Source organism: Nocardioides sp. Soil796 (assembly GCF_001429525.1).
Classification (GTDB): Bacteria; Actinomycetota; Actinomycetes; order Propionibacteriales; family Nocardioidaceae; genus Nocardioides.
This window is the reverse complement of the sequence record NZ_LMSQ01000017.1, coordinates 261,672-312,540: the sequence shown is the minus strand read 5'-3', so window position 1 is coordinate 312,540 and position 50,869 is coordinate 261,672. Positions and strand designations below refer to the sequence as shown.

Below are 50,869 nucleotides of genomic sequence, written 5' to 3'. Positions count from 1 at the left end.
AGCAGCTCCTGGACCGTGCGCAGGTCGGCTCCGCCCTCGAGCAGGTGGGTGGCCGCCGTGTGCCGCAGCCCGTGCGGCCCGATGTCGGGAGCGCCCGGCACCTCGCGGATCCGTTTGTGCACCAGGGTGCGCACCGCACGCTGGTCGATCCGCTTGCCCCGCGCACCGAGGAACAGTGCCGGTCCTGCACCCTCAACACGTAGGTGCGGTCGCCCGTGGTCCAGCCATCGTTTGAGCGCCCTGGACGCGGGACCACCGAACGGCACCATGCGCTCCTTGCGGCCCTTGCCGAGCACACGGGCGACGTTGCGATCGAAGTCGAGGTCGTCGACGTCGAGGCCGCACAGCTCCCCCACCCGCATGCCGGTGGCGTACATCAGCTCCAGCATCGCCACGTCGCGGATGCCGACCGGGCTGCCGTCATCGGCGAGCGCGGCCGCCTGCTCGACGAGCTCACGGGCTTCGTCTGCCCGGAGCACGTCCGGCAGCGGCCGATGCGCCTTCGGCGAGGCGAGCAGCTTCCCGGCATCGGTGAGCGAGCGTCCGGTCCGCGCGAGCCAGGCCGTGAAGACCCGGGCTGCGGTTGCCCGCCTGGCGATCGTGGTGCGTGACTTCCCGACGGTCTGCTGCTTGGCCAGCCAGCTGCGCAGGCTTCTGAGATCAAGACTTGAGGCGTCATCGTGGCCGAGTCGATGGGCGTGGTCGAGCATGGACGAGACGTCGCCCATGTAGGCACGCACGGTGTGCGGCGTCAGGTCGCGTTCAGAGACGAGATGGCGCTCGTAGTCGGCCAGGACCCGCATCATCGCCTCGGGCAGGACCTCGTTCGCGGCCTCGTCTGGCTCGGGCGCCGGCTCTTCCGGCCGCCCGGCTCGATCCGGCTCGCCGCCTTGGTCCTCCACATCGCCGAGCATAGGTGCGCAGTGGCCCCACATTGCGCAGGCGCGAAGCAAGCCGGAAGCGTCGAACGCCCGCCTGTGGAGAACAGTTCAGCGTTCACGGGCGGCCTCCGTGAGCGTCCATCCGCCCAGACCGCGGGAGACCAGTCCTCCGGACTCGAGCTTGCACAAGGCCCTGGCCACGTCGACCAGCGCGATACCCGCCGTGCGCGCGATGGAGGCCGCGCCGGCCGGGGTGACGACCGGGACCGCCTCGAGCACCTGGGCCTCCCGGGAGCGCAGCCTGTCGCGGCGCCGCTCGGGGCCTCGTGGCTCCTCGAAGAGGTACTCCCCTGCGGGCTTCACCAGCTCGAGCACCTCCGAGCCCTGGGTGACCAGCTCGGCGGCCCCGGTGCGGATGAGCTGGTGGGTGCCCTGGGACTGCGCACTGGTCACCGGGCCGGGCACCGCCATCAAGGGCCGGTTCAGCCGGGTTGCCCAGTTGGCCGTGTTCAACGCGCCCGAGCGCACGGCTGCCTCCACGACGACGGTGCCCCGGGTCAGTCCCGCGATCAGGCGGTTCCTGGCCAGGAACCTCGACCGCATCGGCGAGCATCCGGGCGCCAGCTCGGAGACGACGGCACCGTGCTCGGCGAGATAGTCGATCAGGCTCGCATGGGCGGCCGGGTAGGCGCGGTCGACACCGCAGGCGAGCACCGCGACGGTGCGACCGCCAGCGGACAACGCCCCACGGTGCGCCGCCTGGTCGATACCGAACGCAGCACCGGAGACCACGCACGTGCCGGTGGCGGCAACCTCGGCGGAGATGCCGCCGGCCATCTCGGCGCCGTACGTCGTGGCGCTGCGTGAGCCGACCACGCCGACCGAGTCGGCGATCTCGTCGAGCCGCAACGGCCCCTTCACCCAGAGGCCGAGCGGCGCACCCGTGCGGTCCTGAACCACCTCGCACGAGCCCAGGTCGTCGACCTGGACCGGCCACTCGTCGTCACCGGGCACGACGTATCTGATGCCGAGTCGCCGGGCCCGCTCGAGGTCGCCCACCGGATCGAGGTCGGCAAGTCGCACCGCGAGATCACTCAGCAGTCCGTCGGGACCGCGGTCGTTCATCAGCGCGTCGTGCAACGTGGCAGGGCCCATCTCGTCGACGAGGTGGCGGATGCGGACGTCTCCCGGTTCGGCCAGCTGGCCCAGGGCGATGCGCGCCAACCGCTCGTCATGCGCGGCGGTCATCCGGTCGCTCGTCCGGACAGGGTGGACAGGGCCAGTGGCTGGCCGGTGCGCAGTGCCAGGGCGGTCTCCACCTCGGGGAGTCCGGGTTGCTCGACCCCGGCCAGGTCCGCGACCGTCCAGGCCAGGCGATGCACCCGGGTGCCACCGCGTCGGGTGATCTCTCCACCATAGATCGCCTCGTCGAGTCGGGTGGCTGCCTCGTCGGTCAACGGCCAGCGATCGCGGAGCACGGGGCCCGGAGCCTGTCCGTTGATGCGCCAGGAGAGTCCGGCGTACCGCTCGGTCTGGACGCGCCGCGCCGCGGTGACCCGCGCGCGGATCGAGGAGGAGCTCTCCGGTCTGTTCAGCGGGTCGCGGCCGGCCGACTTCGGAACCGGCCTGACGTGACGCGTGATGTCGATGCGGTCCATCACCGGGCCCTCGAGCTTGAGCCGGTAGTCACGCCGGACGACCTCCTTGCACTTGCACGAGTCGCTCACCGGGTCGGACGAGTAGTTGCCGCACCGGCACGGGTTGCAGGCCAGCACGAACATGCCCCGGGCGGGGTACGTCGCGGTCTCCTCGCCGCGCGCGATGGTCACCTCGCCCGACTCGAGTGGCTGGCGGAGCGCCTCGATGATGTCGTTGTTGAACAAGGGGAACTCGTCGAGGAAGAGCACGCCGTGATGGGCGCGGCTGATCTCACCGGGACGCACCCGACCGGTGCCGCCGCCGAGCAGGCTGACCCTGGAGGCCGAGTGGTGTGGCGCGAAGAACGGCCGCTTGGTGATCAGCCCCTGGTCGCCGTCGAGCACTCCGGAGAGCGACAGGATCGCGGTCAGCTCGAGGGCCTCGTCGAGCGCGAGGTCGGGAAGGATGCCGGGGATGCGCTCGGCGAGCGAGGTCTTTCCGGCGCCCTTCGGACCGGTCAGCATCAGGTGGTGCCCGCCGGCCGCGGCCACCTCCATCGCGTAGCGGGCGTCGTCCATGCCGATGATGTCGGCCATGTCGACCTCGTCGAGGCGGTGGTCGCCCTGCCAGGTGAGCAGGTTGCCGGAGGTGTTGCAGTCGACCGACGGAGCGTCGGGCACCTCCAGCCCGCGCAGCTCGGCGATGACCTGGGCCAGGGAGCGGAATCCGAACACGGACATGCCGGGCACCAGTGCCGCCTCCGCGGACTGTGGCTCGGGCACGAACACCCGACGGAAGCCGCGGGCCGAGGCGGCCATGGTCATCGCAAGCACACCGGGCACCGTGCGCAGCCGTCCGTCGAGGGTGAGCTCACCGATCATCACCGTGCCCTCGAGCGCGTCGCGCAGGGTGTTCTTCGGGTCGGCGGCAGCGAGCACGCCCACCGCGATCGCGAGGTCGAAGTGGGTGCCGCGCTTGGGCAGGTCGGCGGGCGACAGCAGGATGGTCACCCGTCTCGTGGCCGGCCAGTCGAAGCCGCTGTTGGAGATCGCGGTGCGGCAGCGGTCGCGGGCCTCGTTGATCGAGGCGTCCGGGCGACCGACCAGGCTGGTCACCACCACGCCTTGGGAGACGTCGACCTGGACGTCGATGAGGTGACCGATGGCCCCCTCGAGGGCGACGCAGTGGGCGGTGGCGACGGCCATCAGCAGACCCCCGCCACGTGCTCGACGGTCGGGGCACCGGCGTGCGGCGCGACGATGCCGACCAGGTCGAAGCGCACGTCGACCGCGTGGACCCCGTTGGCGGCCATCCACGCCGAGGCGAGGCGGCGCATCCGGGCGAACTTCGTCGTGGTGACGGCCTCCATCGGCGACCCGTGCGAGACCGACCGGCGGGTCTTCACCTCGCAGAAGACCAGCTCGGCGCCGTCGCGCAGCACCAGGTCGATCTCACCGTCGGGGCATCGCCAGTTGTGGTCGACCAGGATCATCCCGCGGTCGACCAGATGCCTGGCCGCGATCGCCTCGCCGTACGCACCGAGTGCCTGCTGTCGTGCTGCCCGTGAACCCATGTCGTTGACCTCCTGCGCCAAGACTGGCGGCAGCGGACGACGGCGCCGTACGGCGAGGGCTCAGCCTGTGGAGATCGTGGACGCGAACCTGCACGTGCACGAAAAGCGGGCCGGAAGCCAGCCAGGGCTTGGCGATCAGGGCCTGACGATCAGGGCCTGACGATCAGGGCTTGGGCGGCTCGAAGTCGGAAGCGGCCAGCTCTTCGACGTTCACGTCCTTGAAGGTCAGCACCTTGACGTTCTTGGCGAACCGCGCGGGGCGGTACATGTCCCACACCCACGCGTCGCTCATCGACACCTCGAAGAACACGTCGCCCGACTCCGTGCGTGCCTTCACGTCGACCGCGTTGCAGAGGTAGAAGCGCCGGTCGGTCTCGACGACGTACTTGAAGATGGAGACGACGTCGCGGTACTCGCGATAGAGGTTGAGCTCCATCTCGGTCTCGTACTTCTCGAGATCCTCGGCACTCATGAGCACTCCTCGTGGTTCGGCGGCTGCGGCGAGTCTAGGTGCTGGTTTCGAGACGGTCGCAGAGCGACCTCCTCAACCAGCGGCGTGGCGTCCTCAACCAGCGGCGTGGCGTCCTCGACCAGCGGCGTGGCGTCCTCGACCTCGGCGATGGCTGACGCGATCTCCGCAGCCGAGGCGCCGACCCCGGGCAGGTTCCACGAACGCCGGTGGTGCGCGGTCGGGCCGAGCCGAGCCAGGGCCTCGAGGTGGTCGGGGGCGGAGTAGCCCTTGTTCTCCTGCCAGCAGTACGCCGGGTAGCGCGCACCGAGCTCGACCATCTGGGCGTCACGGGCGGTCTTGGCCAGGATGCTCGCGGCCGCCACGGCCGCACAGCGCAGGTCGGCCTTGATCGCCGTCGTCACCGGAGGTACGACGACCGCGGTCGGCACCTCACCGAAGAGCCCGGGCTGCACCGGCGGCGTCAGGTAGTCGTGGTTGCCGTCCAGGAGCACCAGGTCGGGTTCGACGGAGAGCCCGGCCAGCGCCCGGTGTCCGGCCATCCGCAGCGCGACCATGATGCCGAACTCGTCGATCTCGTCGGGACTGGCATGGCCCACGCTGTAGGAGACCGCCCAGCGCTGGATCTTCGGGACGAGGCGCTCACGCACCTTCGCGCTGAGCAGCTTGCTGTCCCGCACGCCCTGGGGCGCCGTACGGGTGGCCTCGGTGATCACCACCATGCCGATGGTCACCGGGCCGCAGAGGGCTCCACGGCCGACCTCGTCGGCGGCCGCGAGGTAGGTGCGGCCCTCGCGCAGGAGACTGCGTTCGAGCCGCAACGTCGGTCGGTGTGAGGCGCCCACTGCAGTCACTTCGGGTCGGGGACGTCCTCGAAGACCGCGGGACGCTTGATCCGGTGGAACCTGTCCTTGGGCCACACGAGGGCGAAGACCTTGCCGACGACGTCCTCGACGCGGACCAGGCCGCGGGTCGGCGGGCACTGCTCACGCTTCGGGTTCGCGCACATGTGGGCCGTGGAGTCGCGCGAGTTGCCGCGGTTGTCGCCCATCATCAGCAGGTAGCCGTCGGGGATGGTGACGTCGAGCTTGCAGTTGACCGGGCTCTGGGGCGCGGCGCACTCGGCGTCGCCCTTGACGTAGGCGCTCTCGTCCATCGGGTGACCGTTGATCGACAGACGCTGCTGCTTGTCGCAACACACCACGTGGTCGCCGCCGACCGCGATCACCCGCTTCACCAGGTGTCCCCCGGTCGGGTAGAGACCGACCTTGGCCATCGCCTTCGCGACGAGGTTCGTCGGGCCTTCGGAGTCCTCGGGTCCGAGCCAGCCACCCGGGTCCTTGAAGACCACCACGTCACCGCGCTGCGGCGTACCGTCGCCCCAGTAGGAGACCTTCTGCACGAGGATGCGGTCGTTGACCTTGAGCCCCGGTTCCATCGACTCCGACGGAATGTAGAAGGCCTGCACGAAGAAGGCCTTGATGATGATCGCCAGCACCAGCGCGACCCCCACCAGCAGGATTGTCTCCTGCCAGACCGGCAGCTGCTTGCGCTTCTTCTTGCCCTTGGGGGCGGTGGCGGGTGCGGTCGTCTCCGACAACGGGTTCTCCTCGTCAGGGTCCGGGGCGCTGTCGGAATGCGAAGACCGCGACGCCTGACCCTTGTCGTTTTCGGAACCAGTGGTTCCGTCCTCTTCGGGGAGGGCGTCGCGGTCTTCAGAAGTCACGCGACAGAGCCTAACCGTGCTGCGGTCAGGCCGAGTGCTCAGGCCTCGCGGCGCTCCTTGATCTTGGCAGCCTTGCCGCGCAGGTTGCGCAGGTAGTAGAGCTTGGCGCGACGGACGTCACCGCGGGTCACGATCTCGATGGACTCGAAGATCGGGGAGTTCAGCGGGAAGGTGCGCTCGACGCCGACGCCGAAGGAGACCTTGCGGACCGTGAAGGTGCGGCCGATGCCAGAGCCCTGCACGCGGATCACGACGCCCTGGAACACCTGGACGCGCGAGCGGCTGCCTTCGATGACCTTCACGTGCACCTTGATGTTGTCACCGGCGCGGAAGGCCGGGACGTCGGAGCGCAGGTTGGCCTTGGCAAGTTCGTCAATGACGTTGGTCATGTCTATCTCCTCGCGAGTGCCACAGGTCAGCCGCGGACAGTGCTGAAGTTCTTCAGCGGTGATCGATCGGGTTGGACCAGTGCGATGGCCGGCGGCGCCGATTCCCCCTGTGGCAGGAGATCTGGCGCGGACTCCCCGCGATCACCCATCACGGGAGACTCGGAGCAGTCCTTCGGCCGACTGGGCCAAGAGAGAAGTTTGCCACAGACTCGCGCGGGTCAGAAAATCCGGACTTGCTCTGGCCGGCGCTTGGTGAGTACGACGACCCCGGGGTGGCCGTCGAGCTCTCCGCGCAGCCGGTAGCCGGCCTTCTTGTACATCCGCAGGTTCTCGGCGCTCCCGGCGCCGGTGAAGAGCGCGTACGACGTGGCACCCTCGGGCGCCAGCCCCTCGACGTACGACAGGAGCCAGCGACCCAGTCCGCGACCCTGGAGGTCGGGGGCCACCATCAGCCGGCCAACGTCCCACGCGGAACCGTCGAGGCGTCCGCGGCCGGAGGCGATCAAGCGGCCCTCCGCACGCACGACATGGGTCGTCCATGCGTCCAGGGAGGCCACGACGTCGTCGAGGCCCTCGCGCAGCGGCGGGATGTCGAGTGCGGCGTTGGCCTGCGCCTCCTGCACCCAGCAGGCCTTCTGCAGCGTGAGGATCTCGCCCGCGTCGGCACGGGTCGCGGGGCGCACCTCGAGCTCGTCGAGATCGCCCGCGTTGATCGCGTGGGAGGCGTGGAGCAGGTCGGGGCGGCGCTCGGCGGTGCGGCGTACGGCCTGCTCGTGGCGCCACGCGGCGATCTTGCCGTGGTCGCCCGACAGCAGCACGGGCGGGACGTCGAGGTCGCGCCAGGACGCCGGCTTGGTGAAGACCGGGTATTCCAGCAGTCCGTCCTCGTGGGACTCCTCGGCCAGCGACTCCGGGTTGCCCATGAAGCCCGGGATGAGGCGCACGACGGCCTCGGTGATCGCCAGCGCGGCCACCTCTCCCCCGTTGAGCACGTAGTCGCCGATGGAGATCTCGCGGACGTCGGCGCGGGTGCGGGCGTGGTCGATCACCCGCTGGTCGATGCCCTCGTAGCGCCCGCAGGCGAAGACGAGTCGTTCGTGGCCGGCCAGCTCGGCGGCCATCGCCTGGGTGAACGGCGCACCACTCGGGGTGGTGAAGACGACCGTCGCGCCGTCGATGTCGAGCGCGTCGAACGCCGCGCCCCACGGCTCGGGCTTCATCACCATGCCGGCACCGCCGCCGTAGGGGGTGTCGTCGGTGGTGTGGTGCTTGTCGGTCGCCCACTGCCGCAGGTCGTGGACGTGCAGCTCGAGCAGCCCCTTGGCCCGCGCCTTGCCCGGCAGCGAGAGCTCCAGAGGGGCCAGGTAGTCGGGAAAGATCGTGAGGACGTCGATCTGCATCAGTCGTCGTCCAGGGGCGTGACCAGGCCCGGGCGGTCGGCCACCACCACGCGCCTGCCGGCCAGGTCGACCTCGGGCACCAACGCCTTCACGAACGGGACGAGGGTGTCGCGGCGGTCCGGGGTACGGATCTGGAGGAGGTCCTGGGCGCCCCCGTGGACCAGGCCGGTGACCGTGCCCAGCACCTCACCCTCGAGGTTGTGCGCCTCGAGTCCGACCAGCTGGTGGTCGTAGAACTCGTCGGGGTCGTCGGGCGTGGCGTCCACGGGGATGGTGGCGTGGAGGACCAGTCCGCGCACGGTCTCGGCAGTGTTGCGGTCGGAGACCTCGTCGAGGCCGAGCAGCAGCACACCTTGGTGCCAGCGCGACGACCTCACCGTCACCGCGCGCACCCGGCTGGCCGACCCCTTGGGCGGCTCGGCGCGCAACGTCGTACCGACGGCGAAGCGTCGTTCCGGCTCGTCGGTGCGTACGTCGATCGTCACCTCGCCGCGAATGCCGTGCGGCTTGCCGATGCGACCCACCACGAGCTCGATCTCTTCCACGCGGAGAACCTTAACGTCGGAAATGGCGACCGGGCGCATCCCCGCGAGGAGATGCGCCCGGAAGCGGTGAAGCTCTTGCTCAGCGTCGGCGGTCGACGTCCACGAAGTCGACCCGCGCGCCACCGCGACCCGCGAGGGCCGAGATGACGGTGCGGAACGCGGACGCCGTACGACCACCGCGACCGATGACCTTGCCCAGGTCGTCGGGGTGCACGCGCACCTCGAGGACCGAGCCACGGCGCATCTGCTTGTCGCGGACCGAGACGTCGTCGGGGTTGTCGACGATGCCGCGGACCAGGTGCTCGAGCGCGTCAGCCAGCATGGGACTCAGGCCTCGTCGGACTTGGTCTCGGCGGCCTCGGCCTCGTCGGCGGCGACCTCAGGGGTCTCCGACGCCGGAACCTCGGCAGCAGCCTCGGCGGCGGGCGCCTCGGCAGCGTCGTCGGCCTTGTCGGCCTTCTTCTTGTCGGCCTTCTCAGCCTTCTCGGCCTTCTTGGTCACCGCGTCGCCCTTGGCCTCGCTACCGGCTTCCTTGAGCGCCTCGTTGAAGATCTCGAGCTTGTCGCGCTTGGGCTCGGCCACCTTGAGGGTGCCCTCCGCGCCCGGCAGGCCCTTGAACTTCTGCCAGTCACCGGTGATCTTGAGGATCGCGGCAACGGCCTCGGAAGGCTGCGCGCCGACACCGAGCCAGTACTGCGCCCGGTCGGAGGTCACCGAGATGAACGACGGCTCCTCCTTGGGACGGTAGGTACCGATCTCCTCGATGACCTTGCCGTCGCGCTTCTTGCGCGAGTCGACGATGACGATGCGGTATTGCGGCACACGGATCTTGCCCATGCGCTTCAAACGGATCTTGACGGACACGTTGTGGGTGTCTCCTCGACAATTGTGGTTTGGTGAACTGCCCGGGGCCGGGTGGGGACCAGGTCGGACGAATTCTGTGGATCCCGTGCGTCCGGATGAGAGGGGCCATCTGCGCAGGACTCAGCGGGAGATTCTGCCAGACATCCGTCGGGGGTTGAAATCCGGTCCACTTCGCATGCTGCATACTGCTGTTATCAAGTTGACTTACTCGTCTAACAGGGGGCTCCATGTCGATCACCACCGCAACCACCCGGCGCACCGTCCTGCGCGGGATGGCCGCCACTGGTCTCGTCGCCGCAGCTGGCACGACCGCAGCGAACGCGGGGACCGGGCCGGTCAGGGCGCGCCCCCGGGCCGATCTACCGAATGTGGTCTTCCTGTCGATCGACGACCTCGGCTGGGATGAGCTCGGAAGCTATGGCAACACGTTCAACGAGACGCCGAACATCGATCGCCTCGCCGCCGAGGGACTGCAGTTCGACAACGCGTACGCCGCCGCGCCGCTGTGCTCGCCGACCCGCGCCGCCCTGGTCACCGGCCTCTATCCGGTGCGGACCGGCATCACCGACTTCCTGCGCCAGGAGCCGGCAGCCAGCAACAAGTACCTCTCCCCCGGCATCCCCACCGTCCCCGGCGTCCTCGGCCCGCGTGGCTACGTCAGCGGCCTGGTCGGCAAGTGGCACCTGACCGAGACCTACAGCGGTGCGTACGACCAGCGGCCGGGCAACCCGTTCGCGCACGGGTTCGACGAGGTGCTCGTCTCGGAGCAGCAGTACATCGCCGACGGCGACTACTTCCACCCCTACTTCTTCATGCCCGAGCTCCCTGCCCGCGAACCGGGCGAGCACCTGACCGACCGGCTCACCACCGAGGCCGTCGAGTTCATCACCCGTCACCGCGACGATCCGTTCTTCCTGCATCTCTCCAACTACGCGGTGCACACCACCCTCCACGGCAAGCCGGAGCTCGTCGCGAAGTACGCCGCCAAGCCCGGAGCGGACCAGGCTCCGAACCGGCCGCAGCTCGCGGCGATGCTCGAGTGCGTCGACGACCAGGTGGGGCGCATCGCGGCCACGCTCGAGGAGCTCGGCCTCGCGGAGAACACCCTGTTCCTGGTCACCTCCGACAACGGCGGCCCCTACCGCGACGCGAACCGGCCCCTGCGCGGCGGCAAGGGCGAGCTCTACGAGGGCGGTATCCGGGTCCCGCTCGTCGCCCACTGGCCGGGCACGGTTGCGGCCGGTCGCCGTACGGCCCAGCTGACCAGCACCATCGACGTCCTGCCGACCGCACTCGCACTCGCCGGTGGCCGTCCGGGCGCCGAGTTCGACGGCGTCAGCCTGGCCCCCGTGCTCACCGACACGGGCGAGGTCGACCGCGGGCCGATGTTCTGGGTGTACCCCCACTTCATCGGCGCCACCCACCCGCACGCGGCCGTGCGGCACGGGCAGTTCAAGCTCGTGCAGTACCTCCGCGACGGCCGCTCCGAGCTCTACCACCTGGTGCAGGATCCGGGCGAGACCACCGACCTGAGCCGCCCGCACCCCGCCAAGGCGCGCCAGCTGCGTGCGTTGCTCGAGGCCCACATCGCCGAGGTGGACCTGTTCCCACCCACGCCGTCGGAGACGGCGTACCCGACCCTGGAGCTGGACGAGCGCTTCGACGCGGACCTGTCGCACTGGACCATGCTCCCGGTTCCGACCGGCGGCCCCGTCGGCACGGTCGGAGTCGCCGACGGACAGCTCTCGGTCAGCGCCGAGGAACTGACCCACGTCGTGCTCCGCTCGGAGGTCGCTCCCGGCTCGGACGAGGTGGCACTCGTCCTGGACACCGGCGCATTCGCCGAGGCCGGCACCCAGGACACGGTGTTCGTGGGTGTCGCGAAGGACGCCGACAACTATCTGCTGTTCCGCTACCACAACGGCCACAAGCGGGTCGGCTTCGACCTGCGCAGCAAGGGCCGGCTGGTCACCGCCGGCCAGGAGCCCCACGGCAACCTCGACGGAACCGTCGACCTCACCGGCCCGGGTGCCCGCTACGCGTTCGTGCTGCGCGGCCACGTCGCCACGGCGTACGCCGACCAGGGCTCGGGCTGGGAGTTCCTGTTCACCGCTGACACCGGCGGCGTGCTGGACCTCGGCGACCCCACGGTGCGCGCGCACTACCGCTACGCCACGAGCGTCCGGCTCGACGACGGGACGATCACGTTGGACGGAGTCACCGCGCGCCGTCGAGGCTGACGTGCGGACGGCAGGAAACTCGTGCCAACAAAACCGCCCCGGCGTGCGTCAGAAAGGGAAGGAGCAGTTCTACGACAGGAAACCCGATGAGCACGCTGACCAGAGTCACCCTCGCCGACGCCGCCACCATGGGCCTCGACATCCCCGCCCAGGTGGTCGCATCCCCGCGGCTGACCCAGCGTCTTCCGGCGCTCTATCCCTGGGCGGTGCGGGCCCACCGGGTGCGCCGGCGGATCCAGTGGATGCGGTCGGACACTGCCTGGGCGACAGAGCGTCGCACGACGTCCCTGCCCGTGCGGGTGAAGAAGCATGCGTCCCTGTTGATGCGCGAGCTGTCCGAGGACGAGATGGTGCTCCAGCGCAACAAGGTGGTGAACCTGCGCCTGGCCAGCGCCCGGGTCGACGGCATCGTGATCCGCCCCGGCGAGTCGTTCTCGTTCAACAAGGCGGTCGGCAACTGCACCCGCAGCAAGGGGTACGTCGAGGGCATGCGGCTGTCCAACGGGGCGGCGGTGCCCGGTGTCGGTGGTGGGATCTGCCAGCTCGCCAACCTGCTGCACTGGATGTTCCTGCACTCACCGCTGACCGTCGTCGAACGCTCCGAGCACAGCTTCGACCCCTTCCCCGACAAGGGCCGGGTGCTGCCGTGGGGCGTGGGCTGCTCGATCGTCTACAACTACGTCGACCTCGTCGTCCGCAACGACACCGCGCACACCTTCCAGCTCAAGGCCTTCGTCGACGAGCGGCACCTGCGCGGCGAGCTGCTGGTCGACGAGCTGCCGGAGACGTCGTACAAGGTGGAGGCGCGCAACGAGGCCTTCCTGCGCCACGGCGGCGAGATCTTCCGCAAGAACGAGATCTGGCGGACCGTCATCTCGCGTCGCAACGGCAACGCGATCGGCGAGGAGCTGCTGAAGAAGAACTGCGCCCTGGTGAAGTACGAACCGGCCGACGGCCGCATCATCGACGTCGTCGCCTGACGGTGGGTCGAGTTCGCCTGACAGGGCCGACTCCGTTGATCGGCCGCGTGGGCCTTCCCGGCCGACCGTTACAGTCGCAGCCATGACCATCACGGCGAAGATTTTCGGGATCGACACCCATGTGGTGAACACACAGCGCGCGACCTTCTTCGTGCCGGCGTACGCCGCGCACCGTCCGGTCGCGCGCCGGATCGCCAACGGGAGGGTGGCCGAGCCGGATCTGCACAAGCTCGTGCGCACCGTGCTCGAGACCTATCCGGGCAGCATGGTGCATGCCGGAACGTTCTTCGGCGACATGCTGCCGTCGTTCTCCGCGAAGTGCCCCGGCACGGTCTACGCGTTCGAGCCGGTGCTCGAGAACTACCTGCTGGCCCGCGCCGTCACCGAGGTGAACGACCTCGACAACGTCGTGCTCTTCCACGCCGGGCTGGGCAGCGACCTGGGCGTGGCCACACTGAAGGTCGGTGACGAGACGCAGCACTTCGGCGGAGCCTCATACTTCCTCGAGGGCGAGGCGGACGCCTCGGCGCGCACCCAGACCACCTCGATCCTGAGCCTGGACCACCTGATGATCGAGGACCTCCGGCTGCTCCAGCTCGACGTCGAGGGCTTCGAGCTCCAGGTGCTCAACGGCGCCGCGAAGAGCATTGCCGCCTCGCGCCCGGTGATCGTGCTCGAGGACGGCAAGGCCAACTGCGGTGAGTTCCTCCGTGACCTCGGGTACGCCGGCTACGGCCGGGTCTCCAACAACTACCTCTACCTACTGCCCGAGCACGTCGAGGCGCTCGACTACGCCGACCGGAAGTCCGACTGAACCTTCAGGCGACGACGCTGCCGCGCAGCACGACCGCGGTCGGCTCGAACAGCACCGACAGGTCCTCCAGCGGGTTGCGCGGGTAGACCACGAAGTCGGCCGGCGCACCCTCGTCAAGGCCGCTGTTCCAGCCGAGCCAGCCGCGGGCCCGCCACGACGCGGCACCGAGCGCGTCCTCGGCGCTCAACCCGACGCCGCGCATCGCGATCACCTCGCCGGGCAGGTTGCCGTGACGGCTCACTCCCCCGCCGTCAGACCCGGCATAGAGCTGCACGCCGGCCTCCCGGGCGGCCATGATCGTGTCCGCGCGACGGTCGAACAGGTCGGTCATCGTGGCCGCATAGGCGGGGAACTTCGCCGCCCCTGCCTCGGCGTACGTCGGGAACTTGTCGAGCTGCATCACGGTCGGCACCAGTGCCGTGCCCTGGGCGGCCATCCGGTCGATCAGGTCCTCGGAGAGCCCGGTGCCGTGCTCGATGCAGTCGATGCCTGCGTCGATCAGGCCGGGAAGCACGGCGCTTCCGAAGCAGTGGGCGGTGACCTTCGCGCCGTGCTCGTGAGCGACCCTGATCGCCTCGGCGAACGTCTCGGCCGGGAAGCTCGGAGCCAGGTCGCCGGTCTCGCGCGAGATCCAGTCACCGACGAGCTTCACCCAGCCGTCGCCGCGCTGTGCCTCCTGGGCGACGTACGCCGGCAGGTCGAAGGGTTCGACCTCGTGGGCGTAGTTGCGGATGTAGCGCTTGGTGCGGGCGATGTGGCGTCCCGCCCGGATCAGCCGAGGCAGGTCGTCGCGGTCGTGGATCCAGGCGGTGTCCGCGGCCGAGCCGCAGTCACGGATCAGGAGGGCGCCGGCGTCGCGGTCGGCGATCGCCTGCTGCTCGGTCTCCTCGTCGCTGATGGCGCCGTCGTCGTCCAGCCCGAGGTGGCAGTGGGCGTCGACCAGGCCCGGCACGATCCATCCCTCTGCGGCGCTCTCGGCGCCGGCCTGCCGTTCGTAGGTGATCGTGCCGTCCACGACATACAACTCGCGTGCCTCGCCGTCGGGCAGCACTGGTCCGGAGAACCTCAACGCAGTCATGCCCCCGACCGTACCGACTCCACCCGGTCGAGTGCCGTGGTGGTCGTTCAGGCGGCCACCTCAGCACTCGACCGCCCCCTCACGGGTCAGAGCTTGTCGAGCAGCCAGGAGGGCGACATCGCCATCGCCCCGGCGCCCTGCACGAGTGACTGGAGCATCCGGTCCGCGGTGATCACCGTGACCCGGTGGCCGGCCGTGATCGCCGCCCGTGTCTCGGCCACGATCGTGTCGTCGCCGGCCCCCTTGGCGTGCACCGTGCGGACATGGCCGTCACGCCCGGCACGCACGCCACCCTTCGCGCCGCCCTCGAGCACCAGCACGATCTCGTCGTACGACGTGTCGCCGACCATCAACTGGCCGTGCAGTCGGCGGGCCGCACCCGCACGGTCGTTCCACCAGCCGTCTGGCCTGGTGCCGACCACGTTGGCCGCGTCGACCACCAGCACGCGCCGGGGCTCAGGCATGTGGCAGCTCAGTCACGTCGGAACTCGGCCAGGTAGCGCACCGTGTCGCCGTCGGAGCCGGGCTGGTCCTCCAGCTGCACGAACTCGATGCCGTCGCGGGCGAAGGCATCGATCTCGTCACGGGTGAGCAGCCACGGCGGCCCCTCGTCAAGGTCACCACCCTCGGGCAGCAGCATGCCGATCACCAGGAGCACGCCACCCTGCGCGACCATGGACCGCACTGCTTCGGTGCCCCGCTCGCGCAGGGAGCGCGGCATCGCCTGGACGGTCATCGCCTCGACGACCAGGTCGAAGGCTCCGCTCCACTCGGCGGGAAGGTCGAGCAGGTCGGCCCGGCGTACGACGACCGATGTGTCGCCCAGTCGTTCGGCAGCAACGGCGACGGCGGTCGGTGAGATGTCGAAGGCCGTGGTCAGGAAGCCGCGGTCGTCGAGCAGGAGGGCGTCGTGGCCGGGACCTGCGCCCACCACCATGGCGCGTGCCCCGGCGGACAGGTGCTGCGCGGCCAGGCGTTCGTCGACCCACCACTCGAGCATCGGGTGCGGGCCACCGCGGTCCCAAGGCACCACGGCCTCGCCGCGTTCCGCCGCGGCGTACAGCTCCTCGAACCAGCGGTTCGGGTCGTCGCCCTCACCGGCGACTGCTGCGAGCCGGCGGGCGTCAGCGTCGGGATCCGAGGACATCGCAGGCCCGCGTCACTTCAGGAACTTGGAGAAGTCCTTGGGCAGCTCGAGGTTCTCGGCCGCGGTCTCGTAGTCGATGCCGCCGGGCGTGCCGAACGGGTTGCCGCCGGCCTTGGACTTCTCCTCGAGCTCCTTCTTCTGCTGCGCGGCCTTGGCCGGGTTGCCGGAGACGCGCTTCTTCTTGCCCTTCTGCGGCTTCTGCTTGCCCTTGCCTGCTCCGCCGCCCATGCCGGGGACGCCCGGCATGCCGGGCATGCCGCCGCCGCGGGCCATCTGCTGCATCATCTTCTTCGCCTCGAAGAAGCGGTCGACCAGCGTGTTGACGTCGGAGACCTGGGTGCCCGAACCCTTCGAGATGCGCAGCCGGCGCGAGCCGTCGATCATCTTCGGGTTCTCCCGCTCGCCCGGCGTCATCGAGTAGATGATCGCCTGGATGCGGTCGATCTCGCGCTCGTCGAAGTTGTCGAGCTGCTCACGGAACTGGCCCATCCCGGGCAGCATGCCCATGATCTTGGTCAGCGAGCCCATCTTGCGGATCTGCTGCATCTGGGCGAGGAAGTCGGTGAGCGTGAAGTCGCCGCCCTTGCCGGTGAGCTTCTCCGCGGCCTTGAGCGCCTCGTCCTGGTCGAAGGCCTTCTCGGCCTGCTCGATCAGGGTGAGCATGTCGCCCATGTCGAGGATGCGCGAGGCCATCCGGTCGGGGTGGAAGAGGTCGAAGTCGGTCATCTTCTCGCCGGCGGAGGCGAACATGACCGGCTTGCCGGTGATCGACGCGATCGACAGGGCCGCACCACCGCGGGCGTCACCGTCGAGCTTGGTGAGGACGACGCCGTCGTAGCCGACGCCCTCCTGGAAGGCCAGCGCGGTGTTGACGGCGTCCTGGCCGATCATCGCGTCGACGACGAAGAGCACCTCGTCGGGGCTCACCGCGTCGCGGATGTCGGAGGCCTGCTGCATCATCTCCGCGTCGACGCCGAGTCGACCGGCGGTGTCGACGATGACCACGTCGTACAGCTTGCGCCTGGCCTCCTCGATCGAGGCCTGGGCGACGGAGACCGGGTTGCCGACGCCGTTGCCGGGCTCGGGGGCGAACACGGGCACGCCGACGCGCTCACCGTTGACCTGGAGCTGGTTGACGGCGTTGGGGCGCTGGAGGTCGCAGGCGACCAGGAGCGGGGTCTTGTCCTGCTCCTTGAGCCACAGCGCCAGCTTCGCGGCCAGCGTCGTCTTGCCGGCACCCTGGAGGCCGGCCAGCATGATGACTGTCGGGCCGGACTTCGCGAACCGCAGGCGACGCGTCTCCCCGCCGAGGATGGTGACGAGCTCTTCGTTGACGATCTTGATGATCTGCTGCGCCGGGTTCAGTGCACCGCTGACCTCTTCGCCGCGGGCCCGCTCCTTGACCGCGCCCACGAACTCCTTGACCACGGGCAGGGCGACGTCGGCCTCGAGCAGCGCGATGCGGATCTCGCGCGCGGTGGCGTCGATGTCGGCTTCGGAGAGCCGGCCCTTGCCACGGAGGTTCTTGAAGGTGTCGGCAAGCCGGTCGGAAAGTGTTGCGAACAAGTCGGGCATCCCCTGGGTAGCGGCAGGCGTGGATCAGTGGTCAAGGGTAACCGCCGGGCGCGACTGTCCGAAAAAGCCTGCCCCGCGGCGGCTCAGGGCCCGGTCGTCGTGAGCGCCGCGCGTACGGCGTGGGCGGCCTCCGCCGCGCGTACGTCGGTGAGCACCCCCGCCCCGGTCTCCTGCAGGTAGAACACGTCGATCGCCTGCGGACCGAGCGTGTCCACGTGCGCCGAGCGCACCGACACCCCGACCGCGGCCAGGGCCGAGCAGACGAGGTGGACCACGCCGGGCCGGTCGTCGGTGCGCACCTCGAGGACCGTGGCGCGCTCCGACGCCTCCGGGCGTACGACGACACTGGGCGCCAGACGCGTGGCCGTGGGCCGGGCCAGCCTGCGCGAGACGTCGATGCGTCCCTCGGCGATGCCCTGGATGCGTTGCCGCAGGACGGCGACGTCGAGGTGCTGGTCGGAGACCTCCCACTGCGAGACGCCGTAAAGGTCCTGGGTCCAGGCCCGCGCCGCGTGCACCGACGTACGTTGCAGGGCCAGCATCGCCGCGGCGTCGGCGAGCAGTCCGACCCGGTCGCCGGAGACCACCGTCACCCGGCACCCGTCGGTGCCCGGCGTCACCGACACCGCGATGGCCGACGGATCGGCGACCACCTCCGCCGGCACGGGCACCTCCGGCTCGGGGAGGCGGGGGCGCGTCGTCCCGGTCTCGGCGGCCACCAGCGCGGAGTGGCAGCGACGCGCCAGTTGCCGGACCAGGCCGGCGCGCCAGGTCGACCAGGCCTTGCCCGAGGCTGCCCGGGCGTCCGCCTCGGTCAGCGCCAGGAGCAGCGAGAGCGCTTCGGCGGACGGAAGGTGCGAGACCACGACGTCGACCGTCGCCGGGTCGTCGGGGTCGCGCGTCGTCGCGGTCTCCGACAGCAGGAGGTGCCATCGCACCAGCGTCGCGATGAGGTCGACCTCGTCGGGCGCGAACCCGAACCGGGTGGCCACCTCGCGGGCGATCGGCTCCCCCGCCTGGCTGTGCTCGATGAGCCCGCCCTTGCCGATGTCGTGCAGCAACGCCGCCACCAGCAGCACGTCCGGGCGGGCCACGGTGCGGATCAGCGCGCCCGCCTCGATGCAGGTCTCCACCACGTGGCGGTCGACGGTGAAGCGGTGGATCGCCGACGCGTGCGGCAGTGACCGGATGCGCTCCCACTCGGGCAGGATCCGGGCGAGTGCGCCGGTCTGCTCGAGCGTCTCCCAGACGCCGAGGAGACCGCGGCCCGCGGCCAGCATCCGCACCAGAAGCTGCCTTGCCTCGGTCGGCCACGGCTCCGGCAGTGGCGGGCAGGCGCGGACCAGCCGCGCGGCAGTGGCGGGCGCCAGCACGATGTCGCGCTCGGCCGCCGCGGTGGCGGCCCGCAGCAGCAGGACCGGGTCCTTCTCCGGGCGGGCTCCCCTGTCGAGGACCACCTCGTTCTTGGAGACCGCGACACCGGGTGCGATCGGGTCGAGGTCCGGACGCCGGGCACCGACCGCGGCGGGGCGGGCCAGCACGGACTCGACCCGGCGCCAGGTCAGCCGTGAGATGTGCGTGATCCGGCGCCCCAGGTCGCGGACGACGACCTGCGCGGCGACCGTGTCGTCGAGGCCGAGCGGCTCCGGCAGCTGGGCCCAGATCTCCGGTGGGACGCGGTCGTTGGCCCGGCCGGCCAGGCCCTGGACCACGTCGCGTACGTCGAGCAGGTCCTGGCGGCAGCGTTCGAGCTCCACGTGGGGCGCGTCGACCAGCCACGTCGCCACCAGCGCCTTCATCACGGTGGCGTCGCGCAGACCGCCCTGGGACTCCTTCAGGTCGGGCACGGAGGCATGGGCCAGCTCGCCCATCAGCGTGTGGCGCTGCACGACGAGCTTGTGCAGGTCGGGCAGCCGCGACTTCGCCTCCCGCCGCCACTGCGCCAGCATCGTCGTGCGCAGCCGCAGGGCCAGGTTGCTGTCACCGGCCAGGAACCGCACGTCCTGCATGCCCAGGGCGACGCGCAGGTCGTCGGAGGCCGCGTCCACGGTCTGCCCGAAGGACCTCACCGAGTGGTCGAGCTTGGCCGCCGAGTCCCACAGCGGGTACCAGATGGCCGTGGCCAGCTCACCGGGGTCGACGTCGTCGTCGTGGACCAGGACCACGTCGAGATCGGAGAACGGAGCCAGCTCTCCCCTGCCGTAGCCCCCGACGGCCACCAGGGCGACGCCCGTGTCGGGCCCATGGAGGTCGTCGTACGCCTTGGTGCACAGGGCGTCCGCGGCTTCCGTGCGGGCCTGCCTGTCGGTGGCGCTCATGCACTGCCCTGCAAGAATGCGGGCATGGAGATCCGGATCTGTGCCAACGGCCACCAGGTGCCGCAGGAGTTCCTCAAGGCCTGCCCGGCATGCGGTGCGTCGCTGGCCGGCGCCGAGTTCGTCGAGGCCGATGAGCTCGTCGAGGAGTCGACGACCGCCACGCCACGCGTGGTCGACGAGGACCCGATCGCGCCGGTGCCCGAGTTCATCAGCGGACTCCCCTCCGGCCTGATCTTCGTGGTGCTCGGCATCGTGCTCGGGCTGATCGGCTGGCTGTCGGCGGTGGGCGCCGACGGGCGCGGAGTCGCCGCCGGGGCGAGCGTGCTGTTGCTGTGGGCTAGCGGCATCCTGACCTCGATCGGTGTCATCGCCATCGGCGTGAAGCTGGGCGTCGAAGACGCCCGCGGCGTCTGAGGCTCCTCAGATGGCCGCCTCGTCGCGGTCACCGGTGCGCACCCGCACGACGCTCTCGACGGGGCTGACCCAGACCTTGCCGTCACCGATCTTGCCGGTCGCGGCAGCCGACACGATCACGCCCGCGACGGTGTCCACGTCGTCGTCGTCGACCACGATCTCGAGACGCACCTTCGGCACCAGGGCGATGTCGTACTCCGCACCGCGGTAGACCTCGGTGTGGCCCTTCTGGCGCCCGTATCCGCTGACCTCACTGACCGTCATGCCGGTGATGCCCACGGTCTCGAGGGCGGAGCGGACGTCCTCCCACTTGTGCGGCTTGATGACTGCGGTGATCAGCTTCATCGGTTCTCCTCGTTGTGGCTGGTGTCGTGCTGGGACGGATCGTGGTGGGTCAGGCCGGCCAGGAAGCCGTGGCCCGTGGTGCGAGCTCCCGCCGACGCGTGCAGGTCGTACGCCGACTCGGCGTGGACGACCAGGTCGATGCCGGTGATCTCATGCTCCTCGTCGACCCGGAAGCCCATCAGCTTGTGGACCAGGAGTCCAAGGATGCCCGAGACGACGAACGCGTAGACCAGCACGACTCCCCCGCCGAGCACCTGCTTGCCGAGCTGGTCGAAGCCGCCGCCGTAGAACAGTCCGTCGACGCCGCTCGGTGCCGCCGACGTACCGATCAGGCCGATGCCGAACGTGCCGACCAGGCCACCGACCATGTGCACGCCGACGACGTCGAGCGAGTCGTCGTACTTCCAGCGGTACTTCAGGCCGATCGCGCCGGAGCAGATGGCACCGGCGACCACGCCCATGGCGAGCGCACCCATCGGCGACACGGCGCCGCAGGACGGTGTGATGGCGACCAAGCCGGCCACCATTCCCGAGGCCGCGCCGAGAGAGGTGGCGTGGCCGTCACGGAACCGCTCGACGGCCAGCCAGCCCAGGGTTCCGGCGGCGCCGGCGAGCAGGGTGGCCACGAAGACCAGTGCTGCGTTCTGGTCGGCACCGAGCGCGGACCCGGCGTTGAACCCGAACCAGCCGAACCACAGCAGGCCGGCGCCGAGCATGACGAGGGTCAGGTTGTGCGGCCGCATCGAGTCCTTGCCGAACCCGACCCGCGGGCCCAGCACGAGGGCGAGGGCCAGGGCGGAGGCGCCGGAGCAGATCTCCACCGCCGTGCCGCCCGCGAAGTCGACCAGGCCGAGGCCGTTGAGCAGCCAGCCGCCCTCGTGGTCACCGGCGGAGAGGTCGAAGACCCAGTGCGCGATCGGCGCGTAGACCAGCACCGTCCACAGGGCGATGAAGACGATCCAGGCGCCGAAGCGGGCCCGGTCCGCGATCGCTCCGGAGACCAGGGCCCCGGTGATCACGCAGAACAGGCCCTGGAAGACGGCGAAGAGGATCAGCGGGTACGTCGAGTCGCCGTTCGCGCTCGGCTCAATCAGCTGCCCGAGCCCGGCGAACTGGCGCGGATCGCCGACCAGACCGGCACCGAGGTCGTCGCCGAACGCGATCGAGTAGCCGACCAGCACCCAGATCACGATGATCACGGCCAGGGAGCCGAAGGTCATCATCATCATGTTGAGCACGCTCTTGGAGCGGACCATGCCGCCGTAGAACAGGGCCAGGCCCGGTGCCATCAGGAGCACGAGGGCCGTGGCGACGAGCAGCCAGGCGGTGTCCCCGGTGTCGAGGCCCGGGGACGCGACGAGAGGTGAAGTCATGGGGCGAAACTGTGCTTCGCGGTCGTTACCGCCGAGGTCGTGTTGTGTTTCGCGCAGGTAACAAGTCCCGGCCTCCCCACGCCGTACGGCGCCACGTCTGAATCAGACGGCCTGGAGGCCGGGACCAATGTCACGTCGGTCAGATCGCCGCTTCGTCGCGGTCGCCGGTGCGGACCCGCACGACCGTCTCGATCGGGCTGACCCAGACCTTTCCGTCACCGATCCGGCCGGTGGCGGCGGTCTTGACGACGATGCCCACGATGTCGTCGGCGTCTGCGTCGTCCACGACGATCTCGATGCGGATCTTGGGCACCAGGGCGATGTCGTACTCCGCGCCCCGGTAGACCTCGGTGTGGCCCTTCTGGCGGCCGTAGCCGCTGACCTCGCTGACGGTCATGCCCGTCACGCCGAAGGTCTCGAGAGCCTCACGCACGTCTTCCCACTTGTGCGGCTTGATGACCGCGGTGACCAGCTTCATGCGTTGGCACCTTCCTTCTCCTTGAGGACGCCCGTGCTGGGCGTCAGGCCGCGGCGGGCACCCGACGTGCCGGCCAGGTCGTACGCCGACTCACCGTGCTCGTTGAAGTCGATGCCCTCGACCTCGTGGTCGTCGTGGACCCTCCAGCCCATCGTGTACTTGATGGCCAGGCCGATGACGAGCGTGGCGACGGCCGACCAGAGGATCGCGAAGCCGGCGCAGGCGAGCTGCACGGCGAGGAGCTTCCAGCTGCCGCCGTAGAGCAGGCCCTCGGGGATGGCCTCGGTGGCGGCTGTCGGCGCGGCGAGGAAACCGATGCCGATCGTGCCGACGAGACCGCCGACGAGGTGGACACCGATGACGTCGAGCGAGTCGTCGTAGCCGAAGCGGTACTTCAGGCCGACCGCCATCGCGCAGAGCATGCCGGCGACGAGGCCCAGGCCGATGGAGCCGACCGGGGTCAGCGAACCACAGGCCGGGGTGATGGCGACGAGACCGGCGACGATGCCCGACGCGGCACCCAGCGAGGTGGCCTTGCCGTCACGGATCTTCTCCAGGAGCAGCCAGCCGAGCATTGCGGCACAGGTGGCCACCGTGGTGTTGATCCAGACCAGGCCGGTCTCGGTGGTGAACTGGGTGAGCATCGCCTCTTCCTCGGTCGAGCCGAAGACGATCGAGCCGACGTTGAAGCCGAACCAGCCGAACCACAGCAGGCCGGCACCGATCATGGTGAGGGTCAGGTTGTGCGGCTTCATCGGCTCCTTGCCGAAGCCGAGGCGCTTGCCGATCAGCAGCACCAGGACGAGCCCGGCGATACCGGCGTTGATGTGCACCACGGTGCCGCCGGCGTAGTCGATCGGCGCCACGTTGGGCAGACCGTCGGTGGTGCCGAACAGCATGCCGGCCAGGCCGTCACCGTCGGCCCAGGTCAGGAAGCCGCCGCCCCACACCATGTGTGCGAGCGGGAAGTAGGAGAGCGTGACCCACAGCGGGACGAAGACCAGCCAGGCCGAGAACTTCACGCGGTCCGCGATGGCGCCGCTGATCAGCGCCGCGGTGATCACGGCGAAGGTCAGCTGGAACGCGACGAACACGTAGTTGGCCGGGTCGAGGTTGCTGATCCCGAAGTTGTGGAACGGGTTGGCGAAGAGGCCGAGGATCTCCTTGCCGGTGTCGCCGTTCGCGTCGGCGTAGGAGTCGCCGTAGGACATGTTCCAGCCCCAGAGGACGTAGACGATGCCGACGACGCCCAGGGCCGCGAACGACATCATCATCATGTTGAGCACGGACTTCGAGCGGCTCATGCCGCCGTAGAACAGTGCCAGGCCGGGCGCGGTCATCAACAAGACCAGCGACGCCGACACCAGCATCCAGGTGTAGTAGCCGTCGTACACGGAACCTCCAGGGGTGGATCACGGAGTGGCGGGAGCCCCCACGCCGACGACGATGTCGGCACACTCTCCCGCTCAGTTGGTGAAACCTTCACCTCTGGAGATTTCGGCTTGCGCGTTGCTTCATTGCGCTCAGGAAACGAGTTCCCGCCGTGTGTTACTTCCGTGTGACGCGTTGCTCACACGGGGACGCCTCAGCCGAGGAGGGCGTCGACGAATGCCTCGGGGTCGAACGGCGCCAGGTCGTCGGCGCCTTCGCCGAGGCCGACCAGCTTGACCGGGACGCCGAGCTCGCGTTGCACGGCGACCACGATCCCGCCCTTGGCCGAACCGTCGAGCTTGGTCAGCACGATGCCGGTGACGTTGACGATCTCGGAGAAGACGCGGGCCTGGATCATGCCGTTCTGGCCGGTGGTGGCGTCGAGGACCAGCAGCACCTCGGTCACCGGCGCCTGCTTCTCGATCACCCGCTTCACCTTGCCGAGCTCATCCATGAGGCCGGCCTTGTTCTGCAGGCGGCCGGCGGTGTCGACCAGCACCACGTCGTAGTTCTCCTCGACGCCACGCTTGACCGACTCGAAGGCGACGCTGGCGGGGTCGGAGCCCTCGGGTCCGCGGACCACCGGCACGCCGACACGCTCGCCCCAGGTCGCGAGCTGCTCGACGGCGGCGGCACGGAACGTGTCCGCGGCGCCGAGCACGACCTTGCGGTCATCGGCGACGAGGATGCGGGAGATCTTGCCGACGGTCGTGGTCTTGCCGGCGCCGTTCACGCCGACCACGAGCACGACGCCGGGGAGCCCGTCCGCACCGGTGATGGCCAGGCGGCGGTCCATGGTCGGGTCGACCAGGTTGACCAGCTCCTCGCGCAGCACCTGGCGCGGCGTACCGGCCTCGTTCCCCTCGACGCGGAGCCGGGTGCGCAGCTTCTCGACCAGTTCCTGCGTCGGGACGACACCGATGTCGGCGGTGATGAGGGTGTCCTCGATGTCCTCCCAGGTGTCCTTGTCGAGGCGGTCCCGCGAGAGGAGGGCCAGCAGCCCCTTGCCCAGACCGCTCTGCGACCTGGAGAGACGCTGGCGCAGCCGAACCAGTCGGCTGGCGGTGCCCTCGGGCTTCTCGAGAGCCGGGGCCGTCCCCGCGTCGACCGGAGCGGGCTCGACGGGAGCGGGCTCGGCCGTGGGCTCCTCGGTGGAGACCTCGGGTGGCGGCTCGACCGGCTTCTCGCGCGGCGGCGCGATGACGTCGGTGCCACCAGCAGGCGGCTTGGTCTTCGAGCGTCCACCGGAGAGCAGTCCGACGACGGCGAGGATGCCGACGACGGCGATGCCGATGATCAGGTAGAGCCAGTCACCCAGGAATTCCATGGGCCAATCCAATCAGACCCGCTCCGGGGTCCCCTCGCGACGGTCAGCGCCGGGCGTCGGCGGCTTCCTCGTCGAGAGTGGGCATCGCGTCGACGCCCTTGCGCAGCGCCGTGCCGACCCACGGGACCGCGGGCAGGTCCTCTCCGCGGTGCGGGAAGGCGACGTAGAGCACGACCACTGCCGCAAGCAGCACGATCACGAGCATCATCAGCACGATGGCCAGCAAGCAGATCACCTCGGTGTTGGAAAGCGGACGTCACCAACATCGTGACACGGCAACGTCACCCTTCCCCCATTCCGACGCGCGGAACGTGTCACACCCCACGCCGTACGGCGCCCGCCGGCGACCCCACGACAGGTCATCACGAGCTGACGACAGGTCAGCGCAGCAGGGGCTCGACGGCAGCGCGGATCACGTCGGGCATCGGCACGACGGGCCGGTTGCCGGCGCCGTGCTCGTTGTCGACGTACACGTGCACGAAGCGGCCCTCGGCCGCGGCCTCGTCGGAGTCGCCCTGGAACAGCCCGATCCGGTAGATGATCGACGACGTGCCGACCTTGTCGACCACGAGTCCCATCTCGATCGGCTCCGGGAACCCGATCTCGCGGAAGTAGCGACAGCTCGTCTCCGCGACGACGCCGATCTGCGGCAGGAACCGCACGTTCGTGCCGGTCGCCTCCATGAGGTGGGCGTTGACGGCCGTGTCGAACAGCTCGTAGTAGGTCGCGTTGTTCAGGTGGCCGTAGACGTCGTCGTCGCGCCACCGGGTGGTCACGGTGCGCCAGGCGACGTAGTCGGCGCGGGTGGGTCGGGTCTTCTCGTCACTCACGCAGGGCACCCTATGCGGTTGACTCGTCTGCTCGTGCACCCTGCTCGCCCCGGGTGACTGCGACCCGGCGTGCAAGCCCCGCGATGCCGCCTGACCACACCGAGTGAGGCGGCGCTGTTCATTTCGACATGCAGTTCACGCCAGGAGTGCGTCAGCTGAGCGTGACGTGAGCATCGGGACGAGCGAACTGCCCGTCGAAATGAACGTCTTGCCCCTGGGACGGCCGCTCGTCGTCCGCTGACGGACCGCCCCGGACCGTCCGACAGGTAACTCGCGGGCTGTGGGCCGGATCTGGGCGTGAGCCGCGCCCACACCCGCCTGCTCACCTGTCGTACGGTCCGCCAGCCGCGTCTCGCCGACCTGGCGCCGGCCGTGCCGGTGAGTGCTGCCCGGGTCGAACCCCCACAGCCGACCGGGTGACTGCGATCCGGTGCCCAAGCCCGGATCGGTCAAGCCGGCATCGGTCAGGCGGGCTCGGTCTCGCGCAGTCGCTGGCTGATCACCGCGGAGACACCGTCGCCGCGCATGGTCACGCCGTACAACGCGTCGCCGACCTCCATCGTGCGCTTCTGGTGCGTGATCACGAGCAGCTGGGAGTTCTCGCGGAGCTCCTCGTAGATCTCGAGCAGGCGACCGAGGTTGGTGTCGTCGAGCGCGGCCTCGACCTCGTCGAGGATGTAGAACGGCGAGGGCCGGGCCTTGAACAGCGAGACCAGGAACGCAACCGCGACGAGTGACCGCTCGCCACCGGAGAGCAGCGAGAGCCGTTTGACCTTCTTGCCGGCCGGACGGGCCTCGACCTCGATGCCGGTGTTGAGCATGTCGCCCGGGTCGGTGAGCACGAGCTTGCCCTCGCCGCCGGGGAACAACCGCTTGAAGACGTGGTCGAAGGCGACCCGCACGTCTTCCCAGGCCTCGGTGAAGACCTGCTCGACCCGGCTGTCGACCTCGCGCACGATGTCGAGGAGGTCCTTGCGGGTCTTCTTGAGGTCCTCGAGCTGCTCGGTGAGGAACTTGTGCCGCTCCTCCATCGCGGAGAACTCCTCGAGCGCCAGTGGGTTGACCCGGCCCAGCATCGACAGGGCCCGCTCGGCGGCACGCAGCCGCTTGGTCTGCTCCTCGCGCACGAACGGGATCGGCTCAGGGGCCTCCTCGCCCTCGGGCACCTCACCGCTGAAGGCGATCAGGTTGTCGGGGCCGTACTCGTTGGCCAGCGCCTCGGGGTCGAGACCGAGCTCCTCGAGGGCACGCTCCTCGAGCTGCTCGATGCGCATGCGCTGCTGGGTGCGGGCCATCTCGTCGCGGTGGACGGAGTTGACCAGCTCGTCGTGCTCGCGGTCGAGGTCGCGCAGGCGGGTGCGGGTGGCCATCAGCTCCTGCTCACGACCGGCACGCGACTGCTCGACCGTCGTGCGCGCTTCGGCAGCGGTGGTGACGGAGCCCTCGAGGCGCTCGAGCACGATGCCGACACCGGTGCTCACCGCCTGGGCGGCCTTGCCCTCGCGGATCAGTCGTTCGCGTCGTTCGGCGGCACGGGCCCTGGCTTCGCGTTCCTGTCGGGCGGCACGCAGCAGGCCGTCGGCGCGACCGTGCAGGGCCCGGGCGCGCTCCTCGGAGGTGCGCAGCGCGAGCCGGGCGTCCATCTCGGCCTGGCGGGAGGCCCGGGCCGACTCGATCAGCTGTTCGCGGACGCTGGTGTCGGGCTCCTCCTCGGGTGCCTCTTCGGCGGAGGCCAAGCGCGTCTCGAGCTCGGCGAGCCCGGCGAGGTCCTTCTCGCGCGCCTCCTGGGCCTTAGTGATGGCGGTCGTGAGGCGCTCGGCCTCGCCCCGCGCGGACCTGGCCTGCGAGCCGTAATGGCCGAGCTCCTCGGCCACGGCGGCCAGGGTCGCGTCGGACTCGTGCAGCTTGGCCAGCGCCACGTCGACCCGCTTCTGGGCGTCGAGCCGCTCGGTCTCCATGCGCGAGGTCTCGAACATCAGTCGCTCCGAGGAGGCCGCGGCCTCCTCGAGCGCCTGGGCGGCCTCGTCGACCGCGGCCTGGATCTCGATCAGGGACTGCTGCTTGGCCGAGCCACCGGAGGCGAAGTGTGCGCCCAGCAGGTCGCCTTCACGGGTGACCGCGGTGACGTCGGACATCGAGTCGACCAGGGCACGCGCGGCGTCGAGGTCGTCGACCACGGCCACCTTGAAGAGCAACCGGGTCAGCGCCGGGCGCAGGTCGGCCGGGCACTCCACGACGTCCACGGCGTACGCCGCGCTGCCGGGCAGCCCGGGCCAGTCGGCATCGGCCTCGGGGCCACCGCCGAGCAGCAGTCCGGCCCGACCGAGGTCGTCGCCCTTGAGGTGGGTGATCGCGTCGATGGCGGCGTCGGGGCCGGCCACGGCGACCGCGTCGGCGGCCGAGCCGAGGGCCCCCGCGATCGCGGTCTCGTAGCCGGGCCTGACGGTCAGCAGGGCGGCCACCGAACCGAGCAGGCCGGAGACGGAGTCCGAGGCGGCCAGCAGCGCACCGGCGCCGTCCTTGCGGGTCAGCCCCATCTCAAGGGCTTCCTTGCGGGCGATCAGGGCCGAGCGCTCCCGGTCGGCCAGGGTGGCCTCGTCGCGCGCCTTCGCGAGTCGTTCCTCGAGGTCGTCGAGCAGGCCGACCGCGGCCTCGTGCTCGGCGTCGAGCCCTTCCTCGCCGGCGTCGAGGCCGGCCACTTTGGTCTCGAGGGCGGTGAAGTCGCGCTGGGCGCGGTCGGCACGGGCGGTGGCCTCCTCGTGGGCGACGGTGAGTCGGCCGATCTCCTCGTCTGCTGCGGCGGCGCGCGACTTGAGCGCGTTGACCTGGCCGTGCAGGCGGGCCAGTCCTTCGCGTCGGTCGGCCGCGGCACGCTGCAGTCCGGCGACCCGGCGCTCCTCCTCGGCCGCGGCGTCCTCGGCACCCTTGCGGGCGGTGACCGCGTCGCTCATCGCCGTGCGCTGGTTGTCCAGCTCGACGTTGATCTGCTTCTCCTGCTCCCCCACCCGGGCCGCCTCGGCCTCGAGCTGATCGGGGTCGCGGCCGCCCTGCTGGGTCGGCTCGTCGGCGGTGCCCGCCGCGTTGCGGACCCGCTCGTTCGCCAGCGACTGCGTGCCGCGCAGGCGCTCGCGGAGTCCGGACAGGGCGAACCAGGTCTCCTGCGCCTTCGCCAGGGCGGGCAGGTCCTCGCGCAGGGCTGCCTCGAGGGTGGCCTCCTGCTCACGGATCGCGGCGATGTCCTTCTCGACCTGTGCGCGCCGCTGGAGCAGCACCGACTCGTCGGCCATCTCCTGCTCGAGCGCCGTACGTGCGGTGACGAGGTCGTCGGCCAGCAGCCGGGCCCGGGCATCGCGCACGTCGGCCTGCACGGTGGCCGCCTTGCGGGCCACCTCGGCCTGTCGACCCAGGGGCTTGAGCTGGCGGCGGATCTCGCTGAGCAGGTCACCGAGGCGGTGCAGATTGCCCTCGGTGGAGTCGAGCTTGCGGAGCGCCTTCTCCTTGCGCTTGCGGTGCTTGAGGACCCCGGCGGCCTCCTCGATGAAGCCGCGCCGTTCCTCGGGAGTGGCGTGCAGGATCTGGTCGAGCTGCCCCTGCCCGACGATCACGTGCATCTCGCGGCCGATGCCGGAGTCGGACAACAGCTCCTGTACGTCGAGCAGCCGGCAGGTGTTGCCGTTGATGGCGTACTCGGAGCCGCCGTTGCGGAACATGGTGCGGCTGATCGTGACCTCGGCGTACTCGATCGGCAGGGCGCCGTCGGCGTTGTCGATGGTCAGCTGCACCTCGGCCCGACCAAGGGGCGGGCGACCGGAGGTGCCGGCGAAGATGACGTCCTCCATCTTGCCGCCGCGCAGCGACTTGGCACCCTGCTCCCCCATCACCCAGGCCAGCGCGTCGACGACGTTGGACTTGCCGGAGCCGTTGGGCCCCACGATGCAGGTGATCCCGGGCTCGAGCTGCAGGGTCGTGGAGGACGCGAAGGACTTGAAGCCCTTGAGCGTCAGGCTCTTGAGGTACAACGTGCGACTCCTCGCAGCGGCGGTCAGGTCAGCTTCACAGGTCAGCTTCAACATGTCGCTGAACGACGAAATCATTGCAGGCGCCGTGGGGAAGGGTCAGCACGGCCGAGATTACACGCCGACAACCCCGAATCGCGGTATCCCGGGACCTCAGTCCTCAGCCGCCACAAGCGCCTCGTCGGCGTGCGCGATGTGCGGCATCTGCCGCCAGATCAGCACCACCAGCAGGGCCGAGCCGACGAACGCGAACCAGAACGGCGCGACGATCCCCCAGGTGCCTGCGATCACACCGCCGAGGGCAGTGCCGATCACCATGGATCCGAAGACCCCGACCAGGTAGACGCTGCCGACGCGTCCCTGGAACTCGGTGGGTACCGCACGCATCCGCACCGTGCGCGACGTCGTACCCCACACGAAGGCGTGGGCGCCGAAGACGAACATGATCACGATGGCGCCGAGTCCGGAGCGGTTCAGCGCCAGCGCCAGGTGGGTGAAGGTCTCGATGATCAGCCCCACCCGCATGATGTTGCCCAGGGAGAAGTGCCGCTCGAGCCAGTCGTAGGACCCGATGGCGACCATGCCGCCGATCGCGCCGGCGGTGGTGAGCAGGCCGAAGCCCACCTCCCCCATGTCGAGGGTCTTGAGCGAGTAGAGCACCAGCACCGACCAGGCCGCGCCGAAGGTGATGTTGAACGCCACGATGGTCAGCGTCAGGGTGCGTACGGCGGGGTGACGCCAGGTCCAACGCAGCCCCTCGAGGATGTCGTGACGCACCCGCTTCGGCTCCTCCGGCACGGGCACCGCAGGCAGTCGCATCTTCGCGATCAGGGCAGCACCGAGGAGCACGCACACGGCCTGGGCGACGAACGGCCAGGCCATGCCGGCCGCGAAGAGCGCGGCACCGACCGGCGGACCGAGCATCTGGTTGACCGTGACGAACCCTGCCGTGAGGCGGGCATTGGCGACACCGAGGTCACGCTTGGCCACCACCATCGGCAGCAGCGTCGACGACGTGGTGTCGGCGAACACCTCGGCGGTGCCGAAGAGGAAGAGCACGACCAGCACCAGGCCGATGTTGACCACTCCGGTGGCCAGCGCGAGCACCAGGATCCCGAGCACCACGGCCCGCATGACGTCCACCGCGACGACGACGACCAAGCGGTCGAGTCGGTCGGCCACCACCCCGGCGTACAACCCGAAGAGCAGCCACGGCAGCCGCTGCAGCAGCGCGCCCATCGCAACCAGGAACGGGTCGTGGGTCTGCGATGCGATCAGCAGCGGCCCCGCGGCGAGGGCGATCCCGTCGCCCACCTGGCTCACCCACGAGGAGCCGAGCAGCCATCTGAAGTCGCGTCCGAGCCGCGGAGGCATGACTGCATCGAGAATTCGGCTCACAAGGTCGTCACGCTAATGGGCGAGCACCGTCCGCGTCACTTCGATAACGTAGCCAGATCTCGGGATTGGCACAGGGGCGGACTCCGCTCGTCGAACCCGGGAACGGTGCGCGACGGAGGACGTCATGGAGTTCCGGATCCTGGGCACGGTGGGTGTGCTCGACGACGGTGTCGAGATCGCCCCCGGCGGAGCGCTCGGACGAGCGTTCCTGGCGATGTTGCTGATGCGTGCCAACGAGCAGGTCCCCCTCGACACCCTTGCCGATGCCCTGTGGCCCGGCCATCCCGTCGACCGTGCCGAACAACGCCTCCAGGTGCACGCCTCGCGGTTGCGTACGCTGATGGGCGATGCCACTCGTCTGGTGTTCGACCAGTCCGGCTATCGACTCCGCGTCGAGCCCGGCGAGCTCGACTCCGACCGGTTCGAAGGCTTGGCTGCCGAAGCGGAGAACGCGCTCGCGACAGACCCGAGTCGTTGCGCGGCCCTCGCCCGGGAAGGACTGGACCTGTGGCGGGGCGCGGCCTACGCCGGCCTCGACGTACCACCCCTGAGGGCAGACTCCCAGCGGCTCACCGGCCTGCAGGAGTCGCTGACCGAGCTCCTGTACGACGCCCGGCTGACCACCGACCGTCCTGCGGGGCTGGTCTCGGAGCTGAGCGACCTCGTGCGTCGACATCCGGTCCGCGAGCGCTTCACCGCCCAGCTGATGACCGCGCTCTACCTGTCAGGTCGACAGGCCGAGGCACTGGAGGCCTACCGCAGCACCCGTACCCACCTGATCGACGAGCTGGGGGTCGAGCCGGGCCCGGAGCTCCGCGACCTCGAGGCGACGATCCTGGCCGGCGAGTCCATGACCGGACCGGCCACGTCGTCGGCGCCGGTCCCGCGGATGCTCCCGTTCCGGCCGTCGCGCCTCGTCGGTCGCGACGAGGAGTTTGCCCGGCTCGACGAGCTGTTCGACGGCGACGCGCAGTCGAGCCTGGTCGTCCTGACCGGGACAGCAGGTGTGGGCAAGACGGCAACGGCACTGCACTGGGCCCACAGCGCCGCCGACGACTACCCCGACGGGCAGCTGTACGTCGACCTGCGCGGCTACGGGCCCGATGAACCGGTCGATCCGGGAGATGCCCTGTCGGGCTTCCTCGCCGCACTGGAGCCGTCGAGCGGGCTACCCGCCGACGGGCGTGGAGCCCGGTTCCGCAGCCTCGTTGCGGACCGTCGCATGTTGGTCATCCTCGACAACGCCCACTCCTCCGACCAGGTGCGGCCACTTCTCCCCGGCAACCCGGACTGCGCCGTGCTGGTGACCAGCCGGGACTCCCTGCCGGGCCTCGGTGCCCGCGAGGGCGCCGTCCGGATCGACCTGGGAGTCCTCAGCAGCGACGACGCGGTGGGGCTGCTCGCAGACATGCTCGGCCCTCGTTCGCAGCCCGACGTCGAGTCCCTGCGCACGCTGGCAAACCAGTGCGCGCGGCTTCCGCTCGGACTCCGGGTTGCCGCGGAGCTCGGCCGGGCCAGGCCACTCGCGAGCGTCGCCGACCTGGTCGAGGAGCTCGCCGACGAGGGTGACCGGCTCGACGTGCTCGATCTTCCCGACGACCGGACGAGTGCCCTGCGGCCGGTCTTCGGGGCGTCGTACCAGCATCTCGGCGCGGGCGCGGCGACCCTGTTCCGCAGGACCGGACTGCACCCCGGCCATGACGCGGACGTGTTCGCCCTCGCCGCGCTATGCGGTGAGTCCGTGCGCACGACGCGTCGCCATCTCGACGAGCTGCTGAGGGCCAACCTCATCGAGGAGCGCGAGGCCCGCCGCTACCGGTCCCACGACCTGCTGCGCGCATACGCCCGCGAACTGGCCGAGTCGATCGACGAGACCGCCACTCGTGAGGCGGCCCAGCACCGCCTCCTCGACCACTACCTGGCCGCCGCCAAGGCAGCAGTCGACGTCTGGGCGCCGTACGACCGCGACCGGCGTCCCGACGTCACGGCCGATGAGTCGATCGACCTTCCGGGTCTCGAGTCGGAGGCGACCGCTCTCGCATGGCTCGACGGCGACTACGGCAACCTGGTCAGTGCCGCACAGATCGCCGACCGGCTCGACCACTACGACTACGTGCGCAAGCTCCCCGTGCTGCTGTGGCGCTACGTCGAGTCGACGGGGAGGGCGGCGCAGGCACTCCGCCTGTACGACGTGACACTGGCCGCCGCGCGTCGCCGCCACGACCGCAAGGCAGAGGGTGATGCCTTGCGGCTGATGGCACTGGCCAACTTCTCCCTGGGTGAGACCGACCAGTGCCGGCGGAACTACGAGCTCGCCCTGGTGATCCACGAGGAGCGGGGTGAGCACGTGGCGGTGAGCACCGTCCACAACGGGCTCGCCGGGGTTCACTTCGTCGAGTTCCGGCCGGGAGAGGCCACGCGAGAGCTCGAGCTCTCGCTGGCCGCGAGCAAACGCGCCGGTCACGAGAACAGCCTCGAGTCGGTGCACGTCAACCTCGGCCTCGTCCAGCACCAGCTCGGCCGCCTCGACCAGGCCGAAGAGCACGCCACCCGCTCGCTCGAGCTCGCCGAGGCGAGCGGGGACCGGCCGGTGATCGCCGAAGCGCTGGTCCTGCTGGCGGCGTTGCTTCGCGACAAGGGCGATCCCGTCGGATCCCTGGCGGCACTGGAGCGCGCGCAGGTGTTCGTCCGCGACAGTGGTGTGCGCGCCAAGGTAGCCGACATCCTCTGCGAGATGGCCCGGGCACACCGCGAACTCGGCGCCCTCGAGAAGTCACGCAGGTGCGACGAGGAGGCCCTGGAGGCGGCCACCACGATCACGGACCACGAACTGATGGCGCGTGCCCGCAACGGGCTGGGTCTCGTGCAGCGCCAGCTCGGCAACCCGCTCGATGCCGCCCGCCATCACCGGGCAGCCCTGGACCTGGCTCGGGAGCATTCGATGCTCTTCGACGAGGCACAGAGCCTCACGTTCCTCGGCGACGCGCTGTCCGACGCCGGACGCGTCGAGGACGGCGTCGAGGCCTGGCGGGCCGCCGATGACCTGTACCGCAAGGTCGACGTCGAGATCCCCGAGGCGGAGCGGGTGCGCTCACGCCTCGAACAAGGCGCGCCACCTCTTCCGGGCGCGACTCAGGGGTGACGCCGTCGCAGCGTCATCAAGGGTCCGGTTCAGACCGGTTGCATGTCCTCGACGGGCTCGAGGAGGGCGGCTGCCCCGGCTGCGGCGAGGGTTTCGTTCTCCTCGCTCAACCGCACGATCAGGGTTTCAAGATCAGCGACACGCTCGCGCAGCGCCCTGTTCTCGGCGGCCAGTCGCACGGCCGTCTGACGAGAGAGGAACTGCTGGTCGCTGCTCATGTAGCCGAGAAGCGCCTTGGCCATTCAAAAGCCTCCGAAAGTTGTGATGTGGACCTGACTCGGCCCGTCTTCAAGAGTCCCACCGCGGGCGGGAATGGTCAAACCACCGGCAACGTCCGTTTTCGCGAACCGTGGATTCTTGCGCCTCGAACCGTGGATTCCTGATGCGAGGACCGCAAGGATCCACGGTTGGCGCATCAAGAACGCGGGGTTCGCGGGGGCTTCTGGCAGACCGGGCAGAAGTACGACGACCGGTTCATGAACGCGATCCGCCGGATCGGGGCGCCACACCTGCGACAGGCCTCACCCTCACGTCCGTAGACGTTGAGCGACCGCTCGAAGTAGCCGCTCTCCCCGTTGACGTTGACGTAGAGCGCGTCGAAGGACGTGCCGCCCTGGTCGAGCGCCTGGCGCATGACCTGCTCGGCATGGTCGGCCAGCTCGCGGACCTGGCGTGCGGTCAGCTTCTCCCCCAGTCGTTCGCCGTGCAGCCCGGCCCGCCACAGCGCCTCGTCGGCGTAGATGTTGCCGACACCGCTGACCAGGGTCTGGTCGAGCAGCAGCCGTTTGACCGCGGAGGTACGCCGGCGCACCCGGCGGGTGAAGTCGTCGAGGTCGAACTCGTCGTCGAGCAGGTCGCGGGCGATGTGTGCCATCTCGGGTGGCAGCTCGGCGCCGCCGGGCGAGGTGGCCAGACCGCCGAACATGCGCTGGTCGACGAAGCGGAGCTCCTGCCCGTCAGAGAGGGTCAGGCGGATCCGCAGGTGCCTCTCGTCGGGCACGGTCGGCGGCTGCACCAGCATCTGGCCGCTCATGCCGAGGTGGCCGAGGATCGCGTCACCCGAGTCGAGCGGCAGCCAGAGGTACTTGCCGCGGCGGCGGGCGGCCTCGATCGTGCGCCCGGTCAGGGACGCGACGAAGCCGGTGGGGCCGCCGGGGTCACGACGGACGGGTCGGGTGTGCAGCACCTCGACCGAGTCGATGCGGCGTCCGACGGCGTGGGTGTCGAGTCCTCGTCGTACGACCTCGACCTCGGGGAGCTCGGGCACGGCCTCAGTCGGAGACCGTGTCGGACTCGGGCTCGACCGCGGACGCGGGGTCGGACTCAGGCACGGGCACCGGGACAGCCGAGATCTCGCCGTACGCCGTCTGCGCGGCCTGCTGCTCGGCTTCCTTCTTGGAGCGGCCGACGCCGTGGCCGTAGAGGGAGTCGCCGACCCGCACCTGGGCGGTGAACTCCTTGAGGTGATCGGGACCGGAGTCCTCGATGACGTATTCGGGCACGCCGAGGGCGCGCTCCGCGGAGAGCTCCTGGAGCGAGGTCTTCCAGTCGAGGCCGGCGCCGAGCCCGGCGGCGGCCTCCATCAGCGGGTCGAAGAGCAGGTGCACGACCGCACCGGCGTTCTCGAAGCCACCGGAGATGTAGATCGCGCCGATCACGGCCTCGACCGTGTCGGAGAGGATCGAGGCCTTGTCGCGGCCACCGGTCGACTCCTCGCCACGGCCGAGCTTGATGTGCTCACCGAGACCGATCGTGCGCGCCACCTCGGCGAGGGCGCGCGCGTTGACCACTGCGGCCCGCAGCTTCGCCAGCCTGCCCTCGGACAGGTCGGGGTGGGTGCGGAACAGCGTCTCGGTGACCACCACGCCGAGCACCGAGTCGCCCAGGAACTCCAGGCGCTCGTTGGTCGGCAGGCCGCCGTTCTCGTAGGCGAACGAGCGGTGTGTGAGGGCACGGTCCAGCAGCTCGGGATCCAGGACAGGATCGCCGAGCGCTGACCGCAACTCCTCGTACGTGAGTTCCGTGAGGTCCGGCAACGGTTCAGAGAACTCAGTCAACGGTTCAGAGAACCTGACGACGCTCGGCCTTGGCGCCGTACTGGCCGCACTCGCCGCACGCGCGGTGCGGGAGGTGCTTGGAACCGCACGCCGGGTTGGCACACGTCACGAGGGACGGCGCAACGGCCTTCCACTGCGAGCGACGGTGACGCGTGTTGCTGCGCGACATCTTCCGCTTCGGGACTGCCACTGTGATCTCCTCTGGATTCGCGAAGGCCGTTCGGCCTGCCGCTTCAGTCTGTCGTCTTGCTGTCGTCTTGCGTGAGGGCCTCGAGACCGGCCCAACGCGGGTCGATCGGCGCCTCATGGGTGTGATCGGGATCGTCGGCCAGGTGGGCACCACACTCGGTGCACAACCCGGGACAGTCCTCCTCACAGAGCGGTTGGAACGGTAGTGCAAGCACCACCGCGTCCCGCAGGACGGGCTCGAGGTCGAGCAGGTCGTCCTCGAGTCGTCGTACTTCGCTCTCTTCGTCTGCGTCGATGTCGTGGTGACCATCGTCGTAGACGTACAGCTCCTGGAACCGCGCTTCGAGCTCATCGGAGATCGGGTCCAGGCACCGCACACACTCGCCGGTGAGCCCGGTGTAGACCGTGCCCGTGACGAGAACGCCCTCCATGACCGCCTCGAGCCGCAGGTCGAGTTCGACCGGCGTGCCTTCGGCGACACCGAGGACCTCGATGCCAAGATCTGCTGGTGCCGGAACAGTCTCCGTGAATTCCTTCTGGGACCCCGGGCGGCGGCCGAGCTCGCGTGTATCGAGCACGAGCGGCGCTCTCGGGTCCAACTTCGAGGTCTTCACTTCTCCCTGTCCAGACACAACAAATCAGCCAAAGGCTACCCGGCTTCGGGGCCACTCAGCAAAACGTCTCCGGCGGGAGGCTCGTTGTTGGTTGCGTCACCCTCGAACGAGCTGCGACCGCTCAGGTTCGCGATGCCCCGCCTGACCTCCGTCAGCGTGCGCTCCAGGGAGTGTTCGAAGTTCGAGAAGCGCTGCTCGATGTAGGCGTCGGCGTCGCGTCGCAGCTGCTCGGCCTCGGTCACCGCGTCGGCGCGCACGGTCTCCGCCTCACGGGTGGCGAGCCGGAAGACCTCGGTGTCGGAGACCAGGTGGTCGCGCTTGAGCTCGGCCTGGCGGACGATCTCGATCGCCATGCCCTCGCCCTCGGCGACCACGCCGTCGCGGTCGGCCAGTACGGCGGCAGACTCACTGGTGGCGGCGGTGAACCGCTGCTCGAGCCGCTCGATCGCGTCGAGGAACTCCTGGCGGTTGATCACCGCGGAGGCCGACATCGGCATCGACCGTGCGTTCACGACCATGTCGCGCAGTGCGGCGAGCTCGGACTGTACGTCGTTCATCTGCCCTCTCCTTCGAGGCGGCGTTTCTCGTCGAGTCGCACGGCCAGGCGCTCGCGCACGAAGTCGGGCACGAGCCCGGACACGTCACCGCCGAACATGGCGACCTCCTTGACCAGGCTCGAGGCGAGGAAGGAGTACTCCGGGCTGGTGGGCACGAAGACGGTCTCGATGTCGGCCAGGCTGGAGTTCATCTGGGCCATCTGCAGCTCGTAGTCGAAGTCGCTGACCGCGCGCAGGCCCTTGACGATCGCGTGGATGTCACGGTCCTGGCAGTAGGTCGTGAGCAGCCCGGAGAACCCGTCGACGGTCACGTTCTTGAACTCGCGGCACGCCTCGCGCAGCATGTCGATGCGCTCGTCGGCGGAGAAGAGCCGGTTCTTCGACTTGTTGACCCCGACGGCGACCACGACCTCGTCGAAGAGGAGCGAAGCCCTCGACACGATGTCGATGTGACCGTTGGTGACCGGATCGAAGGATCCTGGACAGACAGCTCTGCGCACTGGACTCCTACTCCTCTGGCTCGTCGGATGGATCCGGAGCCTGGTCTGGATCCTCCTGTGGATCGCGCTCTGGATCTTGTTCTGGATCGGCCGCGTGACCATATCTCAGCACGGTCTCGCCATAACGCTTGTCGCGCCAGCCTTCGATACCCGCAGGCCAGCGATGTGACGAACCCCTCCTTCCGCGCTCGACCACGACCAGCGCGCCGGGGGCCATCCAGTCGTGCGCGACGAGCAGCCCGAGCATGGCCTCGACCTCGTCGTCGGGCAGGGGGTAGGGCGGGTCCGCGAACACCACGTCGTACGCCGACCCGGGTGGGCGCACCAGTGCGGTGGTGACCGAGGTGGGGACCACGTCGACGCCGGTGAACCCGAGCATGCGCACGTTGCTGGAGATCAGCGTTGCGGTGCGCCGGTCCTGCTCGACCAACGTCACCGCCGAGGCCCCACGTGAGCGGGCCTCCAGGCCGACGGCGCCGGAGCCGGCGTACAGGTCGAGGAAGCGGAGGCCGCTCAACGTGCCGGCCCAGGACTCGATGGCCGAGAACAACGCCTCACGCACGCGGTCGCTGGTCGGACGGGTGGCGTGGCCGTGGGGCGTCTCGAGCCGCCGTCCGCCGGCGGTGCCGCCGATGATGCGCGTCATGCGGGGTCCCCGGTCAAACCGCAGCGGAGCGAGGATTTGTCTGGGGTGCTCATGAACGCTCCATGAAGTCACTCTTGCTCGACCGTTCGAGCTCGTCGACCCGCTCGGCCAGCAGGGGCGCGACGGCGAGCGACGGGTCGTCGGCGACCAGCTTCTCGGCGGCGTCACGCGCGGCCACGATGGTCTTCTCGTCACGCAGCACCTTGAGGTGGCGCAGGCTGGACCGGAAGCCCGACTGACCGGCACCGAGCACGTCACCCTCCTGGCGTTGTTCGAGGTCGATGCGGGAGAGCTCGAACCCGTCGGTCGACCCTGCCACGGCATCGAGTCGATCACGTGCCGGCGAACCGGTCTCACTGTGGGTGACCATCAGGCAGAGACCGGGCAGCCCGCCACGACCCACGCGACCGCGCAGCTGGTGCAGCTGCGAGACCCCGAAACGGTCGGCGTCGAGCAGCACCATCGTGGTGGCGTTGGCGACGTCGACGCCGACCTCGATGACGGTGGTGGAGACCAGCACGTCGATGTCGCCGGCGGAGAAGGCGCGCATCACGCGGTCCTTGTCGTCGGGCGGCATCTTGCCGTGGAGCATCTCGACCCTGAGGCCGGACAGGGCGCCACCGGACAGCTCGGGTGCGAGCTCCTCGACCGCCGCCAGCTGGCCCTCGCGGACGGACGGCAGCACGTCTCCGTCGTCGTCGACGTCGAGCTGGTCGACCTGCCCCTCCTCGGCCTCGTCGCCGCCGATGCGGGGGCACACGACGTAGACCTGGTGCCCCTTGCCGACCTCTTCGCGAACGCGTTCCCAGACCCGGTTGAGCCACTGGGGCTGGTCCTTGAGCGGCACGACGGTCGACTGGATGGGCGCGCGCCCGGCCGGAAGCTCACGCAGGGTGGAGACCTCGAGGTCCCCGAACACCGTCATCGCCACGGTGCGTGGAATGGGTGTCGCGGTCATCACGAGCACGTGCGGCGGCGCGCCGGCCTTGTCGGTCAGCGCCGCCCGTTGCTCGACGCCGAAGCGGTGCTGCTCGTCGACGACGACCAGGCCGAGGTCGGCAAACTGCACCTTGTCCTCGAGGAGCGCGTGGGTGCCGATCACCAACCCTGCTTCCCCGCTGGCCATCCGCAACATCGCCTCCTGGCGGGCGGCCTTGCCCATCGACCCCGTGAGCAGGGCGATGGTGGTGGCGTCGGCGGCACCGCCGAGCATGCCTCCCGCGGCCAGGTCGCCGAGCATGGCTCCGATCGACCGGTGGTGCTGCTGGGCCAGCACCTCCGTCGGGGCAAGGAGCGCGGCCTGTCCCCCGGAGTCGACGACGCGCAGCATGGCGCGCAGCGCGACCAGGGTCTTGCCGGAGCCGACCTCTCCCTGGAGGAGCCGGTTCATCGGGTGTGGCTGGGCGAGGTCGTGCTCGAGCTCGTCGCCGATCGCACGCTGGCCCTCGGTCAGCGTGAACGGAAGACGCTCGTCGAAGGCGGCCAGCAGACCGCCCCCACCGGTGCGGGCGCGGGCGCCCAGTGCCCGGACGGCCGCTCGACGCCTGGCCATCACCAACTGGGTGACCAGGGCCTCCTCGAACCGGAAGCGCTTGCGGGCGGCACCGAGCTGGCCGTAGTCGTCGGGCGAGTGGATCCAGCGCATCGCGGTGTGCAGGTCGACCACGCCGTGCTCGTCACGCAACCAGTCGGGCAGGGCATCGGGCATGTCGTCGACTACGGTCAGGGCGAAGCTCACCACCCGCTGGATGTCCCACGTCTCGACGGGACCGGTGACCCGGTAGATCGGGAACAGCGCCTTCAGGCTCTCGGCCATCGCCCGCGCCGACTCGGCCCGCGCGTCGTCGGGGTCGTCGGTGAGCATCACCATCTGCGGATGGTTGAGCTGCCAGTTGCCGTTGAAGGTGCTCACCTTGCCCGTGAAGACGCCCTTCGCACCGGGTGTGAGACGGGCCGCCTGCCAGTCGGCGACCCCCTTGTTGCGGGCGAACAGCGTCATCCGCAACGCCGGGCCGTCGGTCTTGACCACGGCCTCGACACGGAACGCCTGCCGGTGGGTCCGGCGGTCCTGGTACGACGCCACACGGGTGCTGACCACGTCGGCCACGACCGTCAGCGGCTGGCCCTCGACCAGGCCGCTGACCTCGGTCACCTCGCCCGTCTTCAGGTAGGTGCGCGGCAGGTGCCAGAGCAGGTCGCCGACGGTGCGCATGCCGAGCTTCTCCTGCAGGGCCTTGGCCTTGCTGGCGTCCTTCTTGCCGCTGCCGAGGACGGTCGCGATCGATGAGTCGAGGGTGATGCCGGTCATGGTGCTCCGAGGCCTCCGGTGGTTCGGTCGCGGGTCATTCGACCGCGAGGAGCAACGGGTAGCGCTCCTGGCCTCCGTCGTACACCACAGCATCCACAATCGGGTACGTCGACTCGACGTACTGCTCGCAGCGTGTCGCGAGGTCACGGCCGTCGCGTCCGGCCACCAGGGTGATCAGCTCGCCACCACCGCCCACCAGTCGATCGATGACGCCGGTGGCGACGTCGTAGAGGTCCTGGCCGACGACTGCGAAGTCGCCCTCGATGACGCCGAGCACGTCTCCGGGCTCGCAGGGCCCGCCCATGGTGATCGCCTGTCGAGCGGCGATCGTCACGCCACCGTGCCGGGCGTGCCGTGCGGTGGCGGTCATGTGGAGGAGGTCCTGGTCGAACGAGCGGCCGGGCTCGTGGACGGCGACCGCAGCCAGTCCCTGGACCTGCGCCTGGGTGGCGATCACCGCGACCCGGACCTCGCCGGACTCCTCGGCAGTGCGGGCCGCGATCTCCGCGACGCGCACGGAGTCGTGGTCGTTGGGGAGCACGATGACCTCGGCCGCACCACAGGCCTCGATCGCCTCCAGGAGCATGCCGGTGCTGGGCCGCTGCCCGGGCCCGCCGGGCACCACCACGGCACCGGCTTCGGTGAACAGCTGCTCGAGTCCGGGGCCGGCTGCGACGGCGACGATCCTGCGGCCGGTGCGGGTCGACGTACGGGCTCCGGCCTCGGCGACCTGCTCGGCGAAGTGGGTGACCCGCACGCGGTGCGGGCGGCCGGCCACGATGCCGGCCTCGATGGCGGCACCGACGTCGTCGACGTGCACATGCACGTTCCACAGCCCCTCGCCGCCGACCACGACCAGGGAGTCGCCCAGTCCGGCCAGGGTGACCTTGAGCGTGCCGACCGCGTCGTCGTCGGCGTCGAGGAGGTACATCACCTCGTAGGACGGACCGTCGGGATGCAGGTCGCCGGTCGGCATCGGGCGCGGGATGTGCGGGGCGCTGCGCGGGGCGGTGATCGGGCGGCGCCCGGTCAGGGTCGTCTCGGCCGCGTCGAGCAGCACGCACAGTCCGCGACCACCGGCGTCGACGACACCGGCGTCGGCGAGGGCCTTCAGCTGCGTGGGGGTGCGGGCCAGGGCCTCGCGGGCGGCCTCTGCGGCGCAGGCGAGCACGTCGGTGGTGCGCGCCTCGGGGTCATCTGCCCTGGCGAGCGCCGCGTCGGACGCGGCACGGGCCACCGTGAGGATCGTGCCCTCGACCGGGGTGCCGACGGCGGCGTAGCTGGCGTCGGTGGACTCGTGCAGGGCCTCGGCGAACACCTTCGCGTACCTGGTCTCCGGGCTGGCCCGGACCAGGCGGGCCGCGATGGCCCGCAGCATCTGCGACAGGATCACGCCGGAGTTGCCCCGCGCACCGAGCAGCGCACCGCGTGAGAAGGCGGCCAGCGCCGGCCCCAGCTCCGCGGCCTCGTTGCCGTCGGTGGCCTGCAGCAATGCCTCCCGGGCGGCCGAGACGGTGAGGAACATGTTGGTTCCGGTGTCGCCGTCCGGGACCGGGTAGACGTTGAGCGCGTCGATCTCCTCGCGAGCGTCACTGAGGGCCGACGTCGCGATGTCGACGAACTTCAGGATCGTGGGCAGGTCGAACCTCTGGTCCTGCATCGTCACCTCCGTCGTCGTCTCCATGTGCTGCGCACAGGCTAGTGTCTGGAACGATTTCCTTCTTCGGGTGCCCATCAGATACTCTTGTTCGGTTGCCCGGGAGCCGACCTGCTCCGGGCCCATCTCGTTCCAACATCGACTTTCCAGGAGTTCACGGTGGCTGCCGTCTGTGACATCTGCGCCAAGAAGCCGGGCTTCGGTAACAACCGGCCCTGGTCGCGCAAGATTACGAAGCGTCGCTTCAACCCGAACATTCAGCGCGTCCGCGCCACCGTCAACGGTGCGCCGAAGCGACTGAACGTCTGCACCGGCTGCCTGAAGGCTGGCAAGGTCTCCCGCTGACCTGAACGCACAGAGCCCCCTGACCGTGAGGTCCGGGGGCTCTTTTGCGTCCCCCGCCCTCTGCGTCCCCGCCCTCGTGCAACGCTCCGTCCATGACACTTCGCACCCCACCAGCAGGGGGCAAAGTGTCAACAGGGGCGCGGAAGTCGCCTGGCAGGACTCAGAAGTGCGTCCAGCCGGTCGGGCCGTCGTACGGCGCACCGTCGACCGTGACCACCGGACCGTCCTCACCGGGCTCCGAGACCGTGCCGATCACCTGCCAGCCCTCGGGTACGACGTCGGCGCTGGCGAACGTGGCCAGCAGTGGGTGGTCGTCGCCGCCGCCCAGGATGAACTGGATCGGGTCGGCACCGAGGGCCGCGCCGACGGCATGCAGGGGCTCCGCGATCTCGAACGACGCCGTGCGGATGTCGATGGCCACCCCTGAGGCCTCGGCGACGTGGGCCGCGTCGGCGAGGAGTCCGTCGGAGACGTCGATCATCGACGTCGCGCCGGCATCGGCGGCCACCTGCCCGGCGGCGTACGGCGGCGCGGGGCGGCGGTAGGCCTCGACCAGGACGCGCGGGGACCGGAAGCCGCGACCGAGGACGGCGAGCCCTCCGGCGGCCCAGCCCTGGCGGCCGCACAGTGCCACCACGTCGCCCGCCTCCGCGCCGGAGCGTACGACGGGGGCGACCGTGCAGGCACCGATCACGGTGACCGAGATGACCAGAACCTCCGAGCGCGTCACGTCGCCGCCGACGACGCTGGCGCCGACCTTGGCGCACTCGTCGGCGAACCCGTGTGCGAAGTCGAGCGCCCACTGGGCGGGCAGGTCTGCGGGTGCCGCGAGGCCGATCGTCAACGAGGTCGCGGTGCCGCCCATGGCGTTGATGTCGGAGAGGTTCTGCGCCGCGGCGCGGGCGCCGACGTCGGCCGCACCGGCCCAGTCCCGACGGAAGTGTCGCCCCTCGACCATCATGTCGGTGGACACCACCACGTGGCCGCTGCGCACCCGCAGGACAGCCGCATCGTCACCCGGGCCGATCAGCACGTGCTCGCCCTGCTCGAAGATTCCGCTGAGGGCGGAGATCAGTCCGAACTCGCCGACGTCGGCGAGTGTGGCATCAGGGGAGAACGGCGTTGCGGGCATGTGCCTCATCCCATCAGGCAAGAATCGCCACCACCTACCGACACGCGGGCCCGAGGCGGTAGGTTGACGTGGCAATGTCCACAACAGACCGAGGAGCTCCCATGGTCGTCCAGGCCTACATCCTGATCCAGACCGATGTCGGCAAGGCCGCTGAGGTTGCCACGTCCATTGCCCAGATCAAGGGCGTCACCCTGGCCGAAGACGTCACGGGTCCCTACGACGTGATCGTGCGCGCCGAGGCCCGCAACGTCGACGAACTCGGCAAGCTGGTCGTCTCCAAGGTGCAGAACCTCGAGGGCATCACCCGCACGCTGACCTGCCCGGTCGTCCACATCTGATCCAGGTGCGACCACGCAGTTCGCGTCGGCGCCCCGTGCCCGCCCGGGCATGGGGCGCTGTCGCGTCTGCTGCACTGCTGCTCGTGTCCGGCTGCTCCGGGGCCGTCGAGATCGACTCACCCGACGTCGACGACGCGACCCGCGCCACGTGCGAGTCGTTCCTCGACGCGCTGCCCGACACGCTCTCCGGTGAGTCCTCGGTCGACGTCGAACCCGACGACGCCCTGGGCCGGGCGTGGGGCGATCCGCCGATCGTGGTGACCTGCGGCGTCGACAAGGCCGAGGGGTTCAACAAGTTCTCCGCGTGCTGGGAGGCCAACGGCGTCGGGTTCTACGCTCCCGACGACCAGCTCACCGACCCCGCCGCCGACATGGTGCTGACCACGATCGGGTTCACCCCGCGCGTGGAGATCCGGGTGCCCGGCGAGCTGCGGCCGCCCGATGCGGTCACCGTCGACGTCGGCACCGCGGTGAAGAAGCACCTCGAGCGCGACGGCCACCCCTGCGTCTGAGGGGCCCGAACGTCAGGGAGTATCCCGACTTTGGGGCCCGAACGTCAGGGAGTATCCCGACTTTGGGGCCCGAACGTCAGGGAGTATCCCGACTGAGGGGCCGGAACGTCAGGGAGTATCAGGCGTGTTCAGCGGAGGCCGAGGTCGCGGGCCAGCGCCAGTCGGATCAGCCGGTCGACCAGCTCGGGGTAGTCGACACCGCTGGCCGCCCACATCCGCGGGAACATCGACAGGCTGGTGAAGCCGGGCATCGTCTCGACCTCGTTGAGCACGATCCGGCCGTCGTCGAAGACGAAGAAGTCGACCCGGGCCAGCCCCTCGACGTCGAGCGCCTCGAACGCGCGCACGGCGTACGCCTTGACCCGGTCGGCCAGCTCGGGCTCGAGCTTGGCAGGTACGTCGAGGGCGGTGTTCTCCTCGGGGAGGTACTTCGCCTCGAAGTCATAGAACTGGTGGTGCGGGTCGACCCTGATCTCGGCAAGTTCGCTGGTGAGGTGGGCCTCGTTGCCCTCCCCCTGGAGTACGCCGCACTCGACCTCGCGGGCTCCGATGGCGGCCGCCTCGACGATCACCTTCGGGTCGAAGCGGCGGGCCTCGTCGAGCGCGGCGTCGAGCTGGTCGACGGAGTTGACCCGGCTGATCCCGAAGCTGGAGCCGGCCCGGGCCGGCTTCACGAAGACCGGGAACCCGAGCTCCTCGATGCGGTTGCGGCAGCCGGCCTCGTCACGCGACCAGTCACGCGGCGTGATCACGACGTACGGCAGGACGGGGAGGTCCTGGGCCTCGAAGAGCAGCTTCATGAACGCCTTGTCGGTGCCCACGGCCGACGACAGCACGCCGGCGCCGACGTAGCGGACCCCGGCCATCTCGAGCAGTCCCTGGAGGGTGCCGTCCTGGCCGAACGGCCCGTGCATGACCGGGAAGACCACGTCGACCTCACCGAGCGTCTCCACCCCCGCGATCTCCGAGGAACCGGCCGCACCCGGGCGCATCACGAGTGAGCTGGTCTCGCCGGGGCTCAGCGCAACCTCCTGCTCTCCCACGACCATCGGCAGCTCGCCGGCCTCGCCGAGGGCGAGCGGGTTCGCGTCGGGGTTCTCCAGCACCCAGGTGCCGGTGGTGGTGATGCCGATCGGCACGACGTCGTACTTCTCGCGGTCGATCGCCTTCAGCACGCTGCCGGCCGAGATGCACGAGATCGAGTGCTCGCTGGAGACGCCTCCGAAGACGACGGCGACACGGGGCTTCCTGGTCTGATCAGTCATAAGGCGTCAGACCCTAGCGCTGTACGGCGTCGAGTTCCGCCTTGGTGAGGACGGGTCGCACCTCGAGTTGCACGTCGTCCAGCGGGTTGACGCCCTCGGGGCTGCGGTCGATCGCGCACACCACCACCTCGACGACGGCACCGGCCGCACGGAGTGCGTTCGTGGCATCGCGTACGGCGCCACCAGTGGTGATCACGTCCTCGATGATGGTGATCCGACGGCCCTCTACGTCCGGCCCCTCGGCGAGCTTGCAGGTGCCGTACTCCTTGGCCTTCTTGCGCACGAACAGCGCGGGCAGGTTCATCCGCATGCTCAGCGCGGTGACGATCGGGATGCCGCCGAGCTCGAGGCCGCCGAGCAGTTCGGTGCCCTCGGGCACCAGGTCGACCATCTGGTCGGCGACCCGGCCCAGCAGGACCGGGTCTGATTCGAAGAGGTACTTGTCGAAGTACTCGTGCGACACCTGGCCGGAGCGGAGGGTGAACTCCCCGCTCAGTCGGCAGCAGGCATCGATGTCGCGGGCGAGGGTGGTGTCGTTCGTCTCGTCAGTCACGGGCCCCATCATGTCGCACGGCCGAGACCTCCTAATGTGGTGCCCATGCCTGAGAAGCCGTTGCGCCCCGCCACCGTTGCCGTCACCTCCGGTCGCCCGAAGGCCGAGCCGGATGCTCCACTGAACGTCCCGATCACCATGGCGTCGACGTACGTCGCCGGCGGCGACCTCGAGTACGGCCGCTACGGCAACCCGACCTGGACGGCGTTCGAGGGTGCCCTCGGTGACCTCGAGGGCGGACGCTGCCTGTCGTTCGCGTCGGGCCTGGCCGCGGTGTCCACGATCTTCGACCTGGTCGGCCAGGGGCAGACCGTCGTGGCCCCGCGCCACTCCTACACGGGCACGATCATGCAGCTCGCCGACCTGGAGTCCCGCGGACGTGTGAGCGCGCGCCTCGTCGACATCACGAACACCGCCGAGGTGGTCGCCGCGTGTGAGGACGCCTCACTGGTGTGGCTCGAGTCGCCGACGAACCCGGCGCTCGAGGTGGCCGACATCCCCGCGATCCGCGCCGCGGCCCACGAGGCCGGCGCCTACGTCGTGGTCGACAACACCTTCGCCACTCCCCTGCTGCAGCGGCCCCTCGAGATGGACGTTGACATCGTGGTCCACTCGGCCACGAAATACATCGCCGGGCACAGCGACGCGTTGATGGGCGCGATCGTCACGCGCGACGCCGAGCTGTTCGACGTACTCAAGAAGCGACGCGACCTGATCGGCGCCGTGCCCGGCACGCTCGAGGCCTACCTGGCGCTGCGCGGCCTGCGCACCCTGCACCTCCGCGTCGAGCGCGCGGAGTCCAACGCGAAGGAGCTGGTACGCCGGCTCGAGGAGCACCCGGCGATCGGCGAGGTCCGCTACCCGGGGTTCGGCGGCATCGTCTCGATCGTGTTGGCGCAGGGCGCGATGGCCGCCGACCTGCTGACCCGCAAGACGTCGCTGTGGATCCACGCCACCAGCCTCGGCGGCGTCGAGTCGACCTTCGAGCGCCGGCGTCGTTGGGCCAGCGAGGCCTCCACCATCCCCGACGGGCTGGTGCGGATGTCAGTCGGCATCGAGGACGTCGAGGACCTCTGGGACGACCTGCGCACGTCGCTCGACGACCTGGTGTGACGCTGCTGCGTCAACCGGCACGGCAGTGGCCCAGACCTCGTCCCCAGGTCTGACCTGCCTGTCGCACTCAGTCGTGCTCGGGCTTGGGGTCGCGGGCGATGAAGCCGTCCATCATGCCGGAGACCGTGAGGCGGCCCGCCACGACCTCGGTGACCGCCTCGGCGAGCGGTGCGTCGACGCCGTTGCGACGGGCCAGGTCGAGGATCGAGGCACACGACTTGGCGCCCTCGGCGACCTGGTTGGTCGTCGCGTAGATCTCCTCCGCGGTCATCCCCTGCCCGAGCTTCTCGCCGAACGTGCGGTTGCGGGACAGCGGTGAGGAACAGGTGGCGACGAGGTCGCCGAGCCCGGCCAGCCCCATCATCGTCATCGGGTTCGCGCCGAGCTTGATGCCCAGGCGGGCCGTCTCGGCCAGCCCACGGGTGATCACCGACGCGGTGGTGTTGTCGCCGAAGCCCAGCCCGACGGCCATGCCGACCCCGAGGCCGACGACGTTCTTGTAGGCGCCACCCAGCTCGCAGCCGACCACGTCGACCGAGGTGTAGGGACGGAACGCCTTCGAGTGCACCAGTGCCTGGATGCGCTGGGCCACGTCGTGGTCCTCGCAGGCCACGACGGAGGCGGCGGGCTCACGGCGGGCGATCTCGCGGGCAAGGTTCGGGCCGCTGACCACGGCGATGCGCTCGGGACCGGCGTCGGTCACCTCGGCGATCACCTCGCTCATCCGCTTCACGGTGCCGAGCTCGACGCCCTTCATCAGCGAGACCATCACCGCGTTCTTCGGGATGTACGGCGCCCACTCGGTGAGGTTCGCCCGGAGGGTCTGCGACGGCACGGTGAGTACGACGACCTCGGCCCCGGCGAGCGCCTTCTCGGGGTCGGTGGTGGCCTTTATCGTGTGCGGCAGCTCGATGCCGGCCATGTAGTCGGTGTTCTCGTGCTTGTCGTTGATGTTCGCGCACACCTCGTCGCGACGGGCCCACATGGTCACGTCGCTGCCGGCGTCGGCGAGGATCATCGAGAACGCGGTCCCCCACGAACCGGCACTGAAGACTGCCACCTTGCTCATCAGTTGTCCTTGCCCTTCTTCTGCTGCTTGTGGGGGTTGCCGGTCATGCTCACACCGGCCTTGCGCGGATCGAAGCGTTCGGCCGGGGCCGTCTCGCCACGGATGTCTTCGAGCAGCCCGGTGATCGCGGCCATCACCCGGTCGGTGGCGGTCTGCACCGACTGGACGGAGAGGCGCTCCTTCTCCGGCAGCTCGAGGAGGTCGTCGAGGTCGACGGGGTCACCGGCCTTGACCGTGACGGTCCTGCGCGGGATCACGTGCACCCGGTGACCGTAGGGCGCGAGGACGTCCTGGACTCCCCAGTGCGCCACGGGGATCACGGGGCACCCGGTCTCGAGGGCGATGCGGGCGGCACCGGACTTGCCTGTCATCGGCCAGAGACCGGGGTCACGGGTGATGGTGCCTTCGGGGTAGACGACGACGCACTGCCCCTCACGCACTGCCTGCACGGCGGCGGTGTAGGCACCGACGGCGTCCGCGGTCTGGCGAGCCACCGGGATCTGCCCGGCCGAGTTGAGGAAGGTGCGGAGGAACTTGTTGGAGAAGAGTCCGGCCTTCGCGAGATAGCGGGCCATCCGGCCGTGGTCGTAGAGGAAGTGGCCGGCCATCATCGGGTCGATGTGGGAGACGTGGTTGAGCACCACGACGCAGCCGCCGCTGGCCGGGATCTTCTCTCCGTCGATCCAGACCCGCTTCGACACGGCGAGCAGGGTCGGCTTCATCACGGCCACTGCGAGGCCGAAGGCCCATCCACGGGGTTGGTCGAGATCACGAACGGTCAAGGCGCCTCTTTCATCCTTCGCACGCGACCTTGCCGTGATCGCGCTGCAACGTGCCAGCAGGCTACTCGGTGCCGGCCGCGACTGCCCTCGGGCACGCGGTCGAGAGAAGGGTGGGAGAATCTTCGCGATGTCCAGTCAGCCCTCGTTCGTCGTCCTCGTGCCGGTCAAGCCACCGTCGATCGGCAAGTCGCGCCTGTCCACGATGCCCGATCCGCAACGGATCTCGCTGGCCACTGCGTTCGCGCGCGACACGATCTCGGCCGCGCGCCGGGCGTCTCGGGTCGCCGAGGTCATGGTGGTCACCGATGACCACCGGTTCGCCGCACTCGCCGTCGCCGAGGGCTGCTCCGTCCTGCCCGACGGGGTGCACGGCGACCTCAACGGCACACTCGTGCAGGCCGCCCACGAGTGCGCGCGGCGCTGGCCGGCGTACGGCCTTGCGGCGCTGTGCGGCGACCTGCCCGCACTGCGGCCGGACGACCTCGACGAGGCGCTGGCGCAGGTGCCGGCCGACGGTCCCGCGTTCGTGACCGACGCCCTTGGCACAGGCACCACGATGTACGCCGCCCGCTCGCTCAGCCACTTCGACCCGGACTTCGGCGGGGAGTCCGCGCGACGCCACCGCGAGGCCGACGCCCTGCCCATCGACGGCGAGCTGTCGAGCCTGCGACAGGACGTCGACGAGGCGGGTGACCTGGGCCGGGCCATGGTGCTCGGCGTCGGGGACCACACCAACGCCACCCTCTGAACGACGGCGGCGCCGCCTCCCGTTGGCGGGAGACGGCGCCGGATCGAGCAGTCGGCGGATCAGGCCTTCTTGGCGGGAGCCTTCTTCGCGGGT

General features: G+C 69.8%; 52 protein-coding genes and 1 pseudogene. 11 read left to right on the top strand and 42 right to left on the bottom strand.

What is annotated here, in order from left to right; translation table 11 throughout:
* The 13 genes and pseudogenes from ASH02_RS08490 to rpsP form a co-directional block, all read right to left on the bottom strand.
* Positions 1 to 806, bottom strand: an 806-nt coding sequence (locus ASH02_RS08490) for a tyrosine recombinase XerC (protein WP_235539027.1), incomplete at its 3' end; no start/stop codon positions are given.
* Positions 807 to 989: 183 nt separating this feature from the next.
* The gene (gene dprA / locus ASH02_RS08485; RefSeq protein ID WP_057294582.1) at positions 990 to 2,129 is read right to left on the bottom strand and encodes a DNA-processing protein DprA; all 1,140 of its coding nucleotides are present in this window, start codon (positions 2,127 to 2,129) and stop codon (positions 990 to 992) included.
* Complete coding sequence (locus tag ASH02_RS08480) at positions 2,126 to 3,724, bottom strand: YifB family Mg chelatase-like AAA ATPase (RefSeq protein ID WP_057294581.1); 1,599 nt, start codon at positions 3,722 to 3,724, stop codon at positions 2,126 to 2,128. Before ASH02_RS08480 ends, dprA begins: the two co-directional genes overlap by 4 nt.
* Positions 3,724 to 4,092 (bottom strand): YraN family protein, encoded by a 369-nt coding sequence (locus ASH02_RS08475; RefSeq protein ID WP_056676331.1) that lies wholly within the window; start codon positions 4,090 to 4,092, stop codon positions 3,724 to 3,726. The genes ASH02_RS08480 and ASH02_RS08475 overlap by 1 nt, the downstream gene beginning before the upstream one ends.
* 163 nt (positions 4,093 to 4,255) lie before the next feature.
* Positions 4,256 to 4,564 (bottom strand): DUF2469 domain-containing protein, encoded by a 309-nt coding sequence (locus ASH02_RS08470; protein WP_056676328.1) that lies wholly within the window; start codon positions 4,562 to 4,564, stop codon positions 4,256 to 4,258.
* On the bottom strand, positions 4,561 to 5,406 hold the full coding sequence (locus ASH02_RS08465; RefSeq protein ID WP_156409737.1) for a ribonuclease HII: 846 nt from the start codon (positions 5,404 to 5,406) through the stop codon (positions 4,561 to 4,563). Before ASH02_RS08465 ends, ASH02_RS08470 begins: the two co-directional genes overlap by 4 nt.
* Positions 5,407 to 5,411: 5 nt before the next feature.
* Positions 5,412 to 6,287, bottom strand: a complete 876-nt coding sequence (gene lepB, locus ASH02_RS08460) for a signal peptidase I (RefSeq protein ID WP_082563500.1) — start codon at positions 6,285 to 6,287, stop codon at positions 5,412 to 5,414.
* 38 nt (positions 6,288 to 6,325) lie between these two features.
* Positions 6,326 to 6,676 (bottom strand): 50S ribosomal protein L19, encoded by a 351-nt coding sequence (rplS, locus tag ASH02_RS08455; RefSeq protein WP_056676326.1) that lies wholly within the window; start codon positions 6,674 to 6,676, stop codon positions 6,326 to 6,328.
* Between the two features lie 218 nt (positions 6,677 to 6,894).
* Complete coding sequence (locus ASH02_RS26990; RefSeq protein WP_327152815.1) at positions 6,895 to 7,233, bottom strand: GNAT family N-acetyltransferase; 339 nt, start codon at positions 7,231 to 7,233, stop codon at positions 6,895 to 6,897.
* A 147-nt stretch (positions 7,234 to 7,380) separates the two neighbouring features.
* A pseudogene (gene trmD, locus ASH02_RS26985) lies at positions 7,381 to 8,076 on the bottom strand (tRNA (guanosine(37)-N1)-methyltransferase TrmD); the annotation flags it as partial.
* Complete coding sequence (rimM, locus tag ASH02_RS08445; protein WP_235530019.1) at positions 8,076 to 8,621, bottom strand: ribosome maturation factor RimM; 546 nt, start codon at positions 8,619 to 8,621, stop codon at positions 8,076 to 8,078. The gene rimM and the pseudogene trmD, both read right to left, overlap by 1 nt.
* Positions 8,622 to 8,700: 79 nt before the next feature.
* Complete coding sequence (locus ASH02_RS08440) at positions 8,701 to 8,943, bottom strand: RNA-binding protein (protein WP_056676322.1); 243 nt, start codon at positions 8,941 to 8,943, stop codon at positions 8,701 to 8,703.
* 5 nt (positions 8,944 to 8,948) lie between these two features.
* A complete protein-coding gene (gene rpsP / locus ASH02_RS08435; protein ID WP_057294579.1) occupies positions 8,949 to 9,485 on the bottom strand; it encodes a 30S ribosomal protein S16 in 537 nt (178 codons plus the stop codon).
* A gap of 227 nt (positions 9,486 to 9,712) precedes the next feature.
* On the opposite strand from rpsP, the gene ASH02_RS08430 reads away from it, so the two are divergent.
* From ASH02_RS08430 to ASH02_RS08420, 3 genes are all read left to right on the top strand, one after another.
* Entirely contained in the window at positions 9,713 to 11,725 is a 2,013-nt protein-coding gene (locus ASH02_RS08430; RefSeq protein ID WP_057294578.1) for a sulfatase, read from the top strand.
* Between the two features lie 86 nt (positions 11,726 to 11,811).
* A complete protein-coding gene (locus ASH02_RS08425) occupies positions 11,812 to 12,705 on the top strand; it encodes a VanW family protein (RefSeq protein ID WP_235532478.1) in 894 nt (297 codons plus the stop codon).
* A gap of 82 nt (positions 12,706 to 12,787) precedes the next feature.
* On the top strand, positions 12,788 to 13,519 hold the full coding sequence (locus ASH02_RS08420; protein WP_057294577.1) for an FkbM family methyltransferase: 732 nt from the start codon (positions 12,788 to 12,790) through the stop codon (positions 13,517 to 13,519).
* A gap of 4 nt (positions 13,520 to 13,523) precedes the next feature.
* Here the strand turns inward: ASH02_RS08420 and ASH02_RS08415 are convergent, their stop codons facing one another.
* The 5 genes from ASH02_RS08415 to ASH02_RS08395 all read right to left on the bottom strand — a co-directional run bounded on the left by ASH02_RS08415 (position 13,524) and on the right by ASH02_RS08395 (position 19,637).
* Entirely contained in the window at positions 13,524 to 14,597 is a 1,074-nt protein-coding gene (locus ASH02_RS08415) for an amidohydrolase family protein (protein ID WP_057294576.1), read from the bottom strand.
* Between the two features lie 86 nt (positions 14,598 to 14,683).
* Complete coding sequence (locus ASH02_RS08410; protein ID WP_057294575.1) at positions 14,684 to 15,061, bottom strand: NYN domain-containing protein; 378 nt, start codon at positions 15,059 to 15,061, stop codon at positions 14,684 to 14,686.
* 8 nt (positions 15,062 to 15,069) lie between these two features.
* The gene (locus tag ASH02_RS08405) at positions 15,070 to 15,744 is read right to left on the bottom strand and encodes a class I SAM-dependent methyltransferase (RefSeq protein WP_057294574.1); all 675 of its coding nucleotides are present in this window, start codon (positions 15,742 to 15,744) and stop codon (positions 15,070 to 15,072) included.
* Between the two features lie 12 nt (positions 15,745 to 15,756).
* On the bottom strand, positions 15,757 to 17,310 hold the full coding sequence (gene ffh / locus ASH02_RS08400; protein ID WP_056891411.1) for a signal recognition particle protein: 1,554 nt from the start codon (positions 17,308 to 17,310) through the stop codon (positions 15,757 to 15,759).
* Positions 17,311 to 17,402: 92 nt separating this feature from the next.
* The gene (locus ASH02_RS08395; RefSeq protein WP_057294573.1) at positions 17,403 to 19,637 is read right to left on the bottom strand and encodes a [protein-PII] uridylyltransferase; all 2,235 of its coding nucleotides are present in this window, start codon (positions 19,635 to 19,637) and stop codon (positions 17,403 to 17,405) included.
* Between the two features lie 24 nt (positions 19,638 to 19,661).
* On the opposite strand from ASH02_RS08395, the gene ASH02_RS08390 reads away from it, so the two are divergent.
* Complete coding sequence (locus ASH02_RS08390) at positions 19,662 to 20,051, top strand: hypothetical protein (RefSeq protein WP_057294572.1); 390 nt, start codon at positions 19,662 to 19,664, stop codon at positions 20,049 to 20,051.
* A 6-nt stretch (positions 20,052 to 20,057) separates the two neighbouring features.
* Here ASH02_RS08390 and ASH02_RS08385 read toward each other — a convergent pair whose 3' ends face one another.
* The 7 genes from ASH02_RS08385 to ASH02_RS08355 all read right to left on the bottom strand — a co-directional run bounded on the left by ASH02_RS08385 (position 20,058) and on the right by ASH02_RS08355 (position 25,835).
* A complete protein-coding gene (locus ASH02_RS08385; RefSeq protein WP_056676300.1) occupies positions 20,058 to 20,396 on the bottom strand; it encodes a P-II family nitrogen regulator in 339 nt (112 codons plus the stop codon).
* The gene (locus ASH02_RS08380; RefSeq protein WP_057294571.1) at positions 20,393 to 21,769 is read right to left on the bottom strand and encodes an ammonium transporter; all 1,377 of its coding nucleotides are present in this window, start codon (positions 21,767 to 21,769) and stop codon (positions 20,393 to 20,395) included. The genes ASH02_RS08385 and ASH02_RS08380 overlap by 4 nt, the downstream gene beginning before the upstream one ends.
* A 139-nt stretch (positions 21,770 to 21,908) precedes the next feature.
* Positions 21,909 to 22,247 carry a P-II family nitrogen regulator gene (locus ASH02_RS08375; protein ID WP_056676294.1) on the bottom strand — a complete coding sequence of 113 codons (339 nt, stop codon included), beginning with the start codon at positions 22,245 to 22,247 and terminating at the stop codon, positions 21,909 to 21,911.
* Positions 22,244 to 23,641, bottom strand: a complete 1,398-nt coding sequence (locus ASH02_RS08370) for an ammonium transporter (RefSeq protein ID WP_235539014.1) — start codon at positions 23,639 to 23,641, stop codon at positions 22,244 to 22,246. The genes ASH02_RS08375 and ASH02_RS08370 overlap by 4 nt, the downstream gene beginning before the upstream one ends.
* A gap of 191 nt (positions 23,642 to 23,832) precedes the next feature.
* On the bottom strand, positions 23,833 to 25,005 hold the full coding sequence (gene ftsY / locus ASH02_RS08365) for a signal recognition particle-docking protein FtsY (protein ID WP_057294570.1): 1,173 nt from the start codon (positions 25,003 to 25,005) through the stop codon (positions 23,833 to 23,835).
* A 43-nt stretch (positions 25,006 to 25,048) separates the two neighbouring features.
* Positions 25,049 to 25,231 carry a hypothetical protein gene (locus tag ASH02_RS08360; protein ID WP_156388612.1) on the bottom strand — a complete coding sequence of 61 codons (183 nt, stop codon included), beginning with the start codon at positions 25,229 to 25,231 and terminating at the stop codon, positions 25,049 to 25,051.
* 154 nt (positions 25,232 to 25,385) lie between these two features.
* Positions 25,386 to 25,835 (bottom strand): acyl-CoA thioesterase, encoded by a 450-nt coding sequence (locus ASH02_RS08355; protein ID WP_056890732.1) that lies wholly within the window; start codon positions 25,833 to 25,835, stop codon positions 25,386 to 25,388.
* Between the two features lie 297 nt (positions 25,836 to 26,132).
* Between ASH02_RS08355 and ASH02_RS27270 the strand changes: the two genes are divergently transcribed.
* Positions 26,133 to 26,255 (top strand): hypothetical protein, encoded by a 123-nt coding sequence (locus ASH02_RS27270; protein ID WP_268793376.1) that lies wholly within the window; start codon positions 26,133 to 26,135, stop codon positions 26,253 to 26,255.
* Positions 26,256 to 26,299: 44 nt separating this feature from the next.
* On the opposite strand, the gene smc is transcribed toward ASH02_RS27270, so the two are convergent.
* On the bottom strand, positions 26,300 to 29,854 hold the full coding sequence (gene smc / locus ASH02_RS08350) for a chromosome segregation protein SMC (protein ID WP_057294569.1): 3,555 nt from the start codon (positions 29,852 to 29,854) through the stop codon (positions 26,300 to 26,302).
* A gap of 150 nt (positions 29,855 to 30,004) precedes the next feature.
* Complete coding sequence (locus ASH02_RS08345; RefSeq protein WP_057294568.1) at positions 30,005 to 31,225, bottom strand: MFS transporter; 1,221 nt, start codon at positions 31,223 to 31,225, stop codon at positions 30,005 to 30,007.
* Between the two features lie 148 nt (positions 31,226 to 31,373).
* Between ASH02_RS08345 and ASH02_RS08340 the strand changes: the two genes are divergently transcribed.
* Entirely contained in the window at positions 31,374 to 34,391 is a 3,018-nt protein-coding gene (locus ASH02_RS08340) for an AfsR/SARP family transcriptional regulator (RefSeq protein ID WP_057294567.1), read from the top strand.
* A 29-nt stretch (positions 34,392 to 34,420) separates the two neighbouring features.
* Here the strand turns inward: ASH02_RS08340 and ASH02_RS08335 are convergent, their stop codons facing one another.
* The 10 genes from ASH02_RS08335 to ASH02_RS08290 all read right to left on the bottom strand — a co-directional run bounded on the left by ASH02_RS08335 (position 34,421) and on the right by ASH02_RS08290 (position 42,946).
* Positions 34,421 to 34,633 (bottom strand): hypothetical protein, encoded by a 213-nt coding sequence (locus ASH02_RS08335; protein ID WP_056676272.1) that lies wholly within the window; start codon positions 34,631 to 34,633, stop codon positions 34,421 to 34,423.
* A gap of 173 nt (positions 34,634 to 34,806) precedes the next feature.
* On the bottom strand, positions 34,807 to 35,658 hold the full coding sequence (mutM, locus tag ASH02_RS08330; protein WP_057294566.1) for a bifunctional DNA-formamidopyrimidine glycosylase/DNA-(apurinic or apyrimidinic site) lyase: 852 nt from the start codon (positions 35,656 to 35,658) through the stop codon (positions 34,807 to 34,809).
* 4 nt (positions 35,659 to 35,662) lie between these two features.
* Positions 35,663 to 36,448: a ribonuclease III gene (gene rnc / locus ASH02_RS08325; protein ID WP_082620835.1), complete on the bottom strand. Its 786-nt coding sequence runs from the start codon at positions 36,446 to 36,448 to the stop codon at positions 35,663 to 35,665.
* Between the two features lie 4 nt (positions 36,449 to 36,452).
* On the bottom strand, positions 36,453 to 36,638 hold the full coding sequence (gene rpmF / locus ASH02_RS08320; RefSeq protein WP_056890728.1) for a 50S ribosomal protein L32: 186 nt from the start codon (positions 36,636 to 36,638) through the stop codon (positions 36,453 to 36,455).
* Between the two features lie 43 nt (positions 36,639 to 36,681).
* A complete protein-coding gene (locus tag ASH02_RS08315; protein WP_235532477.1) occupies positions 36,682 to 37,251 on the bottom strand; it encodes a YceD family protein in 570 nt (189 codons plus the stop codon).
* Positions 37,252 to 37,286: 35 nt separating this feature from the next.
* Positions 37,287 to 37,808: a hypothetical protein gene (locus ASH02_RS08310; RefSeq protein WP_056676259.1), complete on the bottom strand. Its 522-nt coding sequence runs from the start codon at positions 37,806 to 37,808 to the stop codon at positions 37,287 to 37,289.
* On the bottom strand, positions 37,805 to 38,308 hold the full coding sequence (gene coaD, locus ASH02_RS08305; protein WP_056676255.1) for a pantetheine-phosphate adenylyltransferase: 504 nt from the start codon (positions 38,306 to 38,308) through the stop codon (positions 37,805 to 37,807). Before coaD ends, ASH02_RS08310 begins: the two co-directional genes overlap by 4 nt.
* Before the next feature lie 7 nt (positions 38,309 to 38,315).
* Entirely contained in the window at positions 38,316 to 38,954 is a 639-nt protein-coding gene (rsmD, locus tag ASH02_RS08300; protein ID WP_082563497.1) for a 16S rRNA (guanine(966)-N(2))-methyltransferase RsmD, read from the bottom strand.
* Positions 38,955 to 39,003: 49 nt separating this feature from the next.
* Positions 39,004 to 41,262 (bottom strand): ATP-dependent DNA helicase RecG, encoded by a 2,259-nt coding sequence (locus ASH02_RS08295; protein ID WP_082563496.1) that lies wholly within the window; start codon positions 41,260 to 41,262, stop codon positions 39,004 to 39,006.
* A gap of 34 nt (positions 41,263 to 41,296) precedes the next feature.
* Entirely contained in the window at positions 41,297 to 42,946 is a 1,650-nt protein-coding gene (locus ASH02_RS08290; RefSeq protein WP_235530015.1) for a DAK2 domain-containing protein, read from the bottom strand.
* A gap of 132 nt (positions 42,947 to 43,078) precedes the next feature.
* On the opposite strand from ASH02_RS08290, the gene rpmB reads away from it, so the two are divergent.
* Positions 43,079 to 43,264: a 50S ribosomal protein L28 gene (gene rpmB / locus ASH02_RS08285; protein ID WP_056676252.1), complete on the top strand. Its 186-nt coding sequence runs from the start codon at positions 43,079 to 43,081 to the stop codon at positions 43,262 to 43,264.
* A 160-nt stretch (positions 43,265 to 43,424) separates the two neighbouring features.
* On the opposite strand, the gene ASH02_RS08280 is transcribed toward rpmB, so the two are convergent.
* The gene (locus ASH02_RS08280) at positions 43,425 to 44,396 is read right to left on the bottom strand and encodes a thiamine-phosphate kinase (protein WP_056676249.1); all 972 of its coding nucleotides are present in this window, start codon (positions 44,394 to 44,396) and stop codon (positions 43,425 to 43,427) included.
* A gap of 101 nt (positions 44,397 to 44,497) precedes the next feature.
* Here ASH02_RS08280 and ASH02_RS08275 point away from each other — a divergent pair, with 101 nt between their 5' ends.
* Complete coding sequence (locus ASH02_RS08275; RefSeq protein WP_056676246.1) at positions 44,498 to 44,734, top strand: Lrp/AsnC family transcriptional regulator; 237 nt, start codon at positions 44,498 to 44,500, stop codon at positions 44,732 to 44,734.
* 35 nt (positions 44,735 to 44,769) lie between these two features.
* Positions 44,770 to 45,246, top strand: a complete 477-nt coding sequence (locus tag ASH02_RS08270) for a DUF3515 family protein (RefSeq protein WP_056676243.1) — start codon at positions 44,770 to 44,772, stop codon at positions 45,244 to 45,246.
* Positions 45,247 to 45,374: 128 nt separating this feature from the next.
* On the opposite strand, the gene ASH02_RS08265 is transcribed toward ASH02_RS08270, so the two are convergent.
* Together ASH02_RS08265 and pyrE are read right to left on the bottom strand one after the other, a co-directional pair.
* Positions 45,375 to 46,511 carry a D-alanine--D-alanine ligase family protein gene (locus ASH02_RS08265; RefSeq protein ID WP_056676241.1) on the bottom strand — a complete coding sequence of 379 codons (1,137 nt, stop codon included), beginning with the start codon at positions 46,509 to 46,511 and terminating at the stop codon, positions 45,375 to 45,377.
* Positions 46,512 to 46,524: 13 nt separating this feature from the next.
* Complete coding sequence (gene pyrE / locus ASH02_RS08260) at positions 46,525 to 47,064, bottom strand: orotate phosphoribosyltransferase (protein WP_235530014.1); 540 nt, start codon at positions 47,062 to 47,064, stop codon at positions 46,525 to 46,527.
* Positions 47,065 to 47,109: 45 nt separating this feature from the next.
* Here pyrE and ASH02_RS08255 point away from each other — a divergent pair, with 45 nt between their 5' ends.
* Positions 47,110 to 48,177 carry a trans-sulfuration enzyme family protein gene (locus ASH02_RS08255; protein ID WP_057294564.1) on the top strand — a complete coding sequence of 356 codons (1,068 nt, stop codon included), beginning with the start codon at positions 47,110 to 47,112 and terminating at the stop codon, positions 48,175 to 48,177.
* A 67-nt stretch (positions 48,178 to 48,244) separates the two neighbouring features.
* On the opposite strand, the gene ASH02_RS08250 is transcribed toward ASH02_RS08255, so the two are convergent.
* Both ASH02_RS08250 and ASH02_RS08245 read right to left on the bottom strand, forming a co-directional pair.
* On the bottom strand, positions 48,245 to 49,246 hold the full coding sequence (locus ASH02_RS08250) for an NAD(P)H-dependent glycerol-3-phosphate dehydrogenase (protein WP_056676235.1): 1,002 nt from the start codon (positions 49,244 to 49,246) through the stop codon (positions 48,245 to 48,247).
* A complete protein-coding gene (locus tag ASH02_RS08245) occupies positions 49,246 to 50,028 on the bottom strand; it encodes a lysophospholipid acyltransferase family protein (protein WP_056890725.1) in 783 nt (260 codons plus the stop codon). The genes ASH02_RS08250 and ASH02_RS08245 overlap by 1 nt, the downstream gene beginning before the upstream one ends.
* A gap of 127 nt (positions 50,029 to 50,155) precedes the next feature.
* Between ASH02_RS08245 and cofC the strand changes: the two genes are divergently transcribed.
* A complete protein-coding gene (cofC, locus tag ASH02_RS08240; protein ID WP_056890724.1) occupies positions 50,156 to 50,776 on the top strand; it encodes a 2-phospho-L-lactate guanylyltransferase in 621 nt (206 codons plus the stop codon).
* Positions 50,777 to 50,869 lie beyond the last annotated feature (93 nt).

What these genes read in the sequence shown, in the direction of transcription:
- ASH02_RS08335 (WP_056676272.1), bottom strand. Translation starts at nt 34,633, where the DNA reads ATGGCCAAGGCGCTTCTCGGCTACATGAGCAGCGACCAGCAGTTCCTC.
- ASH02_RS08280 (WP_056676249.1), bottom strand. Translation starts at nt 44,396, where the DNA reads ATGCCCGCAACGCCGTTCTCCCCTGATGCCACACTCGCCGACGTCGGC.
- cofC (WP_056890724.1), top strand. Translation starts at nt 50,156, where the DNA reads ATGTCCAGTCAGCCCTCGTTCGTCGTCCTCGTGCCGGTCAAGCCACCG.
- ASH02_RS08425 (WP_235532478.1), top strand. Translation starts at nt 11,812, where the DNA reads ATGAGCACGCTGACCAGAGTCACCCTCGCCGACGCCGCCACCATGGGC.
- ASH02_RS08265 (WP_056676241.1), bottom strand. Translation starts at nt 46,511, where the DNA reads ATGACTGATCAGACCAGGAAGCCCCGTGTCGCCGTCGTCTTCGGAGGC.
- ASH02_RS08475 (WP_056676331.1), bottom strand. Translation starts at nt 4,092, where the DNA reads ATGGGTTCACGGGCAGCACGACAGCAGGCACTCGGTGCGTACGGCGAG.
- dprA (WP_057294582.1), bottom strand. Translation starts at nt 2,129, where the DNA reads ATGACCGCCGCGCATGACGAGCGGTTGGCGCGCATCGCCCTGGGCCAG.
- ASH02_RS08470 (WP_056676328.1), bottom strand. Translation starts at nt 4,564, where the DNA reads ATGAGTGCCGAGGATCTCGAGAAGTACGAGACCGAGATGGAGCTCAAC.
- ASH02_RS08395 (WP_057294573.1), bottom strand. Translation starts at nt 19,637, where the DNA reads ATGAGCGCCACCGACAGGCAGGCCCGCACGGAAGCCGCGGACGCCCTG.
- ASH02_RS08275 (WP_056676246.1), top strand. Translation starts at nt 44,498, where the DNA reads ATGGTCGTCCAGGCCTACATCCTGATCCAGACCGATGTCGGCAAGGCC.
- rsmD (WP_082563497.1), bottom strand. Translation starts at nt 38,954, where the DNA reads ATGACGCGCATCATCGGCGGCACCGCCGGCGGACGGCGGCTCGAGACG.
- ASH02_RS08420 (WP_057294577.1), top strand. Translation starts at nt 12,788, where the DNA reads ATGACCATCACGGCGAAGATTTTCGGGATCGACACCCATGTGGTGAAC.
- ASH02_RS08250 (WP_056676235.1), bottom strand. Translation starts at nt 49,246, where the DNA reads ATGAGCAAGGTGGCAGTCTTCAGTGCCGGTTCGTGGGGGACCGCGTTC.
- ASH02_RS08385 (WP_056676300.1), bottom strand. Translation starts at nt 20,396, where the DNA reads ATGAAGCTGATCACCGCAGTCATCAAGCCGCACAAGTGGGAGGACGTC.
- ASH02_RS08295 (WP_082563496.1), bottom strand. Translation starts at nt 41,262, where the DNA reads ATGACCGGCATCACCCTCGACTCATCGATCGCGACCGTCCTCGGCAGC.
- ftsY (WP_057294570.1), bottom strand. Translation starts at nt 25,005, where the DNA reads ATGGAATTCCTGGGTGACTGGCTCTACCTGATCATCGGCATCGCCGTC.
- ASH02_RS08340 (WP_057294567.1), top strand. Translation starts at nt 31,374, where the DNA reads ATGGAGTTCCGGATCCTGGGCACGGTGGGTGTGCTCGACGACGGTGTC.
- ASH02_RS08430 (WP_057294578.1), top strand. Translation starts at nt 9,713, where the DNA reads ATGTCGATCACCACCGCAACCACCCGGCGCACCGTCCTGCGCGGGATG.
- ASH02_RS08255 (WP_057294564.1), top strand. Translation starts at nt 47,110, where the DNA reads ATGCCTGAGAAGCCGTTGCGCCCCGCCACCGTTGCCGTCACCTCCGGT.
- ASH02_RS08380 (WP_057294571.1), bottom strand. Translation starts at nt 21,769, where the DNA reads ATGACTTCACCTCTCGTCGCGTCCCCGGGCCTCGACACCGGGGACACC.
- ASH02_RS08480 (WP_057294581.1), bottom strand. Translation starts at nt 3,724, where the DNA reads ATGGCCGTCGCCACCGCCCACTGCGTCGCCCTCGAGGGGGCCATCGGT.
- ASH02_RS08390 (WP_057294572.1), top strand. Translation starts at nt 19,662, where the DNA reads ATGGAGATCCGGATCTGTGCCAACGGCCACCAGGTGCCGCAGGAGTTC.
- ASH02_RS08405 (WP_057294574.1), bottom strand. Translation starts at nt 15,744, where the DNA reads ATGTCCTCGGATCCCGACGCTGACGCCCGCCGGCTCGCAGCAGTCGCC.
- ASH02_RS08290 (WP_235530015.1), bottom strand. Translation starts at nt 42,946, where the DNA reads ATGGAGACGACGACGGAGGTGACGATGCAGGACCAGAGGTTCGACCTG.
- ASH02_RS08415 (WP_057294576.1), bottom strand. Translation starts at nt 14,597, where the DNA reads ATGACTGCGTTGAGGTTCTCCGGACCAGTGCTGCCCGACGGCGAGGCA.
- ASH02_RS08440 (WP_056676322.1), bottom strand. Translation starts at nt 8,943, where the DNA reads ATGCTGGCTGACGCGCTCGAGCACCTGGTCCGCGGCATCGTCGACAAC.
- ASH02_RS08375 (WP_056676294.1), bottom strand. Translation starts at nt 22,247, where the DNA reads ATGAAGCTGGTCACCGCGGTCATCAAGCCGCACAAGTGGGAAGACGTG.
- ASH02_RS08345 (WP_057294568.1), bottom strand. Translation starts at nt 31,225, where the DNA reads ATGCCTCCGCGGCTCGGACGCGACTTCAGATGGCTGCTCGGCTCCTCG.
- ASH02_RS08310 (WP_056676259.1), bottom strand. Translation starts at nt 37,808, where the DNA reads ATGAACGACGTACAGTCCGAGCTCGCCGCACTGCGCGACATGGTCGTG.
- ASH02_RS08410 (WP_057294575.1), bottom strand. Translation starts at nt 15,061, where the DNA reads ATGCCTGAGCCCCGGCGCGTGCTGGTGGTCGACGCGGCCAACGTGGTC.
- rplS (WP_056676326.1), bottom strand. Translation starts at nt 6,676, where the DNA reads ATGACCAACGTCATTGACGAACTTGCCAAGGCCAACCTGCGCTCCGAC.